This is a genomic window from Niameybacter sp., from assembly GCF_036655075.1.
Taxonomy (GTDB): domain Bacteria; phylum Bacillota; class Clostridia; order Lachnospirales; family Cellulosilyticaceae; genus Holtiella.
Window position 1 is genome coordinate 1 of sequence record NZ_JAVVQU010000007.1, and the last position, 57671, is coordinate 57671.

At 37.7% G+C, this 57671-nt stretch carries 56 protein-coding genes and 1 other annotated feature; of the genes, 10 read left to right on the forward strand and 46 right to left on the reverse strand.

The features are described 5' to 3' along the window. The 7 genes from RRY75_RS03325 to RRY75_RS03355 all read right to left on the reverse strand — a co-directional run. Positions 1-880, reverse strand: an 880-nt coding sequence (locus RRY75_RS03325) for a tyrosine-type recombinase/integrase (RefSeq protein WP_332715657.1), incomplete at its 3' end; no start/stop codon positions are given. A 153-nt stretch (positions 881-1033) separates the two neighbouring features. Further along, the gene (locus tag RRY75_RS03330; protein ID WP_332715660.1) at positions 1034-2035 is read right to left on the reverse strand and encodes a GGGtGRT protein; all 1002 of its coding nucleotides are present in this window, start codon (positions 2033-2035) and stop codon (positions 1034-1036) included. A 17-nt stretch (positions 2036-2052) separates the two neighbouring features. Beyond that, positions 2053-2745: an iron-sulfur cluster assembly scaffold protein gene (locus RRY75_RS03335; protein WP_332715663.1), complete on the reverse strand. Its 693-nt coding sequence runs from the start codon at positions 2743-2745 to the stop codon at positions 2053-2055. 95 nt (positions 2746-2840) lie between these two features. Further along, on the reverse strand, positions 2841-3680 hold the full coding sequence (locus RRY75_RS03340) for a metal ABC transporter permease (RefSeq protein ID WP_332491478.1): 840 nt from the start codon (positions 3678-3680) through the stop codon (positions 2841-2843). Beyond that, positions 3664-4413, reverse strand: coding sequence for a metal ABC transporter ATP-binding protein (locus tag RRY75_RS03345; RefSeq protein WP_332491480.1), 750 nt, complete (start codon positions 4411-4413; stop codon positions 3664-3666). Before RRY75_RS03345 ends, RRY75_RS03340 begins: the two co-directional genes overlap by 17 nt. Further along, a complete protein-coding gene (locus tag RRY75_RS03350) occupies positions 4406-5422 on the reverse strand; it encodes a metal ABC transporter solute-binding protein, Zn/Mn family (RefSeq protein WP_332527394.1) in 1017 nt (338 codons plus the stop codon). The genes RRY75_RS03345 and RRY75_RS03350 overlap by 8 nt, the downstream gene beginning before the upstream one ends. Positions 5423-5526: 104 nt before the next feature. Next, positions 5527-8316, reverse strand: coding sequence for an insulinase family protein (locus tag RRY75_RS03355; RefSeq protein ID WP_332491483.1), 2790 nt, complete (start codon positions 8314-8316; stop codon positions 5527-5529). Positions 8317-8466: 150 nt separating this feature from the next. Here RRY75_RS03355 and RRY75_RS03360 point away from each other — a divergent pair, with 150 nt between their 5' ends. The 3 genes from RRY75_RS03360 to RRY75_RS03370 all read left to right on the forward strand — a co-directional run bounded on the left by RRY75_RS03360 (position 8467) and on the right by RRY75_RS03370 (position 11871). Further along, a complete protein-coding gene (locus tag RRY75_RS03360) occupies positions 8467-9333 on the forward strand; it encodes an aldose 1-epimerase family protein (RefSeq protein ID WP_332491485.1) in 867 nt (288 codons plus the stop codon). 105 nt (positions 9334-9438) lie between these two features. Next, on the forward strand, positions 9439-10764 hold the full coding sequence (locus RRY75_RS03365) for a peptidoglycan-binding protein (RefSeq protein WP_332491486.1): 1326 nt from the start codon (positions 9439-9441) through the stop codon (positions 10762-10764). Between the two features lie 129 nt (positions 10765-10893). Beyond that, entirely contained in the window at positions 10894-11871 is a 978-nt protein-coding gene (locus RRY75_RS03370) for a nucleoid-associated protein (protein WP_332491488.1), read from the forward strand. A 140-nt stretch (positions 11872-12011) separates the two neighbouring features. On the opposite strand, the gene RRY75_RS03375 is transcribed toward RRY75_RS03370, so the two are convergent. The 8 genes from RRY75_RS03375 to RRY75_RS03410 all read right to left on the reverse strand — a co-directional run bounded on the left by RRY75_RS03375 (position 12012) and on the right by RRY75_RS03410 (position 23455). After that, a complete protein-coding gene (locus RRY75_RS03375) occupies positions 12012-13367 on the reverse strand; it encodes an ABC transporter permease (protein WP_332528670.1) in 1356 nt (451 codons plus the stop codon). Beyond that, positions 13357-15699, reverse strand: a complete 2343-nt coding sequence (locus RRY75_RS03380) for a hypothetical protein (RefSeq protein ID WP_332715669.1) — start codon at positions 15697-15699, stop codon at positions 13357-13359. The genes RRY75_RS03375 and RRY75_RS03380 overlap by 11 nt, the downstream gene beginning before the upstream one ends. Continuing rightward, a complete protein-coding gene (locus RRY75_RS03385) occupies positions 15683-16408 on the reverse strand; it encodes an ABC transporter ATP-binding protein (RefSeq protein ID WP_332491493.1) in 726 nt (241 codons plus the stop codon). The genes RRY75_RS03380 and RRY75_RS03385 overlap by 17 nt, the downstream gene beginning before the upstream one ends. A 172-nt stretch (positions 16409-16580) precedes the next feature. Further along, positions 16581-18317, reverse strand: coding sequence for a S8 family peptidase (locus RRY75_RS03390; protein ID WP_332491495.1), 1737 nt, complete (start codon positions 18315-18317; stop codon positions 16581-16583). Between the two features lie 13 nt (positions 18318-18330). Continuing rightward, a complete protein-coding gene (locus RRY75_RS03395; RefSeq protein ID WP_332527391.1) occupies positions 18331-20112 on the reverse strand; it encodes a S8 family peptidase in 1782 nt (593 codons plus the stop codon). Positions 20113-20121: 9 nt separating this feature from the next. Continuing rightward, entirely contained in the window at positions 20122-21786 is a 1665-nt protein-coding gene (locus RRY75_RS03400; RefSeq protein WP_332527390.1) for a S8 family peptidase, read from the reverse strand. 116 nt (positions 21787-21902) lie between these two features. Next, positions 21903-22739: an alpha/beta hydrolase gene (locus RRY75_RS03405; protein ID WP_332528152.1), complete on the reverse strand. Its 837-nt coding sequence runs from the start codon at positions 22737-22739 to the stop codon at positions 21903-21905. An 11-nt stretch (positions 22740-22750) separates the two neighbouring features. Continuing rightward, positions 22751-23455 (reverse strand): exonuclease domain-containing protein, encoded by a 705-nt coding sequence (locus tag RRY75_RS03410; protein WP_332491502.1) that lies wholly within the window; start codon positions 23453-23455, stop codon positions 22751-22753. Positions 23456-23719: 264 nt separating this feature from the next. On the opposite strand from RRY75_RS03410, the gene nrdD reads away from it, so the two are divergent. Both nrdD and nrdG read left to right on the forward strand, forming a co-directional pair. Next, positions 23720-25834: an anaerobic ribonucleoside-triphosphate reductase gene (gene nrdD / locus RRY75_RS03415; RefSeq protein WP_332491504.1), complete on the forward strand. Its 2115-nt coding sequence runs from the start codon at positions 23720-23722 to the stop codon at positions 25832-25834. After that, on the forward strand, positions 25831-26316 hold the full coding sequence (nrdG, locus tag RRY75_RS03420) for an anaerobic ribonucleoside-triphosphate reductase activating protein (RefSeq protein ID WP_332491506.1): 486 nt from the start codon (positions 25831-25833) through the stop codon (positions 26314-26316). Before nrdD ends, nrdG begins: the two co-directional genes overlap by 4 nt. 27 nt (positions 26317-26343) lie before the next feature. Here the strand turns inward: nrdG and RRY75_RS03425 are convergent, their stop codons facing one another. From RRY75_RS03425 to RRY75_RS03435, 3 genes are all read right to left on the reverse strand, one after another. Continuing rightward, positions 26344-26772, reverse strand: a complete 429-nt coding sequence (locus RRY75_RS03425) for a DMT family transporter (RefSeq protein ID WP_332491508.1) — start codon at positions 26770-26772, stop codon at positions 26344-26346. A 75-nt stretch (positions 26773-26847) separates the two neighbouring features. Continuing rightward, complete coding sequence (gene asnA / locus RRY75_RS03430) at positions 26848-27855, reverse strand: aspartate--ammonia ligase (RefSeq protein WP_332491510.1); 1008 nt, start codon at positions 27853-27855, stop codon at positions 26848-26850. A gap of 55 nt (positions 27856-27910) precedes the next feature. Continuing rightward, positions 27911-28140, reverse strand: a binding site (T-box leader). A gap of 56 nt (positions 28141-28196) precedes the next feature. After that, entirely contained in the window at positions 28197-28922 is a 726-nt protein-coding gene (locus tag RRY75_RS03435; protein ID WP_332715677.1) for a GntR family transcriptional regulator, read from the reverse strand. 109 nt (positions 28923-29031) lie between these two features. Between RRY75_RS03435 and RRY75_RS03440 the strand changes: the two genes are divergently transcribed. Continuing rightward, complete coding sequence (locus RRY75_RS03440) at positions 29032-29640, forward strand: TetR/AcrR family transcriptional regulator (protein ID WP_332491514.1); 609 nt, start codon at positions 29032-29034, stop codon at positions 29638-29640. Positions 29641-29669: 29 nt separating this feature from the next. Here RRY75_RS03440 and RRY75_RS03445 read toward each other — a convergent pair whose 3' ends face one another. The 3 genes from RRY75_RS03445 to RRY75_RS03455 are packed head-to-tail and all read right to left on the reverse strand — an operon-like array spanning position 29670 to position 31489. Then, positions 29670-30347 (reverse strand): uracil-DNA glycosylase, encoded by a 678-nt coding sequence (locus tag RRY75_RS03445; RefSeq protein WP_332527388.1) that lies wholly within the window; start codon positions 30345-30347, stop codon positions 29670-29672. A gap of 14 nt (positions 30348-30361) precedes the next feature. Then, complete coding sequence (locus RRY75_RS03450) at positions 30362-31219, reverse strand: YitT family protein (RefSeq protein WP_332527387.1); 858 nt, start codon at positions 31217-31219, stop codon at positions 30362-30364. 24 nt (positions 31220-31243) lie between these two features. Next, positions 31244-31489 carry a GIY-YIG nuclease family protein gene (locus RRY75_RS03455; RefSeq protein ID WP_332491520.1) on the reverse strand — a complete coding sequence of 82 codons (246 nt, stop codon included), beginning with the start codon at positions 31487-31489 and terminating at the stop codon, positions 31244-31246. 78 nt (positions 31490-31567) lie between these two features. Here RRY75_RS03455 and RRY75_RS03460 point away from each other — a divergent pair, with 78 nt between their 5' ends. Beyond that, positions 31568-32665, forward strand: coding sequence for a hypothetical protein (locus RRY75_RS03460; protein WP_332491522.1), 1098 nt, complete (start codon positions 31568-31570; stop codon positions 32663-32665). Positions 32666-32765: 100 nt separating this feature from the next. Here RRY75_RS03460 and RRY75_RS03465 read toward each other — a convergent pair whose 3' ends face one another. After that, entirely contained in the window at positions 32766-34079 is a 1314-nt protein-coding gene (locus RRY75_RS03465; RefSeq protein WP_332527386.1) for a DUF4340 domain-containing protein, read from the reverse strand. A gap of 205 nt (positions 34080-34284) precedes the next feature. Between RRY75_RS03465 and RRY75_RS03470 the strand changes: the two genes are divergently transcribed. Beyond that, the gene (locus tag RRY75_RS03470) at positions 34285-34827 is read left to right on the forward strand and encodes a hypothetical protein (RefSeq protein ID WP_332491526.1); all 543 of its coding nucleotides are present in this window, start codon (positions 34285-34287) and stop codon (positions 34825-34827) included. 45 nt (positions 34828-34872) lie between these two features. On the opposite strand, the gene RRY75_RS03475 is transcribed toward RRY75_RS03470, so the two are convergent. Continuing rightward, a complete protein-coding gene (locus tag RRY75_RS03475; RefSeq protein ID WP_332491527.1) occupies positions 34873-35193 on the reverse strand; it encodes a hypothetical protein in 321 nt (106 codons plus the stop codon). 131 nt (positions 35194-35324) lie between these two features. Here RRY75_RS03475 and RRY75_RS03480 point away from each other — a divergent pair, with 131 nt between their 5' ends. Beyond that, positions 35325-35744: a Fur family transcriptional regulator gene (locus RRY75_RS03480; RefSeq protein ID WP_332491529.1), complete on the forward strand. Its 420-nt coding sequence runs from the start codon at positions 35325-35327 to the stop codon at positions 35742-35744. Positions 35745-35808: 64 nt separating this feature from the next. Here the strand turns inward: RRY75_RS03480 and RRY75_RS03485 are convergent, their stop codons facing one another. From RRY75_RS03485 to RRY75_RS03575, 19 genes are all read right to left on the reverse strand, one after another. Further along, a complete protein-coding gene (locus tag RRY75_RS03485) occupies positions 35809-36969 on the reverse strand; it encodes a pyridoxal phosphate-dependent aminotransferase (protein WP_334309702.1) in 1161 nt (386 codons plus the stop codon). A 2-nt stretch (positions 36970-36971) separates the two neighbouring features. Further along, positions 36972-37457, reverse strand: a complete 486-nt coding sequence (locus RRY75_RS03490) for an Lrp/AsnC family transcriptional regulator (protein ID WP_332491533.1) — start codon at positions 37455-37457, stop codon at positions 36972-36974. 294 nt (positions 37458-37751) lie between these two features. After that, a complete protein-coding gene (gene spoVAE, locus RRY75_RS03495; protein WP_334309703.1) occupies positions 37752-38105 on the reverse strand; it encodes a stage V sporulation protein AE in 354 nt (117 codons plus the stop codon). A gap of 22 nt (positions 38106-38127) precedes the next feature. Beyond that, positions 38128-39135, reverse strand: a complete 1008-nt coding sequence (gene spoVAD / locus RRY75_RS03500) for a stage V sporulation protein AD (RefSeq protein WP_332491536.1) — start codon at positions 39133-39135, stop codon at positions 38128-38130. A gap of 11 nt (positions 39136-39146) precedes the next feature. Continuing rightward, complete coding sequence (gene spoVAC / locus RRY75_RS03505) at positions 39147-39590, reverse strand: stage V sporulation protein AC (RefSeq protein WP_332491538.1); 444 nt, start codon at positions 39588-39590, stop codon at positions 39147-39149. Positions 39591-39609: 19 nt separating this feature from the next. After that, complete coding sequence (locus tag RRY75_RS03510; protein ID WP_332527385.1) at positions 39610-40041, reverse strand: stage V sporulation protein AB; 432 nt, start codon at positions 40039-40041, stop codon at positions 39610-39612. Further along, complete coding sequence (locus tag RRY75_RS03515) at positions 40038-40664, reverse strand: stage V sporulation protein AA (protein ID WP_332491541.1); 627 nt, start codon at positions 40662-40664, stop codon at positions 40038-40040. The genes RRY75_RS03510 and RRY75_RS03515 overlap by 4 nt, the downstream gene beginning before the upstream one ends. Before the next feature lie 112 nt (positions 40665-40776). Next, positions 40777-42033, reverse strand: coding sequence for a phosphoribosylamine--glycine ligase (purD, locus tag RRY75_RS03520; protein ID WP_332491543.1), 1257 nt, complete (start codon positions 42031-42033; stop codon positions 40777-40779). After that, positions 42030-42614 (reverse strand): phosphoribosylglycinamide formyltransferase, encoded by a 585-nt coding sequence (gene purN, locus RRY75_RS03525; protein ID WP_332491545.1) that lies wholly within the window; start codon positions 42612-42614, stop codon positions 42030-42032. Before purN ends, purD begins: the two co-directional genes overlap by 4 nt. Then, positions 42602-43630, reverse strand: a complete 1029-nt coding sequence (purM, locus tag RRY75_RS03530) for a phosphoribosylformylglycinamidine cyclo-ligase (protein WP_334309704.1) — start codon at positions 43628-43630, stop codon at positions 42602-42604. Before purM ends, purN begins: the two co-directional genes overlap by 13 nt. A 23-nt stretch (positions 43631-43653) precedes the next feature. After that, entirely contained in the window at positions 43654-45054 is a 1401-nt protein-coding gene (purF, locus tag RRY75_RS03535) for an amidophosphoribosyltransferase (RefSeq protein WP_332491549.1), read from the reverse strand. Between the two features lie 122 nt (positions 45055-45176). Beyond that, complete coding sequence (purC, locus tag RRY75_RS03540; RefSeq protein ID WP_332491551.1) at positions 45177-45881, reverse strand: phosphoribosylaminoimidazolesuccinocarboxamide synthase; 705 nt, start codon at positions 45879-45881, stop codon at positions 45177-45179. A 14-nt stretch (positions 45882-45895) separates the two neighbouring features. After that, positions 45896-46384: a 5-(carboxyamino)imidazole ribonucleotide mutase gene (purE, locus tag RRY75_RS03545; protein ID WP_332491553.1), complete on the reverse strand. Its 489-nt coding sequence runs from the start codon at positions 46382-46384 to the stop codon at positions 45896-45898. Between the two features lie 63 nt (positions 46385-46447). Continuing rightward, on the reverse strand, positions 46448-50176 hold the full coding sequence (locus RRY75_RS03550; protein WP_332527383.1) for a phosphoribosylformylglycinamidine synthase: 3729 nt from the start codon (positions 50174-50176) through the stop codon (positions 46448-46450). 347 nt (positions 50177-50523) lie between these two features. After that, positions 50524-51246, reverse strand: coding sequence for an RNA polymerase sporulation sigma factor SigF (gene sigF, locus RRY75_RS03555; protein WP_332491557.1), 723 nt, complete (start codon positions 51244-51246; stop codon positions 50524-50526). Positions 51247-51280: 34 nt separating this feature from the next. Further along, positions 51281-51706, reverse strand: a complete 426-nt coding sequence (gene spoIIAB / locus RRY75_RS03560; protein ID WP_332491558.1) for an anti-sigma F factor — start codon at positions 51704-51706, stop codon at positions 51281-51283. Between the two features lie 21 nt (positions 51707-51727). After that, positions 51728-52066, reverse strand: a complete 339-nt coding sequence (locus tag RRY75_RS03565) for an STAS domain-containing protein (RefSeq protein ID WP_332491559.1) — start codon at positions 52064-52066, stop codon at positions 51728-51730. Positions 52067-52153: 87 nt separating this feature from the next. Further along, positions 52154-53554 carry a tetratricopeptide repeat protein gene (locus RRY75_RS03570; RefSeq protein ID WP_332491561.1) on the reverse strand — a complete coding sequence of 467 codons (1401 nt, stop codon included), beginning with the start codon at positions 53552-53554 and terminating at the stop codon, positions 52154-52156. A gap of 3 nt (positions 53555-53557) precedes the next feature. Beyond that, positions 53558-53701, reverse strand: coding sequence for a hypothetical protein (locus tag RRY75_RS03575; protein ID WP_332491563.1), 144 nt, complete (start codon positions 53699-53701; stop codon positions 53558-53560). A gap of 179 nt (positions 53702-53880) precedes the next feature. Between RRY75_RS03575 and RRY75_RS03580 the strand changes: the two genes are divergently transcribed. Next, positions 53881-54237 carry an ArsR/SmtB family transcription factor gene (locus tag RRY75_RS03580; protein ID WP_332491565.1) on the forward strand — a complete coding sequence of 119 codons (357 nt, stop codon included), beginning with the start codon at positions 53881-53883 and terminating at the stop codon, positions 54235-54237. Between the two features lie 106 nt (positions 54238-54343). Here RRY75_RS03580 and RRY75_RS03585 read toward each other — a convergent pair whose 3' ends face one another. The 4 genes from RRY75_RS03585 to RRY75_RS03600 form a co-directional block, all read right to left on the reverse strand. Beyond that, a complete protein-coding gene (locus tag RRY75_RS03585) occupies positions 54344-55204 on the reverse strand; it encodes an ATP-grasp domain-containing protein (RefSeq protein WP_332491567.1) in 861 nt (286 codons plus the stop codon). Next, complete coding sequence (locus RRY75_RS03590) at positions 55182-56099, reverse strand: ATP-grasp domain-containing protein (protein WP_332491569.1); 918 nt, start codon at positions 56097-56099, stop codon at positions 55182-55184. The genes RRY75_RS03585 and RRY75_RS03590 overlap by 23 nt, the downstream gene beginning before the upstream one ends. A 118-nt stretch (positions 56100-56217) precedes the next feature. Further along, positions 56218-56586, reverse strand: a complete 369-nt coding sequence (locus tag RRY75_RS03595) for a hypothetical protein (protein ID WP_332491571.1) — start codon at positions 56584-56586, stop codon at positions 56218-56220. A gap of 87 nt (positions 56587-56673) precedes the next feature. Then, a complete protein-coding gene (locus tag RRY75_RS03600) occupies positions 56674-57627 on the reverse strand; it encodes a D-2-hydroxyacid dehydrogenase (protein ID WP_332528262.1) in 954 nt (317 codons plus the stop codon). Positions 57628-57671: the final 44 nt, after the last annotated feature.

Consider the following 57671-nt stretch of genomic DNA (forward strand, 5'->3'; position numbering starts at 1 on the left):
TTTTCATATCTGAAACCAATACATTTATATAATTCTCGGTTATTGCCAAACTACTATGCCCTAATATTTTTTGAAGCACGACTATATTTCCTCCACTTGTTACCCATTTTTTAGCAAACGTGTGCCTATATCTATGGATACCTGTTTTTATAACATTTCGACTTTTATTATATTCAAACAAAGAGTGATAAATTGTACTTTTTGTAAGTTTGTTTCCATATACATTACAAAAAAGATAATCATCATCGCTAGTATATTGTCTTATCTGCAAGTATTCTAATACAATTTTATTAATAGTATTATTCAAAGGTATTATTAATGATTTTCTGTTTTTAGTAACTTTAATGTGCACTACTTCATTATCAAAATCTAAATCTTTTACTTTAATATTAATTAAACTATTACTCCTTATACCTGTGGAAAGTAAAAAGTTTATAATAACCCAACTTTTATACTCTGTAAAACTACATTCTTTTAAGCTTGGCTTTTTTAGTAATGCCTTAAGTTCTGCATCTGTATAGCATTCAATAGGCTCTTTATCAGCTTTCATTAATTGTATTTTAAAAGCTTCAAGATAATCACATCTCATAAAATAATACATCAATGTCTTTAAATCCCTCGAGTAAGTATATAGTGTTATATCCTTAACATCTTTAGACCTACTTTTAAACTCAATCACAAAGTTATCTAATGTTGATTTGTCCATAGAATTAATTGGTATTTGTGGGTCAATATACTTATATAGTGTTTTAAAGCACTCTCTGTAGTGCTTTAATGTCCCCTCCCTTAAATTTCTTGCTTTACAATTACATAAGTACTCATTACAACCTTGCTCAAACGTTATACTTTTAACAGCCTGCATAGTAATTTTTTTCTTCATACTTCACCTCTTGGCACACCATTTTTGAGCACAAAAAATGGCACACATCATTTAGATTTTTTCTTAAATGACGTGTGCTATTTTTTTTAACCAATATTACATATTTTGTATTGACTAGTCAATTGCTAATCTATGCAAATAGTAAAAAGTGTCTTATTTGTTTGCTGCTTCTTCAATTGCAACAGCCACTGCTACTGTAGCACCTACCATTGGGTTGTTACCCATACCGATAAGTCCCATCATTTCAACGTGAGCTGGTACTGATGAAGAACCTGCGAATTGTGCATCTGAATGCATTCTTCCCATAGTATCTGTCATACCGTATGAAGCAGGACCTGCACCCATGTTATCTGGGTGAAGTGTACGTCCTGTACCACCGCCTGAAGCTACTGAGAAGTATTTTTTCCCTTGTTCCATACATTCTTTTTTGTATGTTCCAGCTACTGGATGTTGGAAACGAGTTGGGTTAGTAGAGTTACCTGTAATAGATACATCTACGCCTTCAAGGTGCATGATTGCAACACCTTCACGAACGTCGTCTGATCCGTAACAACGAACTTTTGCTCTCTCACCATTTGAGTAAGCAGTTTCTTTAACTACACTTACTTTACCAGTTGCGTAGTCAAATTGTGTTTGAACATATGTAAATCCGTTAATACGAGAAATAATATGTGCTGCATCTTTTCCAAGACCATTTAAGATAACTCTTAAGTCTTCATTACGTACTTTGTTTGCAGATCTTGCGATACCGATAGCACCTTCAGCAGCCGCGAATGATTCGTGACCTGCTAAGAATGCGAAACATTTAGTTTCTTCTCTAAGAAGCATAGCTCCTAAGTTACCATGTCCAAGACCAACTTTACGATCGTCTGCTACTGAACCTGGAATACAGAAAGCTTGAAGACCGATACCGATTGCTTCAGCTGCTTCAGCTGCAAGTGTACAACCTTTTTTGATTGCGATAGCTGCACCTACTGTGTAAGCCCAACATGCATTTTCAAAAGCGATTGGTTGGATTTCTTTTGTAAGGTTGTAAGCATCTACACCTTTTTCATCACAAATAGCTTTTGCTTCATCTAAGTCTTTAATACCGTATTCGTTTAATACAGCATTGATTTGGTTAATTCTTCTATCATAAGATTCAAATAATGGCATATTACTGCACCTCCTTCTTACTCGTGTCTTGGGTCGATTTGACGAACAGCTTCATCGAATCTGCCGTATTGACCTGTAGCTTTTTGCATTGCCTCTGTTGCATCTGTACCTTTTTTGATCATATCCATCATTTTACCAAAGTGGATAAATTGGTATCCGATGATTTCGTTGTTTTCGTCAACACCGATTTTTGTTACATAACCTTCAGCCATTTCAAGGTATCTTGGTCCTTTAGCTGTTGTTGCGTACATTGTACCAACTTGGCTACGAAGTCCTTTTCCTAAGTCTTCAAGACCTGCACCGATTGGAAGTCCACCTTCAGAGAAAGCTGTTTGAGTTCTTCCGTATACGATTTGTAAGAATAATTCTCTCATTGCTGTATTAATTGCATCACATACTAAGTCAGTATTTAATGCTTCTAAAATTGTTTTACCTGTTAAAATTTCTGCTGCCATCGCTGCAGAGTGTGTCATACCTGAACAACCGATAGTTTCTACTAACGCTTCTTCAATGATACCGTTTTTAACGTTTAATGTTAATTTACATGCACCTTGTTGAGGAGCACACCAGCCAATACCGTGTGTAAGACCGCTAATATCTGTAACTTCTTTAGACTGAACCCATCTTCCTTCTTGAGGAATTGGAGCTGGTCCGTGATTAGGTCCTTTTGCAATAGGACACATTTGTTCTACTTCATGTGAGTACATCATCGCTATGACTCCTTTCTACTCGAACAATTTAAAGGGTTAACTTTAAATTAAATTTTTAACAACCATCCCTATTGTATAATTCTAGGCGAAAGATGTCAATATGTTAGTCTTTTTAGAAGAGAAGTCGCAATATAACAACAGGTCATGACAACAACAATAGTTGCCCCTGCTGATGTTCCAAATACATATGCCAACCACAACCCCAGCATGCCAGAAAATAGTGCAAAAAAGACAGAATAGAAATGATACTGACGCATATTACCTGCAATATTCCGACTAATTGCTCCCGGCAAAATTAAGAAAGCATTGATCAACATAACCCCAATCCAAGGGATACAAAGTACTACTACGACTGCCACAATACAGGTAAAGGCCATTTGTAATGCTAACGTATGAATGGCACGACTATTAGCAAGCGAAACATTTAAGCTCGTCACCACCAAGTCATTAAAAATAAAGTACCATATTCCAAATACAATAACGCTTACAATAAGCAATATGCCCAAATCTTCGCCTCTAATACTCAGTAAATCGCCAATCAAATATTTTGTGTATTGATTAAAATTTCCATTTCTCGAGAGCAACATAGTTCCAAATGCAACTGTTCCTGCAGAAAAGATTCCAATAATCGTATCTGTTGTCTCTTGATGTTTATAACTAAAATAGGCGATGAGTAGGCCTAATAATATGGCAAAGACTAGCATCGAAAGGGTTGGATTCATAAGACCTATCAAAACACCGATTCCAATACCTGTCAGTGCACTATGTCCTATAGCATCCGAGAAAAAAGCCATCTTCTGACTGACTACCATGGTGCTTAAAAGACCTAGCATTGGTGCTGCAATCAAAATACCTAAAAAGGCATTTTTCATAAACGTCATCTGTAAAAAGTCAAAAGGAAATAAAAATTCAACAATCTTATACAATGCTTCCATTCACATCACCTCCTATGCTCAGTTGCTTTTGCTTCATTGCCTCTTGCTTCACAAGTTCAGGTGTGCCCATAGCCAATATGGTTTTATTAAGTAAAATTGCCTTATCACAAATATGTTCGAGCTGGCCCACTTCATGGGTGATCAAAACAATGGCCATATGGTATTTCTCCTTTAAGGCTTGCACTGTTTCATAGAAAAGTTTTTGTCCATTTACATCTACCCCTGAAATAGGCTCATCTAAAAGAAGTAGGTCTGGTGTTGGCCAAAGTGCCAGTGCCAAAAGCACCCTTTGGAGTTCCCCGCCTGAAAGCATACCAATCTTACGGTCTATGGCATAAGCAAGCTGTACTTCCTCTAGGGATTTTTCTACTTCTTTGCGTATAGAAGCTGTTATCTTTGTCCATATAGGTCTTTTTTGCATACAGGCTAAAAACAGATCTAGTACTGTAATAGGTGTGGTCTTATCAAAATTTAAATGTTGAGGTACATACCCTATAATCGGTGGATGCATCTTCTTTTCATAGGCGTGCATTTGGTGCTTAATCTCTCCTGTATAATGCATCTCACCTAATAAAGTTTTAAACAAGGTGGTCTTTCCTGCGCCATTAGGGCCTACAATAGCCGTAATTTCATTGCAGTGAAAATGGACATTGATGGCTTGAAGCAACGTGTTTCCCTCTTTAACTACACTTACATTTTTCATTTCTGTACAACAAAATTTACATTCACTCATGTTCAAATGCCTCTCTGACCGTTTCAATATTTTTTCTCATGCGTACCACATAAGGAAACTCATCTGGTGCAAAAGTTTGGTCCGTACCTGTCACAAGCGCATCTAGCACATAAATACTACAAGGTACTTCCCTTTGAATTGTCTTTAAAATCGCTAAGTCTTGATTTTTCTCTTCGGTAAAAATGACCCTAACGTCCTCTTCCTCCATTTGATGAATCAAGGTTTGAATTTGTTTGGCTGAAGCATTTTCATAGCTGCCTTCTGGAATGTTCTCTACTATTTCTATGCCAAACTCTTGGGCTAAATAATAAAAAGCATCGTGCACCGTCATAGCTTTTTTAGTATCGATGACTTCTAATGCCTGGTGTGCTTCTTCATCTAATGCTTCTAATGCCTCAATATAAGCCCTTGCATTCGCCTCATAAACAGATTGATAAGCTGGGTCTATAGCACTTAGCTGCATAGCAATTTCTTGTACTTGAGCTATCGTTCCTTCAATACTAAGCCATATATGGTCATTCTCATGGTGATGTCCATCTTCTCCATGAATAGGGTCCTCATCCCCATCGTGTGTTTCTTCTAAATGTGCTTGCTCATGATTATGTAAGCCCTCTGCTTCTTCCTCTCCATGTAAGAGTGGTTCTAATTGTTGACTTGCATCAATCACTTGCAAAGTAGGATTTTGCATATAAGCCTTTTCTATAAAAGTCTCGCTGCCTAACCCATTAATAACTAACACATCGGCTTCATAGAGCTTCTTAGTATCTTGTACGGTTAACTGGTAGTCATGTAAGCACCCTACAGTTTGGTCTGCCATATTCAGGAGTTGATGTGGTGTTTCTTTCATCAAGGCACTTGTATGTATATACATAGGATAGAAAGATGTCACAACAGTAAAAGGCTTATGTGCTATTTCTTGTTGGAGCTTGGTTCTCTCATTATATTTGTAAAGAATAAATCCTGTATAAGCAATGACTAAAAGGATAAGGATTGCTGTTTTCTTTTTCATCTTCTTGCCCCTTTCTTCTTGTTAGAACTCTCTTCTATTATAGCTAATTGAGAACAAAAATCAATATAAAAGTTCAGAATCTTTATCATTCTGAACTTTTATGTTTATCTTTCTCGGTAAATATTCACTTGCTTCTGTACTTTGAGTTGCTTATTTCCTGTACAAATACCTAGTTGCCCATTCCCTAACAAATAAGGTAATAAACTAAATTTCTCATCTAGTGCAGAAAGCTTTGTGTCTAAAATTTCTTTTTGTAACTTCAGTAGCGTTTCTGGTTTTGTCCCTCGTAAAATACAACTTTCAATAAAGTTACCCTTTTCAAAAGCATCCCCTACCAAGCTCATTTGACGTTGATACTCAGCAAGTGCATCCAACTTGGCTACTTTCAATGCTTCTTCATTCAAATCTTTGCGAAGGATGTTAGATGCCTCTTGAATCCCCTCCACAGATTCTAAGAAGTTAGGATCTCGGTAAGTGTAAACAATGAGGCTACTTGGATATTTGGCAAACATACTGCTACCATACGCACCATGTTCTGCTCGCAAAACAGGCCTTAAGTACTGATTGGTCATATATGAGGCCATTACATAATCTGATCCTTCGATTAAATCTTCTTCCTTATCGTAACTAAAGACTAAATAGTCTACAGGTGTATTTCTATAATAAATATTTAAAGGTGCATACTTGGTAAAGTCATAGTTTGCTTTGGTCAGCACAGGTAAAGTCTTGCCTTCAAAGTAAGTTTCTAAGCGTTCAAGTTCACTTTCCCTAAAAGTTTTATTACCCTGTATGCCGATCATCATATCTTTTGCATACTCTAGTTGATTCCCCATCTCTTTAATTGCCTTTACATAGTCTACTTCCCCAGATCGTCTCATCTTACGTACCTGTGTATAAAGCGGATAATGTTGTTCAAACAAGTAGCGCTTATAGCCTTTTTGCCCTGAGGCATTCAACCATTTCAAAGTGCCTAGCATATCTTGGCTAAAGTTTTCCTTAAATTGACTTAAGAAAATTTGCAGTTGCTCATCAAACCAATCAACTTCCTTTGCCTGCAAGCTCGCTTTTGCCTGCTCAAGCATAGAGAGGCTGTCAAAGTCTTTGTTACTGAGCATACTCACTTTTAAGTAAGGCGTAACACAGTCACTTCCCACAGCTACCACATCTACATCCATAATGGCTTCAAAAGGTGTCTTCTCTTGAGCTGCCTTCTTCAGAAGTTGGCTATATAAAAACAAATAAGGAAGTTCTTCTTGCTGAATATGTCCTGTAGGAATATATAAACTTACCCCTTTTAGTGGTCCATCATTTTCTGTGAGCACATATTTCATATCATCTTTTTCTACGATTTTATAAGGTGCTGTCTGGTGAATAAGTAAATCCTTAAAGCTTATGTCAGGAAGTGGTAAATGTTTCGTCTCCTTTTGCCAAATGGTCATTTTTTCTAGACGTTCTCCCCAACTTTTATCTTGATCCGCATGACTTGCAAGAGGTGCTTCTTCTTTAGGTAAGAGTTGAATATACATGGATGGACTTCCTAACAAAAGACTTCTGTAGCTTTCAGGCAGTTTGGTAAGTTCATCTATATGGGCTTTATCAGAAAAATAGTAAGCGCCCACTTTGTCATGTGCCCAAGCATCTAAATAAGCCTCTGCAATCTCTATGCCTCTAGTAGGGGATAAATCTTCACTACATGCAACTAATTGATTTTTAGCTATAATGTTGCGCTCTGTTTCTTGGTCTATTTTCTTTGTAGCAAGACTTTCTAATACTTTTTCTAAAAGAACCTTTTCAGACGCCATATTCTCCTTTGTCACATTACCTATAACTATGGAATAAGAAGGATACTTCACATAGCTATCCTTAATCACTTGGACATTCGTAAGCCCTTGTCTTTTGAGTGTCTTCATAAAGTAAGATTGTTCATCCACTAAGTAGGTGCTTACCCATAAGTCCATTTCAAGCATTTCATTACTTGTTAAATCTTTTTCTACAACAAAACTTTTGATTAAATAGCCGTTTGTTCCACTTTCATTAAAATAAAGGGTTTTTTCTTTACTAACTACATCCGGTTTAACATTGACATCAATCTGTTTATCAGAAAGGGGAATATCTTGGAATGCCTCATCAATTAAACCAAGTACATGCCCAATAGGCAAGTCACCATACAAGATGATCATCATATTACTTGGGTAGTAGTAGCCTTTGTACGTCTCAATAAATTTTTCATAAGAAAGCTCTGGAATAGAGTCTGGATTTCCGCCACTATCATTTGCATAATGGGTCCCTTCATAGAGGCCTTGACGTATCGCACGAAAAACCTGTCTATTTCTATCCCCGTTGGCCCCCTTCATTTCATTATAGACAACCCCCCCATACTGTTTAGTGAGTGGATTGTAATGAAAGGCTTCTTCATAAAAGCTAGAAGGATTGACGGTCATATTAGGGTTTAAAATGCAGTCTAGATAGATAGAAAGTAATGTATCAAAGCATGCATCATGGGATGTTGCAAAGGGAAAAACCGTCATATCTGAACTGGTCATGGCATTCATAAATAAATTAGGGTACTTACTACTTGCATCAAAAAACAAAGTAGAAGAGGGATACTTCTTAGAACCTGTAAAAAGGGTATGTTCAATAATGTGATTGACTCCTGTGTTGTCTGTTGTTGGTGTTTTCACACCGAGGGTAAAACTCTTATTAGTGTCTTTATTTTCAATCCATACGACATTTAGCCCACTGCCTATATGCTTATATTCGTGAATGATTTCTGCTCCACACTTTGTTTCACCCGATTGCACAAAAGCATTAGGCTTTGCACTTACTCCAATGATACTCAAGATGAAAACTATGCAGATAACGTACACATTCCATCTTATTTTTTTCTTTTGCATACTGCTCAACTCCTTAGGTTCTTACTTGTTGTCTTACTTCATAGTTTATGCAACTTTTAATCATTCATACTCTCTTCGTGGATTTCACTCTAGCGCATCGGACTTAGATAGTCTATAATGCAAGTAAAGACTATCTAAGGATGTGATTACATGAATTTTCGTATACAGAATGACTATTTAACTGCAATCATTAAAGATACTGGTGCTGAGCTTGTAGAGCTTGTAGACCAAGATCATGTGCAATATATTTGGACGGCCGATGCTACATATTGGAGCAGACATACCCCTATTCTCTTCCCTTTAGTTGGAAAAGTGACAAATAATTGCTATACAGTAGGAGATGCCCAGTATAAGGTTGGTCAACATGGTTTTGCCCGTGACTGCAATTTTGAAGTAAGCCATCAAACAGCTTCTGAAATCACTTTTATGCTTCGTAGTGATGACAAAACACGTGCGCTTTTCCCCTTTGATTTCACTTTAAAAGTAACTTATACCCTTCATAATCAAACATTAGCCATTGGCTATGAAGTTATAAACGAGGATACACAAGAAATGTTCTTCAAAATTGGTGCACATCCAGGCTTTAGATGCCCTCTCTTTGAAGATGAGACTATGGAAGACTATACCCTTACTTTTGACAAAGAAGAAGAAGTAACTTTCATGCCACTTACACCAGAAGGCTACTTCAAACGTGCTACTGAAAAATGTATTACCACACCACTTGCCCTTTCAAATGCACTCTTTGCCAAGGATGCACTTGTCTATGGAGATTTCACAAGTAAATCAGTGACCCTTTCTAGTAAAAAACACAATAAACAAGTTGAAGTAGGCTTTGACGGCTTCCCATTCTTAGGTATCTGGTCTCCGCTTTCACCTTCTCCATTTGTGTGTATTGAGCCTTGGTATGGTCATGCAGACTATGAAGACGAAGCAAGTACATGGACAACTAAGACTGATCTAAATCACCTTATGCCTCATGAAACTTTTACTTGTACCCATACAATTACGATCAAATAAGGACGGCTTCTGGCTGTCCTTATTTTTATGTTTATTCATAGTTTAGTCAAACCGTATCATATATTATAGTTAGTAACTCATGCAATTACCCAAAGGAGGTATATGATGCGAAACTTTCGTTATCCCCCTGTTCTTTCTAGACAATCCACTGGCACTTTAATCGTAGATGTTACCACAGATCCAGCCCTTACAGCTTTGCGCCCCCTATCTGATGTGCAAGTCACTGTAAGACGACAAAATCCTAATGGTGGCCAATCTACTATTGCACAACTTACAACAAACGCTAACGGGCAAACCCCTGTACTCACACTTGATGCACCACCTGACGCACTTACTCAAACACCTGAGGCTACCCAAACCCCCTATTCTCCTTACATTGTGGAAGTAAGTGCCGAGAACTACCTTCCTACTATTGTCAATGGCACACAGATTTTTTCTAACATCCGTTCCATTCAACCCATTCGACTCATCAGCAGTGAACCTACACCTTTTGCTTCTAGATCTTCTAGAGTTTCCAAGCTCTCACGTCAACAAGTGGATGAAATCTCTATTGGACCCCCTACACTTTACGGTGACTATGCCCCAAAAATCCCAGAGTCGTCTATTAAAGATACTACTTCTCCCGGATTTGTCGTGCTCCCTGCCGTTGTTGTCCCAGAATTTATTATCGTTCATGCTGGAACGCCTAACAACAACACTGCCCCTAACTACACCGTTCCTTTCAAAGATTACATCAAAAATGTAGCTTCCTCTGAGATTTATCCTACCTGGCCAACAGAAACCATCCGTGCCAACATTGTCGCCATCATCTCCTTTACGCTTAACCGTGTCTACACCGAATGGTACCGTAATAAAGGAAAAAACTTCACCATTACCAACTCTACAGCCTTCGACCATGCTTTCTTCTTCGGTCGCGACATCTTTGATACTATTTCTTTAGAAGTAGACCAAATTTTTGATACTTATGTGAAGCGCTCAGGTGTAGAGCAACCTCTACTTACCCAGTACTGTGACGGGGCAAAGTCCACCTGTCCAAACTGGATGACACAATGGGGCAGTAAAGCCCTTGGAGATGAAGGGCGTACGTATGAGGAAATCTTACGCTTTTACTATGGCCAAGACATCTCCTTCCCAGGTGCCCCCGTTGTATCTGGTGCCCCTGAGTCCTTCCCTGGAACCCCACTCAAATTAGGTTCTAGTGGACCTCCTGTTCGAACCATTCAAGAACAACTTAACCGTATTTCTAACAACTACCCACTTATTCCTAAAGTACGTACAACCGGAGAATTTGATGCAGCTACTGAAGAATCTGTCAAAACATTTCAACGTATTTTCCACCTCACCCCAGATGGTATCGTAGGCAAAAATACCTGGTACAAAATTTCTGAAATCTATGTCGCTGTTACTAAAATCGCAGAACTTTTGTCTTAAAACTTAAAATGGGTATAAATCTATTCGATAACCTACTTAAATAACCCTCCTAGAAAGACTCGGAGGGTTTACTTTTTCCCTAGAATTTAGCATAATAGAATGTATTACAAATGCAAAAGGGGTACCATTATGAGTATACTATTTGATCAAACCATTATTCATCTGTTAGACCTAAGTCATGATATACCTATTTTATCATCTCAACCACTTACACTAAACGATGAAATTGAAGCTTATATTACAACCTATTTAACCGATTTATATGATAGCCACAGTGTTTCTCATGCAATTTTTGAAGAGACTTCTCCTTGGGGAGAAACCATTCGTGCAGGTATACCTGACTTCTACAGTTTTTCTTGTGAGCTCGCACGCCAATTCTATGCTTATATGCAAACCTTGGAGAACATCCCAAACGGCGATTTAGTCATTACTAAATTCAAACGTGACCAAATCCCCTTTGTAGCCTTCTTCAAGCTTAACTACAAAGAAGCCTACACCCATATCGTAGACCAGAATGCTACAGGACCAGTCAATCAAATCATCAAGCATAAGACTATTTTCCCAGATACTTCAAGCAAGATTCAAGAAGCTGCCATTATTAATCTAGAAACTTATGAAATCTCCCTATTAGATGGACACAAAGAACATTATTTACACAACCTCTTAGGTACCACTACACCTTTGTCTACTAAGCAAAAAATCAAATTAGTTGAACAAGTCATTACTGGTGCCATTGAAGAAAACTTCGACAACAAGCTAGAGGCACTTTCCTTTGCCAAAAGCAACTTAGCTAAAAGTATTGACCACACCAGCAGCATCCGCGTCAACGAAGTACTAGACGAAACCTTTGCCGACCATGATCAAGTCAAGGAAGCCTGCCGTACTATTTTTGACGAGCAAGGCATTACAGAAGAAGCCATTGAGATCCCTCATGCAGAAAAAGTGGGTAAGAAGTACACCTCTCACAAAATCAAAACAAATACAGGCATTGAGCTTAAGCTTCCAACAGAAATGCTCAATGACCCCAATAAAATTGAATTTGTGAACAACCCAGATGGCACCCTCTCTATTATTTTGAAGAACATCGGTTCAGTCATCAACAAATAACTTTGATAATTAACTCCTTCCTAAAAGCACATCATTTATCTATAAAATAGTCAAAGGGCTATGAAACGCGTTTAAAATCTCTCGTTTCATAGCCCTTTTATTCATAATAACTTATGCTTGTTTATTAAGATGTGCTTCTTCTATTCTGTACGAATCGCTGAAAGTGCTGAAAGTCCCATAGCACGACGTGCTGGGAAGTAGCCTGAAATCAGCCCAATAACTGTAGAAAATACTAAAGCCGCTAGAGCAAGCCAAGGTGGAATAATAGAAACATTCGTTCCACCACTTCCTAGCATAGAGAACATTTCTCCCGCTATTTGTGGCCCAAACTTATTGAGTATATAGGAGAGCATATAAGAGAAGCATACCCCTACAGCTCCACCTAATGCCCCAATAAGGAGTGCCTCTACTAAGAACATTTTTTTTATGTCTGTTAGCTTGGCACCGATTACTTTCATAACACCTATTTCTTTTGTACGTTCATAGATAGACATCATCATGGTATTGGTAATCCCAATAGCTGCAACGATAAGAGAAATAGCCCCAATCCCACCAAGCATAATTTGAATACTATTTGAAGCTTTCTTCATCTCATTCAAATATTCCATTGGACTATAAGCACGGTATCCTGCATCATTTAAGGCTTGTTGTACGCTTAAAACGTGATCTTCATCCGCTACTTTAACGCGCACATTTTGATACTTGTTTTTATCCTGATAACGATCATTTTGAGGTGCTTCACCTTGAAGCTTCTTATTGTAACGTTCTTGCTCTTCTTGAATATTTTCAAAAAGCTCTACTGGTATTACACAAGAATAACTATTCTCCCAATCTTCTTCACCAAATAGTCCTGCCACTGTTACTTTAGATGGCTTTGGAATTTCGATTTGATTGCCATCTTGGTCTGATTGAGGCTCTTGGTTATCCCAGGTGTATTGACCAATATCAATTTTCACAACATCTTCGCCTACTACAAATTCCATAGGTGGTGGTGGGCTACGCCAATTAATCTCTTGTCCTCTTTTTACAAACTGACGCATAATGTCTGTACCTAGTAGAATACTACTGTCATCTTCTGGCCCAAACAGATTCCCTTCAGCTACTTTGTAGCCTAGCACATTCATTTCTTCTGCTGATAATCCACGTATTTCTACTGGCCAACTTGTACGGTACTTCCCAAACTCTAAAGTCGCATTCAAACTTCTGATAGGAATAGCCATTTCTACGCCTTCCATCTTTTGCATGGCTTGTACCGCCTTATCATCTAGTTTAGGCGCTTTGGGATCTTCCCAAGTATTAGGATTTACTTCTATAATCGTCAAAGACTGCATCCCTTGTAGTTGTTCTTTAAAGTTTGCATCCATTGCAATCCCAAGAGAAAGCATTAAGATAATAGAGCTTGCCCCAATGACAACCCCTAAAATAGTGAGGAACGTACGAAGTTTACGCCGCCATAAACTTCGCACACTCATCATAATAAGATCATTAATCCTCATCTAAATCCATCTCTTCTAGCTTACGTTGACGTTTTTTCATCACAAACGCTGTGATGCCTGCGGCAATTCCCATTCCAAATACCATTCCAAGTAGAATTGGCCATTTCGCTGATTTTTCTTCTTCCATAGGAGGTAACATGTCATCTGGCATAGGTTCAAGGCCTTCATCTGGCATACTCTCCATAACATCCATTTGGAATTCATGACTGTACGTTTGAAGTTGTCCTGTTACATCCTCATATTCAATTTCAATTTGTCCTGTTAAGGCTCCACCTTGAAGTGGAATAATGGTTGGCATATAAGTCTTGGAACTTCCTTTTTCTAAAGCACCGATAATCATGGTGTTATCTTGTACTTCAAAGCCTTCTCCAACTGTTTTAATACGTACATTACTAATACTTGTCTTCCCTGTATTATAAATCGTTGCAGTAAGCTCTGTAGGCATGCCTACTTCTACATATTCAATTTGCACTTCTGCCACTTCAAGCTTTGTCACTTGTTCAACTGGGATTCCAAAGTGCTCTGTAGCTGTAATCGCTTCACCATTTTCGTCTTCATATTCCATTTCTAGTGTAATGTCATAAGTTTTAGGTTTTGCACTTGGAATGGTGTAAAGACGAATATTTTTAACATCTATTTGCCCCGGTACCAGTTCACTTATGAAGAAGGTATTACTTGCGTTCACAGGTGTAAATACGCTACCTGTATCATTTTCACCTTGTTCTTTAATCGTTAAATTGGCTTTTAAGTTTTTAACTGTTTTATTTTGGTGGGTATTTAAGAATCCAATTTCAAGGTCAAACTCTTCACCTGCTTTAACAACAACGGGGTTCGAGCTATATGTTCCAACGATTACTTTTGGCTTACCTTTGCCCTTTTCTTCTTCTGTTTCTTCTGGATTGTCAATGGAAACTGTTGCATATTGTTTGATTGCAACTTCTTTTCCATTTAAAGTGTACTCTGCTATAATCTCAATCGGATAAGTTCCTGTGACAACACCTTGTGTCGCTACAAAGTCTACTGTGTAGTTTTTAGTTTGTCCCTTTGCAAGCTTAGGTTCAATAAACATGCTTTTAGATTTTGACACAATACCCTCTGAACTTTTAACGCTAATTTTAACATTTTTTGCTTCATCTGGTGTGGTTACTTTGAAACCAATACGAAAGTTATCTCCAACCTTTTTAAGACCTTGTGGCTCAGATGTAGTTAAGATTTCCAACTCTTTTTGAGCAACACTTCCCTTAGTACTTAAGTAGATAAATTGACTACTTGTCTGAGTTTCACCTAAGTCATCTATGTAACTTAACTTCATCTCAACAGGTAAGTTGAAACTACTTGTATCACTTACAACTAAGCTCACTGGAACGGTTTGTGTTTTGTTACTATCAATATTTTCTATGTACTTCACGTTACTGCCATCTGTTACAAATACTTTTTCATTTGGAACGATTTCAAGCTTTACGTTTTTTGCTGCCACATGGCCTACATTTTTGATAGCTACTTGAATAGACTTGGCTACATTTTCCTCAAAAGCTGATGTGTTACTTACAGCTACTTCAAGGGCTGGTGGCATAAAGTTGCTATCTACTTTAAGCTTTATGATATGTTCTTTCCCCTCAATATCTACAACCATTTCGTGCATACCACGTGCGATATCTTTATCAATATCAAGGGTTACGTAGTAGTCCTTCTTCTCCCCTTTCTCCATAGATGAAAGTGAAATCTCTTTTTTCTTTAAAGTAATGCCTTTTGCAGAATTCGAGTCTTTAATCTTCAACTTCATTTTTCCTGACTCTACATAGGCTTTGCTGTCATTTTTTACGGTTAAAGTAATTTGTTGTGTTTCACCTGCTACAACATTGATGGTGCTTTGAGCTATAGTCAGTCCTTCTGAAGCACTAATTGCTGAACTTGCGTTGGTTAATGGAATTTCAACGCTTGCTGGACCATTGTTCATACCTTCATAGCCTATTTCAGCTTTAACAGATTTCCCATTTCCATTATAGACTAAGTCCATAATGATGATTGTTCCATCTCCATTCATTTGAACAGCCTTTTTATCTACACTGTCTGTAGTTCCTCCTGAAAGTTCAATATACTGAATGAAATCTCTTAGTTCTTTTGTTGTGTTTGCCGTTACTGCTTTAATATAGACATTAAATGTATCGCCTTTTTCTAATGTTTTAGTCACTTCATTAGCTGTAAGTGTTAAAGCTGGTGCTGTTTCTTGATTTACTTCAGCCGCCCATACATTTCCTCCTGTTGGGTAGATACATGCCGATGCTATCACACCTGCCATCAATAAACTTGCAAATTTACTCTTTCCTCTCATAGATAACTTCCCTCTCTTTCTCTTTTTTCACTTCAATCTTATGGATATTTCCATCAATTACTGTGATAATTCTATTGGCATAGTCTGCAATTTCTGGGTCATGGGATACAATAATTAAAGTCTGATTGTATTTCTTAGCAATGTCACGAATCATATCCATAACTTCTATTGTTGTATGCGTATCTAAGTTTCCTGTTGGCTCATCGGCAAACAGGATTGTCGGGCGATTGACAAAGGCACGGGCTATACTTACCCTCTGCTGTTGCCCACCACTCATCTCCTTGGGTTTATGGTTAAGACGCTTTTCTAACCCAACTGCTTTTAGCATTTCTTTTGCACGCTTGTCCCGCTTTACTTTAGGCATCCCTTGAAAAATGAGGGGTAAAGATACATTTTCTAATGCGGTTAAAGATGGAATCAAATTGTATGACTGGAACACAAAACCAATATATTTTTGTCTAAACGTGGCAAGTTGTGTCTCATTGAGCAAATCTACACGTTTGTTTTTTATTTTAATTGTACCACGGGTTGGTTTTTCAAGCCCTGCTAGCATATTTAGCAACGTAGATTTTCCTGACCCTGATGTTCCAAATAAACAGCAGATTTCCCCTTCTTCTATTTCAAGATTAATATTGTCTAAGGCTACAATCTTTTCCTTACCCATACTATAAATTTTTCTTAAGCCTTGCACTTCTATTATTTTACTCAAGTTATCCCTCCTTCTTGTTTAATTAATCACAATACTTAAAGTATATTATAAATATTTATATATTGCTATGAAAAGACCCAAATCTTAACATTTCATTTATATGTAAAAAGGTTATACCTCTTATTAGACGTACAACCTCTTCATTAAGTTTCATTTTCTCGTTTTATTTTTATTAAACAAAGCTAGACCGCCTAGCCATATCTAAGCTATTTTTCAAGCAAAGTTTACCATATCCCCAACTTGGGTCTGGAAAAACAACATCATCTATATCCCTTGCTGCACCACGAAGCAAGTACGTACGCACACTTTCTCCATAGAGGAAGGGGTTATTATGATTTACAATGCCCCACTGCATCATCAAAGCTACCGAACCTGTTACATGCGGCGTCGCCATACTTGTGCCCGAGAGTGCTTGATAGCCCCCTGTATAACTAGCTGCTGTAATGTCTACACCTGGTGCCACCAAGTCTGGCTTAATCTTTACAGGCGGCCTCGTATACCCCCTTCCAGAAAAGGGTGCTATTTGATTGGTTATACTGTTATATGCCCCTACAGTAATCACGTAGTCTGAGGTAGAAGGTGTAGTCAGCGTTAGATCCGGTGTATTATTTAAGAAGAAAGTATCACTCCCTGAAGCAGCAATGGTCTCTCCCCAGATGTTAAAAGTTCCATCTACCACACTCTCCCCAATCACCCTGAGTTGCCACAATCCTGGCATAATATTACCACCTTCTAAGCCAACCATATAAACGCCAAACTCAATATTTCCATTAAGTGGTGAGGGTCCCGCAAAAGCTGGATATACAGTACTATTTCCAAGCACATAATGCTTCACAGGTGTCGTGTAAGTAATTCTAGATGTCCGTCTCCCATCAGGTGCGACAAACTCAAAGGCTAGCTGGTCGACAGAGTTTTGCCATACAGAAAAGTTATATGTCTTTTTGTTTGTTCCCATTTGAAATTCTACACTTTGCACTTCTCCTTGTGCAACTGTTTTACTGACATGATTACGAGAAAGCCCTTCATTTCCAGCCCCTACAAGGATATTGTTTTTCCATTCTTGAGCCGCATCATTTAAATAAATTTCAATGAGTGCACTTCCGTTATGAGGACCTTCGTTCATCCCTAAACTTAAATTAATGGCAACAGGTCTATTTAACACCCTTGCCTTTTCCAATACATAGCGCACCCCAAGCATAATATCTGCTGTTCTTACCAAATTGCTTATTGCAGGATTCCCTAGCTTCACAATCACAAACTCTGCCTCTGGCGCCACACCTATAATTCTTTCTCCTGAGGCTCGCCCGTTTCCACCTGCTATACCTGCCACATGGGTGCCATGCCCTAATGTATCTTGGCTAGGTACAATACGTAACCGCTCAGCTTGTGTAGGTGCTTTAAGCGCCTCATTAATTTGTGCTTGACTATACTCACTGCCTTCTAAGTATCCCGCGGGCGGATGGCCTCCTATAGACTGGTCCCATATACTCGTAATACGTGTTGTACCATCAGCATTTCTAAAGTCTGGATGGGCATAGTTAATCCCTGAGTCTACAATGCCTAGTAATACGCCTTTCCCTTTCAGCTGATAAGGCAAGTTATTTTGAACCGTATTAATACAACTTGCTTTTAAACTTTGGGTCAAATTATAATAAAAGTCTTTGGGTGCTTCCATATATTCTATTTCTGGATAATTCAGGAGATCTTTTGCCCGCTCTAAAGGAATAACAATAATGGCTATTTGGTCATTAATTCGTTGTACTAAAGCGCCTTCTTGCCGTACTACAGCTTCAATATCTCCGTGGTACTTGACGATAAGCCTTTGGTCTCTATTGGCAAGGAGTTGACCTTTATCTTCATCCGCTATATTAAAGAGAATGTTCAGCTCGGCGTCTGTCTTTGTCTCCATTTTTTACTCCTTCCTATTCATTGTAAATTCTCTCCAGGGCATCTAGCACACTTGTTATGCATAAAATACCATACCCATACGCTTGATTTGGAAATGCTCCAAATTGCATAGGCCTTTTAGCATATTTAATAACTAGTCCTTTTAAAGCTTCTCCATACAAGTAGCTCTCTGGTTTGACACGCAATCCATATTCTATAAATAAGGCATATGCACCACATACAAAGGCACCTGCTATACTACTGCCTGAATAAGAAGTATACTTATCTATAGTCCCTGCTTGAGGTACTATCAGATTAAGTCCTGGCGCTGCTATATCTGGTTTTACACGTTCATCCGCTGTATAGCCTCTGCCCGAAGCATTCACAGTCTGTAGTGTACGTCCATTAATTGTACTGACACTGGTAATAAGAAAGCCTGTAGATGGAATCGTCAATGTTGTAAAAGGGTCTGGTTCTAAAAATCGAGTAGGTCTTAAAATAGGATTGGTTACTGTTGCCCAAACATTATACCCTCCATCTACAATCTGGTTAGGTATCATACGTATTGTCCATATGCCTGGATCTACTGTATCTACTCCATAACCTTCTAATAAAATGACCAGTTCTTGTGTCCTTGCACTAAATGGCTGTATAGACACATTAATAAGTACTGAAGTATTTCCAAATACATAAGCCACATTGTTAATGCGGTCTTCTAAAACATCTGTTTTCTCTCCATTTGGGGCAATAATGACAAAAGACATGTCATCCACATAATTCTTATATAAATTTGCTGTATAAAATTTTTGATCGGGCTCTATAGCGATTTGTATATCTTTTGCTTGACCTGGCTGAACAACGCCACTTGTATGTCTTTCCTTATTCGCCTCATTCCCCGTACCTACCGTCATATTACTTGGCCATACTAAGGTCATCTGATCGATAAATACTTCCAAATTGCTATAGCCTATATGGGCACCCTCATTAAGCCCTACACCAAGCAATAAACTTAAAGGTTTATTCAGTCGCCCAGCCTCTGATAATGCAAAGGCAATACCTCTCATCACATCTGCATTAGTGGGGCCTCTAAAATCCTCTAAAGTCGTTCCTTTACTCTTCATTTTTACAACGAGTAAATCAGCATTAGGCGCTATTCCCTTATTTTGCCCTCCTGATCCATTACCATTTCCAGCAGCTATACCTGCCACAGCGGTTCCATGTCCCAAAATATCTACACTAGGAACAATTTCCAAACGCTTTTCCAAAGTATCTTGTCTAAGTGCTTCATCGATTTGTTCTTGGGTAAAATAAGCCCCTCCTATATGCCCTTTAGGCGGTGTTCCTTGAATGCTCTGATCCCATAAAGATAAAATTCTCGTACTCCCGTCTTTATTTCTAAAGTCTACATGACTATAGTCTATACCTGAATCAATCACAGCGACCAAAACGCCTTTTCCTGATGCATTATAGCTTTGGGGCGCGTAGATACTTGCTGGTGCACAGACTGCATTAGAATTTTCTACTGCAATGTATTGCATAGCTCTTGGGAGTTCAACATAAAAGATAGTATTTTCATCAGATAGTGCGCCTATCAAATTTTTATCAATTGTAATAATAGCAAAACGGTCATTCATCTCCTCATAAGTAAAAGGAATTTTTGCGCTTATCTCTGAAAGTTGCTGATAGTATTGTATAATAAGCAACCATTCTCGCTCCGCAATATTTTGTCCTGTAATTTGTTCAAAAACTGCTATCGAAGTATAGGATTCATAAATGAGTGCAAGTTGTAATAATGGACTTAATTTATTAAGATTCATAATACCTCCCTATACAAGTATCAGACTATTTTGGAAGTCTAACTTCCCATAACCTTCTATATTATTGGGGTAAGTTTGATTTGGACTACGTCTAGCACCTCGAATTAATACAGTCTTTGCTATGCGAGTATTAATAGGAAATAAATTATTTTTTATGACTGCCCATTCTAAAAGCAAGGCACAAGCTGAAGTCGTGACTGCCGTAGCTACTCCTGTTCCACTATATCGACTATAGCCTCCAGACAAATTAGGTGCGAGTACATTGACCCCTGGCGCAACTAGACTGGGTAAAGTAACCATATTTCTTGTAGGCCCTCTACTTGAGCCTGCATAAATGCTTTGATCCATTCCATTATAGGCTCCCATCACAATAGTTTCATAGGCATTCCCAGGTGTTGTAATGGTCATACCCACATCGGGCTGTAAAAACCTTGTATCTTTACCTACGAATCCTGCTCGTGGTAACCAGACATTGTACTCCCCTGAAACTACACTTTCCCCGTAAACTGTAATGGTCCAAATGCCAGGGGTTGGTGTAGTCAGTCTAAACCTTATACTTTGGTCCCCTGATGTCACATCAGATGCAATATACTGCACTTCTAATTTAACATTTTCCAAAGGAAAGGTATATTCTTGCACCCGAATATTGTTATTCGGAATCTTGCCTGTATTGCCACCTAAAGGTGTTTTCACAGAAACTGTCAATTTATCCGGTGCAGTTGCCCATAGGTACATGATAAACCCCTTTTCATCTGCACCTACATTAACCTCAAACAAACTTGTTCCGCCTTGTAGAACCTTTCCACTGTAGTGATGTCCTTGATTCACTTCATTTCCTGCTGAGACTACAAAAATAACATTTTCAAACGTACTGCTTTCTTGCAAATAGCGTTCACTGACTGTATCCCCCTCATGCCCACCTTGATTGCTTCCGAGCGCTGTACAAATCACAATAGGTTTATCCTGCTCTTTGGCTAATGTAAGCAAATAGTTAATGCCTGTTAAGTAGTCATCATCTTGATATGCTACAGCGCCATCTTTAATAAGATATAAGTCTCTTAAATACTGTTTTGCAGGCTTTAGCTTTACCACTGCAAGCGTAGCATCCGGTGCTCCACCTACATACCCGCCAGGCACACCTCTTTCATTACCTGCTGCAATAGCCGCAAGCATAGTCCCATGTCCATTCTCATCTGTACTTGGCACAACACTTAAAGGGTCCTTTGATTTCAAAGCTTCATTGATTTGTTCTTCCGTATAAATGGTCCCATAATCATATTCAGGTCCTCCTGATCCCTCTATACTCTGATCCCAAATGTTTATAATACGTGTTGTGTTGTCTTCGTATGTAAAAAGAGGATTTGTATATTGAATCCCTGTATCTACAAATCCTATAAGTACGCCAGTTCCTCGCAACTCGCCAAATGGATAAGTATGAAACGTAGAAATATTACTTTGTTCTATCGCATCTATAGCATTCAATCCTAACAAAATAGGTAAATAAATAGAACCCACTGATTTTTCTAACCCCTCAAATTCTAACTCTGCTCCCTCTGGAACACTTACGATAATCAATCTAGAACTTATAGGGGCAAAAATTAAGCTTGGATAAAGTTTTTTGTATTCTTCTAATCGAATAGGGGTTTCAATTAAATAATCTTTATACTCCGCCATCTCTTCACCTCACCTTACAAAGCAAAAACTGCCTCAAAGCTTTAAGATTAAAACTTCTAGGCAGTCTCAAGTGCTATCTCTTATTATTCATATGAATAAACTTAAGATTTTATTATTTAATTCAATAAGTTTGTCAGCCATTCTAGCACATCTTCTTGTACTTTTTTCACTTCCTCATCCAAGTCATGCAAAAGGTCATGCATACATCCCTTGTACTCCTTGACCACTTTATCTTGAAAAGGAATCTGACCTACAATATCTCGGTTGCGAGTAATAGGGATTACACGATCTTCAGTCCCTAGCAAAAAGAGACAAGGCACCTCATACTCTTTGGCATGGCACTTGGCATAGTCTACACCAATCCTTAAAAATTGGTCCATAAAGCGCATGGTGGCAAAAGAATTGCATACCTTATCTTCCTTAAAGGCTTCCACATATACCTCATTACGTGTTGCCAAGCTTTCCCCTACTCGGTGTAACTTCACATCTCCTGCCACATAGCCCAAACCTTCATAAAAAGCTGTTGGCAAGTTTTTCATCCCTACCGGAACGCCTAATGCGGGTGAGGCTAAAATTTGACCACTTACACTGTCCTTATATTTTAATCCATAAATAAAGCTAATAAGACCTCCCATAGAGTGTCCATAAGTCACAATCGGTTTATGATAAGTACGTTTTAAGCTTTGAATAAGGACTTGAAGATCTTCTACAAAATCAAAAAAATCTTCAATATCCCCTTTTTGTCCTTCTGAAAAGCCATTACCTCTATGGTCAATAATGCATACCCCATAGTTATGACTAACAAGGAATTTAGCAAAATCTATATATCGCCCTGAATGCTCCATAAATCCATGTGCAATCACCAAAATTGCCTTACAGTTTGCTGGAATATCTCTTCTACAAAATATTTTCACATCATCTTTCCCATAAAAATAGCTTTCCATGAGGTTCATCTTTTCACCCTTTACCTACCATAATCTCTTAATATACCATCTATTCTTTTACTTGCATCTGACTTTGAAAAGCTTTCAATTGGTTTTTCTAGCTCTATTTTATGTGCTTTGCACAAATTTAATAAGTAATTTTTTTGTTTTGCAGTAATTGGTGAATGCTTTGGCATTTTCCAATCATTTACTTTAGGTATAAAAAACTGTGGGGCTTCATCTTTAAATCCTGCTTCTAAATGTGTTAAAAGCTCATAGGTTGCATACGCATCATCATAAGCACGATGTGCATGCACCAAATCTATTTGATAATGTGTGCATAAATCTCCAAGTCTACGACTTGGAAGGTCTGCAAGCACTTGTCTTGAAATCATCAATGTATCTACCGTCATATGCTCAAAGCTTAAACCGAGTCGCTCAGCCTTTACTTTTAACATACGGTAATCAAACAAATCAATGTTATGCCCTACTAAAGGTAGATCCTGACAAAATGCAATAAACGCTGGCATCACCTCTTCAATAGGTGCAGCATCTTGTACCATTTCATTAGTAATCCCTGTAATTGATGTAATATATTCTGAAATCAGCTCATTGGGCTTTACAAGTGTACTAAACTTTTCTTTTGGTCTTCCATCTTCTACATAGACAGCACCAATTTCAATAATATCACTTTCAAGTGGTTTAGTTCCTGTTGTCTCTATATCTAAAACAATGTAGTTTTTCATCCATTTCTCCTTCTTAAGTCAGTTCTTAGTCTATTTTACTCTATTTTTAAGAGAATGCAAATTGAAAATATCATCGTCATTTACTACCAAATTTTATCATCCTAATTTGTACAACTATTTTTTATTTATTGTCATTGACAAAAATGCAAAAATGCACTTAGTTGTCAATTTCACATGTGCAATATATAGTATATAGTATATACAAAGACCATATATATAGTACAGAATACAGTCTTATAGGAAACAAATCCAAGGGGGATTATCATGGCGTATTACGTAATTAAGAGAGATGGACGTAAAACCATTTATTGTAGTGAAAAAATTAAAAATGCGATTAAAAGATCTGCTTCAGATTTAGACTTAGTCCTTAATGTGGACCATGTAACAGAAGAAGTAGAAAAGCGTATTCATGATTCAAACTTTTATGAAATTACGGTAGAACAAATTCAAGATCTTATCGAGCAAACTTTAGATGCGCTTGGACTTGGTGCTGTAAAAAATACATATGCCAACTATCGTAAGGAACGTACCCGTATTCGTGATTTAAAATCAGAACTTATGGACACAGTCCACGCTATAGGTATTGAAACTGATCGGGACAATGCCAATGTGGGTAATAACTTCTCATCTAAATTATTACGTATTGCTAGTGAAACCAACAAATGGCACAACTTATCGACTATGCCAAAGCATTTAGCTAAACTCCATGAACTTGGTGATTTGTACTACCATGACTTAGATAGCTATAACCTAACGACCAACTGCCTCCATATCGATACTGGTGCTATGTTTGAACAAGGATTTAACACTGGATATGGGACTATAAAAAAACCAAAACGTATTGAAACAGCGGCTGAACTAAGCTGTATTTTATTGCAATCTTCACAAAATGATATGTTTGGTGGCCAATCTCATGTCAACTTTGACAATGATCTGGCACCTTATGTTGGCTATACCCGTGATGAGATTTTAGCAGAATATGCCCCACTTCAAGAAGTGATGGATGCGAACGATTTCCATACATTTATACACGATAAATTAACAACACGTATTCACCAAGCGATGCAAGGGATTGTATATAATTTAAATACCATGCACTCTAGAGCTGGCTCACAGGTTCCTTTTAGTAGCTTAAATATCGGCATTCCTGAAACACAAGATGCTGCACTTGTCTGCGAAGCTTTTCTGCTAGAATATGAAAAGGGTCTTGGAAAAAATGAACAACCTATTTTTCCAAATATTATTTTCCGTGTAAAAAAAGGGGTAAACAGAGAAAAAACAGACCCTTACTACTACCTATTTAAATTAGCAACAAGGGTAGCTGCTTCTCGTATGAATCCTACCTTTATGAATATCGATGCAGACTTCAACCTTCATTATTACGAAAAGGGTATTCTTCCCGCTACAATGGGCTGCCGTACCTATGTCTGTGCCAACATCAACGGCCCAGAAGGTCCTGCTCGCCGTGGGAACAATGCACCTACCACTATCAACTTACCACGTCTTGGCATTTTGGCAAACAAAGACTTAGACCGCTTCTGGAAACTCTTAGATGAGCGCCTCCATCAAGCAAAAGAATCTTTGATGCATCGTTATGACATTTTGAAATTTCTTAAAGTAAAGGATTTACCGTTTGTAGCCGGCCAAGGTCTGATGCTCGGCTCTGAAGGCTTATCTCCAAACGACTCCATCGACCCTATTCTTAAAAACGGAACATGGTCCATTGGCTTTATTGGTCTTGCAGAAACATTGATTGCACTTGTTGGTAGCCATCACGGTCAAAGTGATGAAGCCCGTGAACTGGGCTATCGCATTGTACAACACATCCGTGACTTTACTGATAAGACCACCCAAGATACACGTCTTAACTGGAGTTGCTATGCCACACCTGCTGAAGGTCTAAGTGGTCGCTTCCTAGTGCAAGACCAGACACGTTTTGGCCAGATTCCTGGTGTTACTGACAAAGATTACTATACCAACAGCTTCCACATTCCAGTGGACTATCCTGTTTCCATTATAGATAAAATTCAAATTGAGGGACCTTTCCATCAAATGTGTAACGCAGGACACATTAGTTACATTGAAGTTGATGGCTACCCTAGTGCTGAAACCATTGAAAAAATTGTTTACTATGCTTATGCTCATTCCAACATTAGCTACATCGGCATCAACTTCCACCTACGCTACTGCAAAAACTGCGGAAAGATGATTAATGATGGTGTCAAAGCTTGTCCAGAATGTGGCAGTATGGACATTCAAGGTATCAGCCGTGTTACAGGTTACTTAAGCTTAGATGAACGCTTTGGCTCTGGTAAATCTGCTGAACGCCATGACCGTGTAGCCCATGATGATTCCCATCATCACACCTATACCTTATGAGTCTACAAGTCGCAGGTTTCTTAGACCACTCTCTAGTCAATGGTGAAGGCTTTAGAAGTGTTATTTTTCTTTCTGGTTGTCATCACCACTGCCCAGGTTGTCACAATGTCGCTATGCAGGACTTTGCTTATGGAGATCAACACTCCATCCAAGCCATTCTAGATAAGATTAAAAAGAACCTTCCTCTCATAGATGGTGTCACCTTATCTGGAGGAGATCCCTTTGAACAAAGCGTGTATCTCCTCCCCCTTTTACAAGGGATTCATTCACTAGGTCTTACCATCTGGTGCTACACAGGTTATATCTATGAAGACTTGCTTGAAAATCCTAGCCACAATGCCTTGCTTCCCTATATTGATGTCCTTGTAGATGGACGGTTTGAAGCCAGTCTCCAAACAGATACAAAAAGATACGTAGGTTCTTCTAACCAACGTATCTTAAAACTCTTAAATGGCATTGCTCTACAAGAACTAAAATATTAAATGGCAAAAAACAAACGTGCTAATTTACTACTTCTTCCATTGGAACAACACAATGCCTGCTGCAATCACACCTACAGCCAAAAGTTTTGTCCATTGAAACGTGGATTTCTCTGTTCCAAATAGCCCTAACAGTTGAATCAAATAAGAACCTACTATTTGAGCAATTAGTATAAGCATGGTTGCACCTGCTGGACCTAACTTAGATATAGATAAAATAACGGTATACACAATCCCTGCGCCTAGCACTCCACCTAAAAGATAAAACTTGTTGACACTTTTTAGGCCACCAAGATCCGCATCCCTTACAAATACTAGTACAATCAAACAAGTTATGAGCCCAATGCCATGTACAATGGCATTGGTAAACCATAATCCTGCTTTTTCATTGACACGGGTGTTAAATACGCCTTGTATACTCATTAAAAGCCCTGATAAAATCGCTACTAAACTTGCCACCTTCTCGCCTCCACTTACCTTTTTGTTTTCGGTTAGTTTTGGAAAAAAGCTAAGTTTTTATACGCTTATCTTGTCTTATAGAAGATGAATACCTTGTTTTTCACAAGCTTCAAGCATTTCATCTGGCCAACTTGAAGCTTGCACCTCGCCAATATGCATCTTGTGTAAGAAGAACATACAAATGCGAGATTGACCAATCCCACCACCAATGGTATATGGAAGTTTTTTATCTAAAAGTAAGCGGTGGAATTCTAATGTTTTACGCTCTGTACAGCCTGCAACTTCTAACTGACGTTCAAGTGCTTCTTCATCCACACGGATACCCATAGAAGACAATTCAAAAGCACAATCAAGCAATGGATTCCAGAACATAATGTCACCATTTAAGCCCCAATCGTCGTAGTCAGGTGCACGCCCATCATGCCTTTGTCCATTAGAAAGCACCTCACCTATTTGCATAATGAATACAGCTTTTTTAGCTTTACAAATGGCATTTTCTCTTTCTTTTGGTGTCATATCTGGATACAACATCAAAAGTTCTTCTGAAGTGATGAACGTAATTTCTTCTGGTAACCATCTTTCAAGCATTGGATATTCATGCACAATATAGTTTTCAGTTTTAACAAAAGCATTATAAATACGTTTGACTGTATCTTGTAAATAAGTCATGTTACGCATTTCTTTTGTAATGACTTTTTCCCAGTCCCACTGGTCTACGTAAATCGAATGAAGATTATCCACCTCTTCATCTCGTCTTATAGCATTCATATCTGTGTAGAGCCCTTCACCTACTTCAAACTGATACCTTGCAAGCGCCATACGTTTCCACTTCGCCAGTGAATGTACTATTTCTACTACTGCACCTTGGTCATCAAGTAAGTCAAAGCTTACAGGTCTTTCTATCCCATTTAAGTTATCATTAAGCCCTGTCTCTGGTTTTACAAAAAGTGGTGCTGATACACGTGTTAAACACAACTCATAGGCCAATGCTGTTTCAAAGTAATCTTTAAGCTTTTTGATTGCTACCTCTGTTTCTCTTAAATCTAATGCGGATGCATATCCTTCTTTTACATATAGTTCCATCTTATTCACCCTTTCTTTAAAAACAAATAAAAAAACCTTCGTCCTCTCATAGATTGAAAGGGACGAAGGTTATCATTCGTGGCCACCCTATTACATTTCATCAAACGTACAGATTCCTCGATACGTATTAGATATAACGGTCTACCCCGTCTAAGCCTACTCGTTAACAACTTTCGGTTAGCAGCTCCAAGATGTTCTTCCACTACAACGCCGCCGCTGGCTTTCACCTTCCCCAGCTCTCTTTAGACTTTGTTATCAGCTTACTCTTCTTTTCCTAGCTTTTATAGTAATATGCTAGAATTATATATAACTTTATTCTTATTGTCAAGTGTATGTAATTTTTAATCTTCGAGTTGTGGAAAAGGTAAAAATCTATTCCAATCAAAGTCTTTGCCCAACCCTTCTTGTTCAAGCCAATCTATAAAAGTTTCTTGAATGTTATGAATGTGATACGTTACAAGATGCACCAAATTTTGCTTATCTTCTGCTTCTAAAGCCTGGACCATTTCTTTTTGGTGAGATAATTCATTCATTAACTCTGGAATCAAATGATAAATGTACACGAGATAGCGTTCTATACGTACAAAATACTCTTCGTACATTTTACTGAGTTCCTTATTCTGTGCAAAATCACAAAACACTTGGTAGAACAAACGATAGTGCCTACAATATACATCTGAGCTTTCCGGGGTTTTCATTTTTTCTATAATAAACTTAAGCTTATGTAACGCTTCTTTGTCCATTGTATCTTCCATCAAGTCTATGCATCCTACTTCAAATACTTTACGGACTTCAAACAGCTCTTCCATCTCCTTAAAGCTCATGTTTGTTACAAGTGCACCCTTATTACGTATACATTTCACTAATCCTTTTGCTTCTACCTGAATGAGCGCTTCACGAACCGGAATCAAACTCACCTCAAATTGTTTAGCGATTTCGTCTTGTTTAAGCTGTACCCCTCCTCTATACTCACCTTGCAAAATAGCATCTTTTAAAGCTTCTGCGATAAGATCAGGCATATTTTTGTAGCTTTGTATTCTATCTAGGGTAAATATTTTTGTATTCATAGTTACATTATATCAAATTTTTATATAAAAATATAATATTTTTTAATTTTTTTATTTACTTGTTATCACTTAAACATTTGATATAATATGTGTTGAAAGGGAGGTCCTTATGCCAAAAATTATACATGACCTGAATAAATGCATTGAACAAAGCGCTCTAGAACTTTTCAATGCCCATGACTATAACCAAGTGGATATGAAGATGATTGCAAAGAAATGTCATATTGCTGTCGGTACACTTTATAACTACTATCCCAACAAAAAACAGCTCTTTATTCACATTTTAGAATGTAGTTGGCGCGAGACATCTCACGATTTAGATAAAATTTATGCAATGAATTTGACACCGGAAGAAAAACTTTCTCAAAGCATTGAGATTCTCTACGATGACATTGCCCATCGTAAAGGGATGGGCAAGCTCCTTTACAAAGTATTGGCAACTCAAATTATGGAAGCTGAAATGACAGACCTTTTCCATACGATCTTCTTTCAACTTGAACGGCTTTTTGACAGCTTCTTGAAAAAGAGTTTCTCTTGTAGCCCTGAGACGATGAATATTAGACTTGCTAAGTCCCTCATCACTCAAATTCAAAATGCCATTTCTTCCTACCCCCATGAACGCGAAGATAACTTACACTTTATCCAAGACTTCTTCTACAACTCTATGCACGTAGACTTGTCTTTGAAAACGGTGTATTTAAAAGACCATACGATGTAGTTGTATGGTCTTTTGTCTTATCATTTTATTTATTTTAAGTTAGGAATTTGCCAGTCAATAGGACATTTGCCTTCACTTACTAAGTGTACGTTCACTTGTTTAAAGTGATCACACCCAAAGAATCCACGATACGCTGAAAGGGGACTTGGGTGAACTGCTGTAAGAACAATATGCTTTTTGTTGGTAATCAAACTTTGTTTACGCTTAGCTGGTGTCCCCCAGAGTAAGAAGATAACTGTTTCATCTTTTTCATTTAAAAGTTGTATAATGTGGTCTGTGAGCTGCTCCCATCCCTGATTTTGATGAGACTGTGGCGTCCCTGCACGTACAGTCAAAACAGTATTCAAAAGAAGTACGCCCTGCTTTGCCCAATGCATCAAATACCCATTGTCTGGAATGTAACACCCTAATGATTGGTGAAGCTCCTTATACATATTCTGAAGAGATGGCGGTGTAGGGATACCTGGATTCACAGAAAAGGCCATCCCATGAGCTTGATTAGGCCCATGATAAGGGTCTTGCCCTAAAATCACCACTTTAGTATCTCCATAAGATGTGACACGTAAAGCGTTGAAGATATCCTCTTTAGGCGGATATACGGTATAGTTACTATATTCTTGTTTTAAAAAATCTCTCAGTGCTAAATAATACAGTTTATTAAATTCTTCTTGTAGTTTTTCATCCCAATCGTTATTTAAAAGTACCATGTTGTTGTCTCCCTCTAACTTTTAAGTTTAAAGCCTTCACCCATAACTTCATGCAAATTTTGCACAGTCACAAAGGCATTCTTGTCTATTTGACTCACATATTCTTTTAGGCGTATAAACTCTCCTCGGTCTACAACCGTTGTAATGACACTCTTACGTTTATTGCTATAGGCCCCTTCTGCATTATACTTAGTGGCACCTCTTCCAAGTTCCTCTAAAATGTAAACCGTAATAGGCTGTACTAAGCTTTCCTCACTTGGAATAATCACCATGTACTTTTCTACACTAAAACCTGAAATAAAGTAGTCAATAAGTGTAGTGGTAATGAGCACACCAAGGGCTGCATATAATCCTTTTTCCACTCCAAACTGACTAATCGCTAGCAATACTACCGCCATATCTGCTATAAGCAAGCTCGTGGCTATATTGAGGTGCGTATATTTTGAAATAATTTTTGCAATAATATCTGTTCCACCTGAAGAAGCTTCTTGGTTAAAAATAACTGCCTGCCCAAAAGCAATAAAGAGTGCTCCAAAGATAAGGATGACAAGGTGGTCACGACTTAGCATATTCACCTTAGGTATGAGGTGCTCAAAAATACGCATGGTCAGGGCAATGGATAAGCTTGACGTCATACTTTTAATACCAAACCCTGCACCAAGTGCTATAAACCCTACTAGAAACATTAAAATATCTAACCCAAAGACAAGTACACTAATAGGAATTTGTGGTACAACCGATTGAAGGACAATGGCTAACCCACTAATGCCACCTGCTGCAAATTGTGCAGGTGCCCAAAAGAAATAAATCCCTATTGCTACGGCTATGGAGCCTAGAACAATTTTAACATACGTCATGATTTGGTGTTTCAATATGATCACCTCATTAAATTAAAATTAAGTTAAAGATTTAATTAGTACTTCCTTCTTACTTCTTGTCAATTGCTTAATAGCATATTCTCTTTTTAATGCCTCACTTTTATTTTCATAAGTCTCTTGATAGATCAACCGAACAGGCAACCGAGCTCTTGTATATTTTGCACCTTTTCCTTCATTATGTGCTTTTAGTCGCTTTTCTATGTTATTGGTATAGCCTGTATAATAAGTTTCATCACTACATTTTACAATATATACAAAATGCATGATTATCCCTCCACATATTTAAAATTTTGCAACATACAATAGATAAGTAATTGTTTATGCCCTTAAGGAGGTAATTTCATGACTCAAATAGGTAATATCAAACATGTTTTCCCCGGTAGTAACACCCCCCACGGCTTCCACTCTTTCTTTAGCTATATTTTACCACAAAAAGAAGCACACCAACTATATATTATTAAAGGTGGACCTGGTACTGGTAAATCTTCTTTTATGAAACGCATTGGTGTCTATGCCACAGAACAAGGCTTAGACGTAGAGTTTTTCCACTGCTCCTCAGATCCTCAATCTCTAGATGCCCTTGTAATTCCAAGTCTTAAAGTAGGCTTCTTAGATGGTACAGCACCTCATGTTACCGATCCCATTACCCCCGGTGTAACAGACCAAATCTTAAACTTTGGGAACAACTGGGACACAGAGAAATTGGTACCTTTTAAAGAAGAAATTATGGCCATTAACGACCGTCTTAAAAATCAATTTACCAAATCTTACTTCTATTTTGATGCTGCGAAAAGTATTTATGATGCTTATATTTTTGCTGAAAGTAAAGCCATTAATGTAACCGCCAAACTTAAACTTGAAAAACAAATTCTTTCTCAAATCTTTGCTAATGTGACTGACAAAGAAGAACTTGGTTTATCCCGTCATCTTTTTAGTACTGCACTCACAGGTGAAGGTATCTTAGACTACATTCATACCATTATTGGCACCACTAAAAACATCTATTTCATCAAAGAAAGTCTAGGCTGCAATAGCAAACAGCTTATGATCCAAATTGCAAATACTGCAGTATCTAAAGGCTACCGAATTGAGTGCTACCATTCTCCTATGGACGTAGATAAAATCGAAGACATTATGATTCCCGAGCTAAATATAGCTATCACTACTAGTCACATGCTCCACAAGCCTCGTATTTTCCCTACTGTCATCTATGACATGACCACAGCTCTAGACTACTCACTTATCAAATCTATTGAGTTTGACCTAGACCGTGACAAACGTCTCTTTAATGATTTAATTGATAAAGGTTGTAATACTATTGCTACAGCTAAAAAAATTCATGATGAACTTGAAAAATACTATATAGACGCTGTAGACTTTTCACGTATTGATACCCTTTACGACACAATGATTGAAACATTATTTCCACCCCACAATTAATCAAACTATAAAAAGATAGGCGTGTATGGAATCCATACGTACCTATCTTTCTTTTTCACTCTACTCTTTTTATAAGCTATTCTACTACCAAGTACTCTATTTATTTACTTTCAGTGTGCATCTTTAAATAATCCACTAAGTTGACTAAAGATTTCTTTTCAGTAGCAAACTCAATCATACCCTCTCTACGGACTAAATCAAAGCTTGGGTCATAAGGAACAAACTCAATTGTAATAACTTCCCCATCTAAGTACCCAAAGCGAATGGTTAATTCTGCAGGCCTTGGATTAGTCTCTTCAAACTTGGCATTGGTAAGATGCTTTGCAAGCTTTAAGTCCTCTAGCTGCTTAAGCATTTCTTCTTTTACATTTGGCTCAATCACTTGTCCATTTAGACTTGGTACTTGTTCTGCCTCTTTAAGTTGAAGTCTATAGACTTCTTCTATGTGTTGAACCTCCACATAACTTAACTGTTTTCTATCTGGTGTATAGATTGTTTTGCTAATCCATTCAAAAGGCTGAATGCTTCTTAATTCACTTTCAATACCTGATTTAATTTCATAGACTTCATCTTCTTGATTCATCTTAAAATAAAGGTTATTACCTACCTTAGTTCCAAAATCAAAAATGATTTCATTATTTATTACAAGTTGTAACTCTGGTGTTTCAAGGCCATACTGTACAAGGTCTTTAGGCTCATCTTCTACTAGTCTTTTCATATCAATATTTTCTAAAACTTGTAAGTAGGTTTCTACTTTCTCAGTATCCACTATATGTTTGGTACTAAAGGGTGCATGCATCATCCATGTTTCATCTTTTGTCAAAAGAAGGGTTGTAACACCTTTTTCTTTTAACTCTACTTTTTGTATATCTTGTAGCTGAGGCACCTGGACAACCTTTTCAATCATCTCACCTGTCGGAACCATCACACTAGCAAGCTCAATGTCTAACACAAGTGCCAATTTATCCCTTTCCTCAAGCCAAATGAACGTTGCATTTTCTTCTGGTACACTATGACCAAGCCAATAAGTATTTGAAGTTCCCTCTGTATTTTTCACAATTATTTTTTTAGAACTTTCCGTAATCCCATAAGTTGTTGGGTCTTGTACATTTTTTACAAGTTTATAAGACTGAAGGTTACCCATTTGATAAGCAATATTTTGGATAAGGCCTTGGTTATAAGCAACCATCGGATGTTTTATATTTTCCCAAGCTGTTCCTTTTTTCACAAAGCTTTGAACAGTATCCCCTTCTATTGTAATCTCTACAATACTCTCTGATGCCAACTCACATAAGTCCTGTTCTATCATTTCTAACGCTTCCACTTGACTGAGCTGATACCCTCTTATGCACAAAAAACCTATGCATACAATGAGCACACCTACTACCATTGTTATCATTGTTTTCTTTTTCATCTTTTTGTCTCCTTTTATCTGAAGTCCATTGTATTTTAAGTCCATATTATAAGTGCATATAACTTTTTATATAATATATAAAATTTCTTAGTTTGGCAAATATAATTTTGAAATTACAAGATTATTTTCAATATACATATTGTTACCCATTCCATTATATTATAAAATATAGCTAACACATTAAATTGTTCCAAGGGAGGTCTTTATGTATTCTAGCTTACATTCCAACCATCCACTTGATTTACTTTCTTATCCTCTCACTTATACATACTTTTCACTTATTGACCAATATATACGCTTTACTAAAAATTCATCTACCGTATCCCCTAAGTCACTTGTGCATACCCTACAATCCTTTTTATTTCTCTATGATGACAACCCTAGAAATATCAAAAAACTTAACGCTCTCGCCTTCAATGAATTTATTCCTTATACGCCTATTGCTTCTTCTGGGTTGTATAAATCAGAAATCACTGAATTTCCTGAAGGTGGAAAATATTATTTAGCTTGTAAGTATAAACTTAGTTTCCCAATACTTTATAAAGTCTATTCCAAACAATTTCTACGGCTCAAGAAACTTCATGCACCTGCTGAAGTTATCCTCTTAAACCACTCTTTTGTCCATTTACACAGACGTCTTATTTATGCTGCATTTCCAGATGAATCCTCACTCCCAACGCTTTTTAAGCTTACTGATGCCGATGCCTTTGTAAATGAAGTCAAACGTCTCGTAAATACGCTAAAATAAATTTAAAAAGAAGGCTACGGTTTAAGTAGTCTTCTTTTTGTCTTGTTAACGACAATACTTTTTAAGTTGTTGCATATACGGGCGTAAATTCACTTCCTTATTAAAGCAACCTTCTAAACTTTTTGTACCAATCATATCATTAATTTCTCTTTTAACCCGTGAGTCTATCTCTTCTAGTGGTAGTTGAAGTAATGCCAATGCCACATAAATCTCTAGACTTTCCTGTTCATCGAGCATACCTGTGTATTGATCAAGAATTTGTGTTGTTGCTTCTTGAATGGTATCTCCCTCCTCCATATACATATCCCATTCAGCTTCAATATCCTCAGCAAAACTAAATTTTAACAGTTCACTAATATCTGGCATATGGATCCCCCTTCTTATCTTATTGTATATCTATTATACGTCTTCATTAAATATGACCTTAATAGTTGCAATTCACTTGAAAGTATATTAAGATATAGATATAATATTAACTATCAATTAGGAGTGATTTCATGCTAATAACAACAGGACAACTACGTGAGCACCACCTTAAAGTAACACCTCAGCGACTAGCTATTTTCCATATGTTGTCACATACAACATCACATCCAAGCGCTGAGATGATCTATAATAGTTTACGTGAAACCCATCCTACTATGAGTCTTGCAACTGTATATAAAACTTTAGATGCACTTGTAAAAGCTACATTGGTTCAACAAATCAATGTAGGTGAGGATGCTTTTAGATATGATGCAAATACAAATTCGCATCCACACATTATTTGTACCAAATGTCATTGTGTTTGCGACTTAGATACATATGCATTACCTGATTTAAAAGCCCTCGTAGCCGAAAAAACAAAATTCACTTTATCTCATGAGCAACTTTATTTCTACGGTACTTGTCCAGATTGTCAATCTGAACTTCATTAAGATGGCCTAAGTAGCATAGGTAAAATCCAAATTTTATCTATGCTACTTTTTTATTTCCATCTTTTTAACTGTACTTTTTCACAAAAATTTCAATACGTGCTAACGCTTCTTTAATTGCTTCTACTGAATAGGCATAGGATGCACGTACAAACCCTTCCCCACTTTCGCCAAAGGCAGTCCCAGGAACAACAACTACTTTTTGTTCCCTCAACAACTTTTCACAAAAATTTTCACTGGTCATCCCTGTAGACGTAATATTTGGAAAGACATAGAAGGCCCCTTCTGGTTCAAAACAATAAAGCCCCATACTTCTAAAGCCCTCCACCATCACTCTCCTACGTCTATCATAAGCCTCTCGCATCATACACACATCTTCTTCTCCGTTACGCATGGCTTCGATCCCTGCGTATTGACTTGTTGTTGGTGCACACATTAATGCATATTGATGGACTTTGGTCATCATACTCAAAATAGGTTCAGGGCCTAGAGCATAACCTAGCCTCCAACCTGTCATTGAAAAGGCTTTGGAAAATCCATTGAGTACAATCGTGCGCTCATACATCCCTGGAATATTTGCAATAGAAATATGCGCTTTTCCATATGTAAGTTCTGCATAAATTTCATCAGACAAAACAATAATATCTTTACCTTTTAAGACTGCTGCAATTTTTTCTAAGTCTTCTCTTTCCATAATGGCACCAGTTGGATTGTTTGGAAAAGGTAACACTAAGATTTTAGTTTTAGGCGTAATTGCTTTTTCTAAGGCTTCAGCTGTCAGTTTAAAGTTGTCCTCTTCTTTTGTTGGAATGGGCACAGCCACACCACCTGCTAATACAACACAAGGTTTATAAGATACAAAAGACGGTTCTGGCACAAGTACTTCTTCTCCTGGTTCAACCAATGTACGAATGGCTAAGTCAATACCTTCACTTCCTCCAACAGTCACAAGACATTGTTTACTTGGAGAATAAGTGAGATTAAAACGCCTTTTTGTATAGTTGCAAATCTCCTCCCTTAGTTCCATCAGTCCTGCATTAGCAGAATAAATCGTTTTGCCCTTTTCAAGAGAATAAATGCCCTCTTCTCGTATATGCCAAGGCGTATCGAAGTCTGGCTCCCCTACACCAAGTGAGATTGCATCCCCTATTTCATTAGCTACATCAAAGAATTTCCTTATACCTGAGGGGGGCATCTGCACAACTTTTTTAGCAATCATATTTTCGATCTTCATGGTGATACAATCATCCTTTCATCTTTTTTTATTTCTTCAAAAATCACCCCGTGGTCTTTATATTTTTTAAGTACAAAGTGCGTGCCTGTACTTAAAACAGCATCTAATGGTGCTAACTTTTGCCCTACAAAAAGAGCGACTTCCTTCATTGTTTTACCTTCCACAATAACCGTGAGGTCAAAGCCTCCTGACATTAAATAGACAGCCTTTACTTCATTAAACCGGTAAATACGTTCTGCAATTTTATCAAATCCTTCTCCACGTTGTGGCGTGACTTTGACCTCAATAAGTGCTGTCACAATTTCTTTATGTTCCACTTTATCCCAGTTGATTAATGTTTTATATCCACAAATGATTTGTTCATTTTCCATCTCTTTAATAGCACGAGCGACTTCCACTTCCTCAAAACCTAACATAAGAGCCATATCCGCCACACTATACCTACTGTTTTCTTCTAAAAGTTCCAGAATTTTTGCTTTCATTTTATTGCCTCCTTATATGGTTTAAGTTCCTTAACAGGAATCTTAATTCATCAACCTAATTTTTGAATTTAAATATTAACTTTTATTCATTTATCTTAATAATTTATTATTATATCACATTTATATATATTTTCTATGCCTATTAGCTAATTCTTGTAACAAAATATTTTCCTTATCTATATCTACTTGGAAGAAACTTAGCAACTCTTATAGGTTATTTATACGATAAAAAGTAGCTTTACCTGATCATACAAAAAGAGCTGCCATGTATGGAACAGCTCTTGATATACTTCATTATTTACTTTTAGGATTAGATAAGAGTGCCGCAAAGTAACCAAAGGTGATCGCTGCTGTAATCCCAGCTGCTGTGGCCTTAATCCCACCTGTCAAAATACCCATGTAGCCTTCCTTTGCCACCTCATCCATAGCACCCTTAGCTAATGCATAGCCAAATCCAATAATGGGTACTGTTGCGCCTGCTCCTGCAAATTCCACAATAGGTTCATAGATGCCAAGGGCTGTTAAAATAGCACCTGCTACTAAGAACACAACCATAATACGTGCCGTCATAAGCTTTGTACGATCCATTAAGACTTGTCCGATGGCACAAAGCAGTCCACCTACTACAAACGCTTTAATCAAATTCATTAAATCCATCGTTCCAACTCCTTTATTCTGCTACAATACTTACAGCATGGGCAATGCCCGTTATATTTTCACCTTGTTGTGTTGAGCACAAGCTCATTAACGCACCTGTTGGTACGAGTAAAATTTTCTTCATCTTCTTTTCCTTTAAAGCCTTGTAGAAGTGCCCTGCAAATAAAGATGCACTACATCCACAGCCACTTCCTCCTGCATGGGTATCTTGTGTTTCATTATCAAAGATTAATAATCCACAATCTTGATGTACTTTTGAAATGTCAACGCCTAACTGTTTGGTTAAGTCTAACAAAATATCCCTACCGCACTGTCCCAGATCCCCTGTAATAATGGCATCATAGTCCTCTGGCTTTTGATTGGTATCTTTAAGATGTGTCAAAATAGTATCTGCAGCCGCTGGTGCCATAACTGCTCCCATATTGTAGACATCCTTTGTATTAAAGTCCACAATTTTACCTGTTGTAATGCTTTGAATCTTAGGTCCCGCACCACTTTGCCCGAGTAAAACGTATCCGCTTCCTGTAACAGTCCATTGTTGAGTAAGCGGACGTTGCCCACCGTATTCTAATGGATAACGAAATTGCTTTTCAGCTGTACAATAGTGGCTACTTGCACCTGTAATCACGTGTTTAGCATAGCCTGCACTAATCAAAACAGCACCAAGGCTCATAGACTCACCCATAGTAGAACATGCACCATATAGACCAAAGAAAGGAATATTAAAATCCTTAATAGCAAGTTGTGTACTATTGATTTGGTTCTCTAGGTCACCACACAAAATATAGTCAATCTCTTCAGGCTTTTTCCCTGATTGATTAAGTAAACCCGTCACAGTATGCTTAATCAATATGCTTTCAGCTTTTTCCCATGTTTTTTCTCCAAATAATTCATCTTCAGCTACTTCGTGAAAGCATCCGCCCATAGGTCCTTCTCCTTCTTTAGGCCCTACTGTACTGAAGGTATCTAAAATGACAGGTTGTTTATCAAATACAATCGTTTGTTTACCCACATGTCCCATAAGTAACCCTCCTATAAGAAATAATAAATAATGCCGACAATTACACTAGAAATAGTTCCAAAGACGATAACAGGTCCCGCTACCGTAAACAGTTTTGCACCCATCCCAAAGACATACCCTTCTTTTTTATATTCCATAGCAGCACTCACCATAGAGTTTGCAAATCCAGTAATGGGTATAATACTCCCTCCGCCTGCATAATTTCCAATTTTGTCATAAATATTAAGACCTGTTAAAACAGCACTGGCTAAAATCAAGCATATCGTACAAAGCATACTCGCATCATCTGTAGAAAATCCAATATAGATAAATAAATCAGTTAGCAGCTGACCTATTGCGCAAATCGTCCCACCTACCCAAAAGGCACGAAATGAATTTTGAACCACCTTATTTTTAGGTGAATGTTGGTCTACTATGTTTTGATAATCCTTTTTGAGCCTATTTACATCTGCCATACAACCATCTCCTTCTCTTTTAATAAAATCCTGGATATAAGTAATAGAACAAAGTGCCTACCATCTTTCCAATTGCAAAACTTAAAATAACTAAATACATGCCTCTTTTCAACTTCAGTCGGCTTTTTGTAATAGGCATAACATTTAGCACTTCTGCCAATGCCATGGCTAAACAACCTATAAAAATCCCATGCGCTAATCCAAAGCATGCAACAAGGGGTTTAGGTAGTGCAAGACAAATCCAATCCGCCCATAAATAAAATACAGTCCCCAATATAATGCCTACTAATGAGGCATTGGCTATAGCATAATAATGTCTAGTCACTTGGCACTTTGTAGCAAGTCTTGGAATAATCCCAATAGCATTGATAAAGGCAAGTACACCTGTGGTAATCACTATGCCACTTGCAAAACCCCAGAAAATACTAACTCCAATCATCAATCCTTTCATTCTTCATACTGCCCCCTCTTTTCTGCCGTCAATACATCAATAATTGTGTCCTCCACTTGATCTTGATATGCATTAATCTCTACCTCTACAGGTGTAGGATCTTCTGTAATTTTTTTTGTTCCAATATGATTATAAAAAGTAATAACCCCTATAGGCATTCCTATTGCGTATGGAATAGTAATCCATGCAGGACTCTCACTCACTTCTCCTGTAAAGACCTTGTACAATGTTGTAAAAGTCTTGGCCATGGAAACGTCTGTATTATAAGCCATAATCGCTACTGTTGCGCCTGCAAAAACCACAATACATACTACCGCTAATTTAATCCACTCCCAGACAGGGTGAGGTTTAGGCTTGACAGGGTTAAACTCTAGCATAGCATCTAGTTCCCCTACATTTTGAACCGATACATCTGGAAACTTTTCTTGGATTGCCTCAATGATTTTCAATGTACTGATGACAAAGTGGGTAATCTTTGTCACTTGAGGCTTGAAGATGCAAATCTCTTCAATGACCCCCTTTAAATGCTTGGGTCCACTTACTGTTGCGATATCTTTAATAAGGACCTTTTGCTTCCCTTCTAACTTATTGTTTTTATAAGGTTTAATATAAACTTCTTGCATTGTCTCACCTCTTTTCACTAGATGTGGTTTGTTTGACCCTATATATCTCTTATTATGGATGAGATTTACAAAAATATACTTTTTAGACAATAAAAAAGAGGCCTAAGCCTCTTTACATTTTTCCGATATCTGTTCTAAACTGCATACCATCAAATTTAACTTTTTCTACCTCTTGGTAAACTGCCCTACGTGCTTCTTCAAGTGTATAACCTACACGTGTCACTGCCAGCACCCGTCCACCATTGGTTTCAATATTACCTGCCACTAGGCGTGTACCTGCTTGATAGAGATAAGTTTCTTCCTCTAGACTTTCTAGCCCTTCAATAAGCACCCCTTTTTCACTTGTCTCAGGGTAGCCACGGCTTGTAAGTACAACCGTTACACTTGGTTTGCTACTCCATTTTAAATCAAGTTCATGGAGTGTCCCATTTATACACGCGTCAAAGACTTCAACTAAGTCTGTTTCTAAACGTGATAAAATGCTTTGTGTCTCTGGGTCTCCAAAGCGTACATTAAACTCCAACACTTTTGGTCCTTTTTCATCAATCATAAGGCCGATAAATAAAATCCCATGGTAGTCTAAACCTTCTTGTGTAAATCCTTCTATAATAGGATTTAAGATTTCCGTTTCAATCTGTGCTTTAACACTTGGTGTAATAATAGGATTTGGTGAAAAACCACCCATACCACCTGTATTAAGTCCACCATCATTGTCTAAAGCACGTTTATAATCCCTTGCTGTTTCAAGTGGTACAATGGTTTTGCCATCCACCAAGCAAAGTAATGACGCTTCAATCCCTGTCAAAAACTCTTCTATAACAATTTTATCCCCAGCTTCGTGGAATTTCCCACTAAAAATTTCTCTGATGCCTGATTCTGCATCCTCATACGTTTCACAAATGAGTACACCTTTTCCTGCTGCTAATCCATCCGCTTTGATCACTACAGGTAAGCTAAAAGTATGTACTGCTTCAAGTGCTGCTGCTTCTTCTATTTTTACAAAAGTTAAATATTTCGCTGTTGGTACATTGTACTTAGTAAGGAAAATCTTTGTAAAGTCTTTGCTGCCTTCAAAGGTACTACACATCTTGTCAGGTCCAAATACTTTTAATCCCTCTCCCCAAAAGGCATCTACAATTCCAAGTACTAGTGGCTCTTCTGGTCCTACTACTGTTAAATCAATATTGTTTTCTTTAGCAAACGTTATAAGCTTTTCAATTTCATTCACGCCAATTGCCACATTGGTGTATTTGACAGCTGTCCCACCATTTCCTGGTGCTACAAAGAGATTTGCCTCTGGTCTAAAACGTTTAATGGTATCACAAATTGCAGACTCACGTCCACCATTTCCTATAACGAGAATATTCATGCGCTCTCCTCCTCTAGCTTTTTGATTGCTTCTACAAGTATTTTATGTTCCACCTCATGGAGTACCCTTTGTTGAAGGTCATCTGGTGTATCCGTTTCATAAACAGGCACACTTCTTTGTAAGAGAGTCTCCCCTGTATCTACCCCTTCATCTACAAAGTGGACCGTTGCACCACTTTCCTTTTCACCCATTGCAATAACTGCCTCATGAACTTTAATACCATAGTAGCCTTTTCCGCCAAACTTAGGCAATAGAGAAGGATGAATGTTGATAATCTTACCTTTATACGCTTGAATCAAGTTAGCTTGTACAATTTTGAGGTAGCCTGCAAGTACGACCAACTCTACATCATCTGCTTGGAGCCTTGCCAAAAGCTTTTCATCATACCCTGCTTCTTTTGGATTGATAAAGTAAGCTGGAATGTTGCTTTGTCTTGCACGTTCTAAGCCAAAGGCACCTTCTTTATTAGAAATCACACTTACAATTTGACTTGTAAGTGTGTGATTTGCTACTGCATCTATAATCGATTGAAGGTTAGAACCTGAACCTGAAACCAGTACTGCGATTCTTAGTCCTGACATAAAATAACCCCTTCGTCACCTGCTACGATTTCACCAATAACTGCCGCTTGCTCACCTGCTTCTTGAAGCGCTTTCACAACACTTGCCACTTCTTCTTGGCTTACAACAAGCATCATTCCTACGCCCATGTTAAAGGTATTGTAAAGTTCATGAACTTCTAAACCACTTAATTTACGAAGTACGTCATAAACTTTTGGCTCTTCAATTGTATTGATGTTTAGTTTTGCAGTGATACCTTTTGGTAACATACGTGGCACATTTTCAATGAATCCACCACCTGTGATATGAGCAATTCCTTTGATGTTCCCTGCTTCTTTAGCTGCCATAATGGCTTTTACATAAAGCTTAGTTGGTTTGATGAATGCCTCACCATAAGTTTCCCCAAGTTCTTCACTATAAGCATTAAGATCTAAGTTATACGTATCAATAATTTTACGTACAAGGGAGTACCCATTACTATGTACCCCTGAAGAAGCAAGCCCAATGATGGCATCCCCTGGCATAATGCTACGTCCATCAATCATTTTAGCGCGGTCTACAATCCCCACTGCAAAACCTGCCACATCGTACTCACCTGCTTGGTAGAATCCAGGCATTTCTGCTGTTTCTCCACCTACAAGCGCACACATACTTTCTTTGCACCCTGCTGCCACACCTTTTACAATATCTGCAATTTGTTCTGGCGTAATTTGACCTGTTGCAATATAGTCTAAGAAGAAAAGTGGAATGGCACCACTACAAAGGATGTCATTGACACACATAGCTACACAATCAATTCCGATTGTGTCATGTTTGTTCATATCAAAAGCCAATTTAAGCTTAGTCCCAACGCCATCTGTTCCAGATACAAGCACAGGTTCTTCCATACCCATATATTTTCCAATTGAATAGGATCCACCAAAGCTACCAATGTCTGTTAAAACACCATCTGTAAAAGTAGATTTAACGTGTTCTTTCATTTGATTAACTGCTTCATAACCGCGGTGTACATCTACACCTGCATCTTTATAAGTAATTTTAGTTGACATCTTACTTCCTCCTATTCTTCCTCGTTCATCTCATGTAGTGGTACTTCCATTGGATAGTTGCCATTAAAGCAAGCACGGCAGAAATCATTACCACCACCACAAGCTTCTTTGAGGCCTTCTAATGAAAGATAAGTTAAAGAATCTGCACCAATATAGTCACGAATTTCTTCGACTGACATCATTGCACCAACTAATTTCTCACGGTCTGGTGTATCAATACCAAAGTAACAACCGTATTTAACAGGTGGTGAAGTAATACAAACATGCACTTCAGATGCCCCTGCTTTACGCACTTGCTCTACAATACGCTTACATGTTGTTCCACGTACAATAGAGTCATCTGTCATGACGACACGTTTACCTTCTATATTATGTTTCAGTGGGTTAAGCTTAATACGCACTGCATTTTCACGCATAGCTTGAGTCGGTTGGATAAAGGTTCTACCGATATAGCGATTTTTAGTTAAACCTTCACGGTAAGGTAACCCTGAAGCTTTGGCATAGCCAATAGCAGATGGAATCCCTGAGTCTGGTACCGCAATGACTACATCGGCATCAATCCCAGCTTCTTTAAATAAAATTTCTCCAGCTTTTTCCCTAAATTGGTACACACTGTTGCCATCAATAATACTATCTGGTCTCGCTAAGTAAATAAGCTCAAAAACACAAAGCTTCTTTTGACACCAGCCAGAAGGTTTAATGCTATGAAGACCATCTTGATCAATAATGACCATTTCCCCTGGCATAACATCTCTTACAAATTCTGCATCCACTACATCTAAGGCACAGCTTTCAGAAGCTAATACATAACCCTCTTTAAGCTTTCCAATACAAAGTGGACGAAGCCCATGTGGGTCACGGATGCCTATCATTTGATCTTGTGTTGTAATAACAATGGCATAAGCCCCTTTAATCAGTTGCATTGTGTTACGAATCGCAGCCTCAATGCCTCTGTTATAGTGTCTTGCAATTAAGTTTAAAATAGCTTCAGAGTCTGTTGTACTTTGGAAGATAACACCTTCATCTTCTAGCATTTCTCTGACCCCATCACCGTTTGTCAAGTTTCCATTATGGGCAAGGGCAATGGAACCATGTTTGTATTTCGCTACAAGAGGTTGACAATTACTAATATCTTTGTCTCCTGTTGTAGAGTAGCGTACATGACCAATGGCAATGTTCCCTACTAAAGTTTGAAGGTTTCGCTCGTCAAAGACATCACTTACAAGCCCCATACCTTTTGCACTTTCTAGTCTACCTTCATTGTTAACTGTAATCCCTGCACTTTCTTGACCTCTATGTTGAAGGGCAAAAAGTCCATAATATACGTAATTTGCTGCTTCTTGCGCATTATTTAAATAAACACCCATCACGCCACATTCTTCGTGTAATGTATCCCCATCAAAGTAGTTCATAGCTCACCTCTTGTTCTGTTCCTTTTATTTATGTGTCCAATCATACATTCACCTGTATACAATGCATGGCAACTAAATTGCAATTACCTCCACACATTACATTAAGCTTTACCTAACGCTTTCTAGTGTGTTACACGGTTAAGCATTTCTTGGTAAACTTCTTCTACACCACCCATGTCACGTCTAAAGCGATCTTTATCTAATTTTTTGTTAGTTTCTTTGTCCCAGAATCTACATGTATCTGGAGAAATTTCATCTGCTAAAATAATACGTCCATCTACGCGACCAAGCTCAATTTTAAAGTCGATTAAGTTAACACCAATTGCATCAAAATGTGCTTTTAAAAGGTCGTTAATTTTAAATGTCATTTCTGTCATTGTTGCAAGCTCTTCTTTAGTTGCAAGACCAAGTGCTAAAATGTGATGGTCGTTGATCATTGGGTCTCCAAGCGCATCATCTTTAAGACAAAATTCAATAGTTGGGTTTTTAAGTACAGTACCTTCTTCAACACCAAAACGTTTGGAAAATGACCCTGCTGCAGTGTTACGAATAATCACTTCAAGAGGTACAATTTGTACAGCTTTAACAACGGTTTCGCGGTCATTAAGTTCTTCTACTAAGTGCGTTTCAATACCGTTTTCTTCTAACATACGGCACATAATGTTGCTCATACGATTGTTGACTACACCTTTACCTAAAATCGTTCCTTTTTTCTCACCGTTAAATGCTGTTGCATCATCTTTGTAAGAAACGATGTAGTATCTTTCATCTTCTGTTGTATAAACTCTTTTTGCCTTACCTTCATATAATAAATTTTGTTTTTCCATTTTTAGTTCCCCCTTTAGTTATATTGATTACGAATATGTTCATCTTTTTTTCTAACCGTTTCAGCCATTGCTTCTTTATAGGCTTGAAGTTTAACTTTTAGGCTTGCATCACCCACTGCTAAAATTTGAACAGCTAATAAGCCTGCGTTGAGCGCTCCATCGATGGCTACCGTTGCAACTGGAATGCCTGGTGGCATTTGTACCATTGAAAGCAATGCATCAAGCCCATCTAATGTACTAGATTTAATCGGTAATGCCACAACTGGCAAGGTAGTATATGCCGCAAGCACACCACCAAGGTGTGCTGCCTTTCCAGCTGCTGCAACGATAACGCCTATCCCATTTGCCTCAGCATTTCTTGCAAAGCTTTCCGCTTCCGCTGGTGTACGGTGTGCTGAGATAATGCGTACCTCAACAGGTACCCCAAAGCTTTGTACCACTTCAATACCCTTTTCTACGATTGGAAGATCTGAATCACTTCCCATAACAAAAGCAATTTTCATAATCAGCCTCTTTTCCCTAATTGTCTTAAAATACTCTATTTAAATAACTTTATTTGAAATCATTTATTTGAAGTAATCCACACCTGCTTGGAATAACTTTTGGTCTTTGTTGCCGGGAATATTGATATGTACACATTCGCCTACTCGCTCACTGTGTCCCATTTTACCAATAATACGTCCATCTCTTGAAACAAGTCCTTCAATATTATACAGACTACCATTTACATTGACAGAGCCCGCTTTAGATGGGTATCCACTCGCATCTACATATTGGCTAAAGATTTGACCATTTTTCACAAGTTCATCTAATACTGCTTGTGGTGCTACAAAGCGTCCTTCTCCATGTGAAAGAGGCATTTCGTATTGCTCACCCACTTGAACATTGCTAAGCCAAGGTGAGGCTACACTTGTAATCTTTGTTTTTGCAAGCAATGAAATATGTTTACCAATCGTGTTATAAGTAAGCGTTGGCTTGTGCTCATCCATCTCACAAATTTCACCATATGGAAGGAGTCCTAATTTGACAAGTACTTGGAATCCATTACAAATACCAAGTGCTAAACCATCTTGTTCATAAAGGTGTTTCATCACAGCTTCTTGCAGACGTTCATTTCTAAAAGCAGCTGCAATAAACTTAGCACTACCGTCGGGTTCATCCCCTGCTGAGAATCCACCTGGGAAAGCTAGAATTTGGGCTTCACCAATAGCTTCTGCCATACGGTTAAGGGATGCATCAATAGCTTCTGGTGTACGATTTAAGAAAAGCACTTGTTCTACATCTGCTCCAGCTTTTCTAAAGGCACGTGCTGTATCTTCTTCACAGTTTGTTCCTGGGAATACCGGAATAACAACTTTTGGCACAGCAATTTTATGTTTGGCAATATAAAGATTTGGTTTTTCGCTGTAAGTCGCATCTTTTTCTTCTAACTCATTTTCAGCTTCTGTTGTAAATACTTTAGAAAGTGGTACATCAAGTGCTGTTTTCACGTCATCTAGTCTTACTTCTACTTGATTAATACTTAAGACTTGCGCCGCTACTGTCTCACCTATTACTGTAAATGCCTCACCTGTAAGTGTACTTGCTACTGCTTCGCTTACTTCTAAAACAAGGTCTCCGTAAGCCGCTTCAAAAGCACCTACTTGTAAAGTTTCTGTATTCACTTTAGCACCTAAGTCATTTCCAATTGCCATTTGGCTAAGGGCCGCTACAAGACCACCTTTACCAATAGCATAGCTACTTGTCACTTTTTGTTCTTTCATCAGACGGTGTACGTTCGCATAAACATTTTTCATGGTTTCAAAGTCTGGTACTTTGTCTTCACCTACTGGAATATGTACATAAACCACTTTGTTACCGGCTGCTTTGAAGCTACCACTTACACAATACTTGGCATCCCCAATGTTGCAAGTGAAAGAGATAAGTGTTGGTGGGACATTTAAGTTTTCAAAAGTACCTGACATACTATCTTTTCCCCCAATAGCAGCAATACCTAAAGCTTTTTGAGCAATAAGCGTGCCTAAAAGTGCCGCTACAGGTTTGCCCCATTTAGTTTTATCTTCTCCAAGTCTTTCAAAGTACTCTTGGAAAGATAAGTAAGTATCTTCGTAGTTCGCACCAAGTGCCACAAGTTTAGCGACACTTTCTACAACAGCATACAAGCTTCCATGGAAAGGTGATGCTTCTGATAAGTAAGGATCAAATCCATGTGTCATATAAGTTGCTGCTGTTGTTTCCCCTTCAATCACAGGAATCTTAGCAACCATACCGACTTCTTTTGTACGTTGGTTTTTCCCACCATAAGGCATAAGTACACTTCTTGCACCGATGGTTGAGTCAAATTGTAAACCCAATCCTTTTTGGCTTGCTACGTTCAAATCTGAAAGCAGTTCTAAAATGTTTTCTTTTGTAAGTGTTCTTGTATCTTCACACCAGCTAGGTGCAGTAACATGAGCTGCTCTTTGTTGTGTTACCCCTGCACTGTCTAGGAATACACGGTTGATATTTACAATCTCTTGTTCACGCCATTTCATAATTAAGCGTTTCTCTTCAGTGACTACTGCCACTTGTACTGCATTTAAGTTTTCTGCTTCACAAAGAGCAATCACACGGTCTACATCTTGTGCTTCAATAGCAATAGCCATACGTTCTTGAGATTCTGAAATCGCAAGTTCTGTTCCATCTAAGCCCATATATTTTACAGGTACTTGGTCAAGATCAATGATAAGGCCTTCTGCAATTTCACCGATAGCTACACACACACCACCTGCACCAAAGTCGTTACAACGTTTGATATATGTAGAGAACTCTGGGTTTCTGAAAATACGTTGAAGCTTACGTTCTTCTACTGGATTTCCTTTTTGTACTTCACTACCACATTGTTTAAGTGAGTCTTCTGTATGTTCTTTAGAAGAACCAGTAGCACCACCACAACCGTCACGACCTGTTGCGCCACCAATAAGCAAGATGACATCCCCTGCTGTTGGCTCTTCACGTCTTACAGCATCTGACTTCACAGCCCCTACTACTGCACCCACTTCTAAACGTTTTGCAGTATACCCTGGATGGTAGTATTCTTTAACTTCCCCTGTTGCAAGCCCAATTTGGTTTCCATAGGAGCTATAACCGTTAGTTGCAGTTTGAGAAATCTTTCTTTGAGGTAACTTACCTGGAATAGTCTCCTCCATAGGTGCTGTTACATCTCCAGCGCCTGTTACACGCATAGCTTGGTACACATAACTACGTCCTGAAAGTGGATCACGAATAGCTCCACCAAGACAAGTTGCAGCTCCACCAAAAGGTTCAATTTCTGTAGGGTGGTTATGGGTTTCATTTTTGAAAAGTACTAAGTAGTCTTCCATTTTGCCACTTACTTCAATGGCTTTTTCTAAGGTACAAGCATTAATTTCATCAGATTCAACCATTTCTTTTAAGCCACCACTCGCTTTTAGATCCTTTACAATGATTGTTGCCATATCCATAAGGCTTACTTTTTTAGATTTATTTTGATAAAGGTTGTTGCGCATATTTTGATACATTGCATAAGCATCTTGAACCGGTTGACTTAAGTTACCTTCTTCAATGGTGATGTCTGTAAGCTCTGTCATAAAAGTTGTATGTCTACAGTGGTCTGACCAGTAAGTATCTACTACTTTAAGCTCTGTAAAGCTAGGCTCACGCTTTTCAGATTGGAAGTAAGATTGGAAGTAAGTAAGGTCTTCTAAACTCATAGCTAACCCATTTGCTTTTCTAAAAGTTTCAAGTGCTTCTTGTGAGTAGCTGTTAAAACCTTCAAGTACTTTGACATCTTCTGGAACAGGATAAGTAGCATCTAGCAAGTGTGTGGCATCTAATGCAACTTCTTCACTTTCAATTGGATTGATTAAATGTTTTTTGATGCGTTCCCTGTCCATTTGTTCTAACTGACCTTCAATGATATAGACTTTAGAAGCTTTCACCACTGGTGTAGCATGTGAGTCAATCGTTTTGATACATTGTACACATGAGTCTGCTCTTTGGTCATATTGACCTCTTAAAAAACTTGTCATAAAGATAAATCCAGAAGCGTTTGGCTTCTCCTCTTCATAGACAAAGTCACATTGTGGTTCAGAAAAAACTGTTTTTAAAGCTTTTTCATATACAGCTGTTGTAATACCTGCTACATCATAACGATTTAAAACGCGTACATTTTCTATATTTTTAATGCCTAAGAACTTTACAAGTTCACTTTGGACACGTTTGGCTTCTACGTTAAAACCCGGTCTTTTTTCTACATAAACAATAAAGTTTTCCATAAAGGTCCCCCCTGATTAAAAAGTCTATATTTTTCACTATAGTCTGCATTTCTTAATAAAAGGGTATCATACTTCTAGCTAGTTCGTCAACATTTTTTCGAACGATATATATATATTATTTTTTATAGTTCGGTATTTTCATCTTTAATTTCATTTTATCTTTATACCTCCTAATTATTGGTGGATTTAACCTCAAAAAACCGAACATTATATCCATATCATTCTTACAACCTTATTTTTCATTCGACATTACCCAAATAATGCTCCTAGCCCCGTAAATTCTAGCCCCTCACAAATTACATTTATAATAAAAAAGAAGTTTATAGACTCAAGTCTATAAACTTCTTTTAAGTGACCGCAAGCAGGCCACGCATCTTCTTTAATATACGCTTTTCAATACGAGACACTTGCACTTGAGAAATGCCCAAAAGCTCTGCAATTTCTGTCTGTGTACGGTCTTCATAATAGCGATACACAATAATTTCCTTCTCTATAGGCGCTAAGGCCTCTATGACTTGTCCCACAACAATGTGATCAATCATGTTATTTTGCTCTTGTGGGGCCTGGTCAATCTTATCTTCTAGCGTAATAGGTTTGCCATCTCCTTGATGGATAATAGCACTTAAGGATTCAATTTCAAGATTCGCTTCTAAAGCCACTAATACATCATCTACTGGTATATCCAAAGCTGCAGCAATCTCATTCATCGTGGGTTCACGATCAAGTGATCTACAAAGCTCTTCTTTCATACCTCTTGCTTTATAAGCAATTTCTTTAAGAGACCTACTGACTTTAATCATACCATCATCTCTTAAAAACCTTTTAATTTCTCCTACAATCATGGGTACAGCATAAGTGGAAAACTTAACATTATAGCTCAAATCAAATTTTTCTATACTTTTTAGAAGCCCGATGCTTCCTATCTGAAATAAGTCTTCTAGTTCATAGCCACGTCCTGTAAATCTTTTTACTAGACTCCATACAAGGCCTACATTTTCTTCAACTAAAATTTCCTTAGCTGTTTCATCACCTTGCTGTGCCTTCATAATCAGCTTGATTGTATGATCCATATACTCCCACCTTTCTACCAAATGTGTGGGGTCATCAATAGAAAGTTTTTGTCATTGTTACGCATGTGCCCTTACCCTCTTCAGAAACGACTTGTACAAGATCCATCATAGACTGCATAACAGTAAAACCAAGCCCTGCTCTTTCGTCATCTTCTGAAGTTGTATAAAGTGCTTTCATCGCTTCCTCTACATTTTTAATACCTTTCCCCTTGTCGATAACCTGAATCGTGACCATACGACCTTCATAGCCACATTTTATCCAAATGAGTTGATTAGGGTCTGCATTATAACCATGAATAATACTATTTGTCACAGCCTCTGATACAGCCATCTTCACATCATAAAGCTCGTCCACAGTTGGGTCAAGTTGTGATAAGAAAGCTGATACTGCAACACGTGCAAAAGCTTCATTTAATGAATTACTTGCAAACTCAACCTTCATTTCATTGGAATTTTCCATCTTAATTCCCCCTATTACACTTTATGCTAAACATTTAAAAGCATGTTCAAGGCTTTCATAAAGCCTGGTGAGCTTATAAATTCCGGATATACTCAAAATTTGGTCTACTTTAGGTGATACATTGTAAATCCCCACATATCCCCCACATATAGAGACCGTTCGATAGCGTCCCATCAATAATCCAATTCCCGAACTATCCATAAATACTACTCTTTCAAAATCAAACAAAATATTTCTTGCACGTCTTTTATGATATTCTCTATCCACTGACTCACGAATTTCTACAGACGTATGATGATCAATTTCCCCTGATAAAGTCACAATTAATGTTGTATCTTGCATACAAAACTCTATGTTCACAAGGCACCTCTTTTCTATATCCTGTTACTCCTATAGAATAGTATATTTTACATTTATTGTCAATGAATTTCTAATTTTTTACATTTGTTACTCATTCACTGACGCAAGCTTAGTCACACGCTCTTTAGCTTTCTTATAATAACTCGTGTCTGTGTATTCTTCTACAACCACATTATAAAACTGTACAGCTTTATGGATATTATTATTTTTTTCCTCTATTTGCCCCATATTATAGAGGGCACCTGCTGCGGTTTTCGTATCTGGAACAAAAATAAGTACTTTTTCAAACTGAAGCATAGCCTCTATGAGCTTCTCTTCCTTAAGCATCTTAGTTCCTAAACTAAATAATTCATCTCCTGCTTTAGGATAGACACTCTTTTTAAGCTCTTCACAAACTTTTTGTTGCTCAGATGATAAATCTGGCAAGGAAATGTTATTGAGTATTTCAGCTGCTTCCACCCACTTAGAAGCTTCTTTTAACTGTTCGGCTTGCCCTAATCTATTTATTTGCATCAGTCCATTATGTTCTTGTTTCAAGGCTATGTTTTCTGCAAGTAATTTTTCATTATTGCCTTCTAGTGTTATTTCTTTTATTTTGGCATTGTCTATAAAGGTATCAAATTCTACTTTTAAGCTCGCATTTTCCGCTGTTATATCATAGACTTTCTTCTCAAGCGCAGCCGTCTGACTAGGTACAATAAGACCTACACCTATTCCCAGCATGCATACTGCCCCAAATACAAAATACAAAATATAATGTGTAAAAAGACTTCCTCGATTAATAACCTTTTGAGGTTGAATATCTGTAGAAATATCTAAATCGTTAATATGTGGTGCAGAAATTGTTTTGCCAGATTCTTCTTGTTTCATATTTTTACTTTCTAGCATCCTCAAATATTCAAGTGCCTTCATATTATTTTTATCTTTTTTCAAAACATATTGAACTTGAGGCAGAGCCTTATGATCTTGCTTTTGAAGCAAATAGCATAAAGCGAGCAAATTACGTGCTTCTAAAAAGTTTGGATTCAAATAAATAGCTTTTTTCAAACGAATGACTGCTATATCATCATTTTTCTTTTGTAAATAATGCAACGCTCTGTTATATAAAGTTAAACTATCTTTATAAGCTTCTAACTGTCTTGGATTTTCTTGAAGCTTGTTCATATAATACACAGCCTCTTGATCTTCTTTGTCTAGAGCATCACTTAAAATCCATAGTTTTAAAGCCATAGCAACTTGCCCTGTTTCTAAGTAAATCAGCCCTAATAGGTTTTTAGCCTGTATATGATACTTATTAAAGTAAATAGCTTTTTCCAAACAAGTTATAGCATCTGACAAATAACGTCCTTTAGCATAGTTATAGGCCTGTCTATAGTAGGCATCACTTTTTTCGTAGACTTTCTCTACCCACCTTATGTTTTCCCCACATGTTTCACATACCGCTACACTACTTACTAGATGATTGCAATACGGACATCTCACTTGCATACATTAATTCCCCTGTTCGTTTACTTGTTTAGTCATCTTGATGAAATCTATAATATCTTTAATTTCCTCATTTCCGATATTATCCTCAATATGACCAACTTCTAATGTTGGTTTAAATTTTTCTAATTCTTTTTCAAAATCAATCATGGTGTACCCCTCTTCTTAAGTGATCATAAATTTCTCTTATTTTCATAGTACAACTAAGTTTTACTATAATCAATAATTATCTTGATATGAGCATAGTTTTTAGTTAACTTGACATTTCATCTTGTTATGACTAACCTATAAATAAGGAATTACGGTTCACTCAAGGAGGCTTACCCTGCATGAAAGAAATTGAAACTTGTACTTGCTCTATTATTCATGAAGATGTTGTTGAAAAAGTTAGACCTGCACTTTTAAAAGATGATGCAGCTTCGGATTTATCCAGCTTTTTCAAAGTATTTTCTGACCCTACACGCATTAAAATTTTAAGTGCACTGTTTGTGTGCGAAATGTGTGTATGTGACTTAGCAGCTTCTCTCAACATGACACATTCTGCTATCTCTCATCAATTGCGTACTTTCAAAGCTGCCAAGTTGGTTAAAGTACGTAAAGAAGGAAAAGTAGTCTACTACTCTTTGGCAGATTCCCATATTCAACAAATCTTCCACCAAGGTTATGAACATATCAGTGAAAATTAGCCTTTAATGACAAGGTGTTGTATTATTAAAATCTATAAGTTCCTATGAACAAAAGGCTTATGAAACGAGCACATTTTAATACGTTTCATAAGCCTTTTACTATTTTTCAGCTCATTTGTAATGCCTTGGCAATATGTAAAATATAAAGTTTGGCTGTATCTACTTTTTGAAGGGTATATAAGCTTCTACTGCCGACAGCATCTTCTAATTCATTAAAAATAAATTCACCCTTTTCATCTATAATAAAATCTACACCCACATAATCACATTTCAAATGCCTAAGTAGATTTCTCACTAATTCTTCTTGTTCTACTTTGAGCGTATAGCTTTCAATCTGTCCGCCTAAACAGTAATTCGCTCGAAAATCCACTTTGGAATAACGTCTGATGGCACCTACAATTTCATTCCCAATGACAAAGACACGCACATCTTCTCCTACATGCTTACATAGCTCTTGTATGAGCCACTCCTCCTTATCACAACATCCTAATAGTTCTTCAAACTGCAGCCGATTCTCCACTTTAAAGACTTCGTTCCCACCATGTCCTTCTGGGCTTTTGACAACAAAGGGATAGTCAAAGGGGACACTTGTTGTATCCATAAATCTTGGGTAAAACATCATAGTCTGAAGCGCTTTCATTCCAAGTCCACTTGCAAATTGGTGAGTGTACCCTTTGTGATTGGCAATATAGGTGACTTCACTTGAATTAAATACCCTAATCCCCATCTGCTCAAACTGTTTGCCCAGTATACTTTCTCTTGTTCGATTGATCACAAATGCTATAGCTTGTACCCGTTCTTCCTCCACCATAACCCAAAGTCCAGCTTGGTCCATACCCATTTGCATATCCTCAAAGCAAACACACTGTATCTCCAAGCCTTCTTCCTTGCCATAGTCTACCAGCATTTTGGCATAACTTATATTCTTTTCATAATCTTCTCTTTTATAAATCAGTAAGCCCTTCATCGTTTGTCACTTCCTTTACAATATAAGCCATAATCTTTTCAGCAATATTAATCCCTGTCAACTCTAAAATATTTTTAATGTGGGCATTAGAGTTGACTTCGCACAAAATAGGTGTTTCATCTGGCCCAAACATTAAGTCTACTCCAGCAAAGTCTAGTCCTAGCTGCCTACATACCTGACATGCCATTTCCTTAAAAGCTTCCGATGGTTCGTAGTGATACATCTGTCCACCATTTGTAATGTTGGCTCTAAAATCTTCTTGATTACAGCGCATCATGCTAGCAACCACTTTCCCTCCTACTACATGGATTCTCACATCCCGGCCTATACTTGTGCAGATAAAAGCTTGGTATAGATGAGGTACATCAATTACCTTTTTCCTAATTGCTATAAGTTCTTGACGGTTGCGTGCCAAATATACTTGCATCCCAAAAGAACCATAGCACTCTTTAATGACCATAGGGTAGCCTAATTCACTTTCAAGCTGACTGATATAAGCATCCTCTTTGTCGCCCTCATACATTCCTTTAAATACGAGAGGTGCAATCCTTGTGATAGGACATGCAATTCCACTTCCAACTAAACTTTCTAAAGTCATTGCTTTATTGTCACAGACTTCTATAGCATGAGCAGAGTTAAATACGCGCAGCCCTAGCCTTTCTAGCTGCCTTGCAAGCATAATATCCTTATCTAAAAATAAAACAAAGCTGATATCTTTTATACTTTTATTAATAAAAGGACTATGGTCTATTTGAAATCCATACACAATTTCATCCGTATACCATACTTCTAATGTTATTTTTACTTTTTCACTGGCCACTTTGTAGAGCCTAGTTATTTCTTCAAATTTCTCTGTCCGCATATAGCCATTTACAATAAGTACACCTTTTGTCATTTTTCTTACCAACTCCTTCTATGTGCTTATTGTACGTACAATTTCCAAAAAAGGCAACACTCCTTCTACAAAGCAATAAAAAAGTGGAGCCCTTATTATAGGCCCCACTGTCTACTATCTATACCTTTTTATCCTCTTCTACTAAATCGTCTTCTATCTTATCAGCAGACTCTAAAAATTCAGTTATGGGGATATTCACTTCTATAAATTCTGAATCTTGTATAGATGCTTCCTCTTCTTCTGTAAGTGTATCCTCATCTAAAACTGGTTCTTCCCATTCCATTTGCTCATTGTTTTGTTCATCGCTTTCTTCATCTTCATAGTTTTCTTCATCTTCATCATCCTCTTCTCCCATCTCTTCCTCATACATAAACGTGTCATCGTCATCTGGAAAAACGGGAGGAAATGTATGTGTTTGTTGTTCTGAAAGTATAAAAACAATGATGACACAAATCACCAACAAAATAATAAGAACTATAGGACTCATCATAAACCTCCTGGGGATCACACTATCACTATCAACATATGATACTTTTAACCCAAACATACCTGATGACAAGCCTTTATTTAACCTTTATACAAGTCGATTGCGTACTTTACCACTTGTGAAAGCTTCAATATTTAGAGCAACCTCATGTACTAATGTACGTCTAGCTTCTACACTTGCCCATGCAATATGAGGAGTGACTAACCACTTTGCTGGGTCTACATCATACAGTGGATGATTAGCCTCTATAGGCTCTTTTTCTAAAACATCTAGTGCCACACCACGTATTTGATTAGCCATTAATGCTTGTGCAAGTGCACTTTCATCTATAATTTTGCCACGCCCTACATTGATCAGTATGGCTGTCTCTTTCATTTTTTCTAATGCTTCTTTCCCAATTAAGTTCTCTGTATACTCATTGAGTGGGGCATGGATAGAAATGACATCACTTGTCTTTAACAAAGTCTCTAAGTCTACGCAAGGATACCCCGCCTCATGGTTTTTTCCTGAGGTGGAATAATAGATCACCTTTGTACCAAACGCTTCAGCCAATCTTGCCACCGCTTTGCCTATATCACCCATTCCTATGATTCCCCACGTTTTGTCTGTCAGTTCATAAAAAGGTCTAGCAATATAGACAAATGTCTCACTTGTAGCATAAGCCTTAGACTTTACATAATGGTCATAGAAACTTAGCTGCTCAAGGAGATTAAATAACATGGCAAAAGTATGCTGTGCCACACTCTTGGTAGAATAGCCTGCCACATTGACAACCCCTATACCACGCACCTTGGCATAGTCTAAATTAATATTGTTGAACCCTGTAGCAAAAAGGGCAATGAGTTTTAACTTGCTTGCTGCCTTTAAGTTGGTCTCATTTAAAAGGACTTTGTTTACAATGACTACATCAGCGTCCTGTATGCGCTCCTCTACCTCTTCTGGTGCAGTAAGTGGATAAATCTCTACTTCTCCTAATGCTTGTATGGAACTTAAATCAATGTCATCTCCCAATGTTTGGGCATCTAAAATTACAATTTTCATTTTTCTTCCTCCTTTAGTTCATTTTATATCTCTTTACTTTTTAT

Coding starts and splice junctions, on each gene's coding strand:
- RRY75_RS03455 (WP_332491520.1), bottom strand. CDS start 31,489: ATGCATTTTGTATATATTGTAAAATGTAGTGATGAAACTTATTATACA.
- RRY75_RS03435 (WP_332715677.1), bottom strand. CDS start 28,922: ATGAATACAAAAATATTTACCCTAGATAGAATACAAAGCTACAAAAAT.
- RRY75_RS03405 (WP_332528152.1), bottom strand. CDS start 22,739: ATGAACCTCATGGAAAGCTATTTTTATGGGAAAGATGATGTGAAAATA.
- purN (WP_332491545.1), bottom strand. CDS start 42,614: ATGTCAGGACTAAGAATCGCAGTACTGGTTTCAGGTTCAGGTTCTAAC.
- asnA (WP_332491510.1), bottom strand. CDS start 27,855: ATGGAACTATATGTAAAAGAAGGATATGCATCCGCATTAGATTTAAGA.
- RRY75_RS03550 (WP_332527383.1), bottom strand. CDS start 50,176: ATGGAAAACTTTATTGTTTATGTAGAAAAAAGACCGGGTTTTAACGTA.
- purD (WP_332491543.1), bottom strand. CDS start 42,033: ATGAATATTCTCGTTATAGGAAATGGTGGACGTGAGTCTGCAATTTGT.
- RRY75_RS03460 (WP_332491522.1), top strand. CDS start 31,568: ATGACTCAAATAGGTAATATCAAACATGTTTTCCCCGGTAGTAACACC.
- purC (WP_332491551.1), bottom strand. CDS start 45,881: ATGGAAAAACAAAATTTATTATATGAAGGTAAGGCAAAAAGAGTTTAT.
- RRY75_RS03440 (WP_332491514.1), top strand. CDS start 29,032: ATGCCAAAAATTATACATGACCTGAATAAATGCATTGAACAAAGCGCT.
- RRY75_RS03570 (WP_332491561.1), bottom strand. CDS start 53,554: ATGCAAGTGAGATGTCCGTATTGCAATCATCTAGTAAGTAGTGTAGCG.
- RRY75_RS03360 (WP_332491485.1), top strand. CDS start 8,467: ATGAATTTTCGTATACAGAATGACTATTTAACTGCAATCATTAAAGAT.
- nrdD (WP_332491504.1), top strand. CDS start 23,720: ATGGCGTATTACGTAATTAAGAGAGATGGACGTAAAACCATTTATTGT.
- RRY75_RS03470 (WP_332491526.1), top strand. CDS start 34,285: ATGTATTCTAGCTTACATTCCAACCATCCACTTGATTTACTTTCTTAT.
- RRY75_RS03330 (WP_332715660.1), bottom strand. CDS start 2,035: ATGCCATTATTTGAATCTTATGATAGAAGAATTAACCAAATCAATGCT.
- RRY75_RS03380 (WP_332715669.1), bottom strand. CDS start 15,699: ATGAGAGGAAAGAGTAAATTTGCAAGTTTATTGATGGCAGGTGTGATA.
- RRY75_RS03465 (WP_332527386.1), bottom strand. CDS start 34,079: ATGAAAAAGAAAACAATGATAACAATGGTAGTAGGTGTGCTCATTGTA.
- RRY75_RS03445 (WP_332527388.1), bottom strand. CDS start 30,347: ATGGTACTTTTAAATAACGATTGGGATGAAAAACTACAAGAAGAATTT.
- RRY75_RS03595 (WP_332491571.1), bottom strand. CDS start 56,586: ATGAGTCCTATAGTTCTTATTATTTTGTTGGTGATTTGTGTCATCATT.
- RRY75_RS03340 (WP_332491478.1), bottom strand. CDS start 3,680: ATGGAAGCATTGTATAAGATTGTTGAATTTTTATTTCCTTTTGACTTT.
- nrdG (WP_332491506.1), top strand. CDS start 25,831: ATGAGTCTACAAGTCGCAGGTTTCTTAGACCACTCTCTAGTCAATGGT.
- RRY75_RS03335 (WP_332715663.1), bottom strand. CDS start 2,745: ATGATGTACTCACATGAAGTAGAACAAATGTGTCCTATTGCAAAAGGA.
- spoVAC (WP_332491538.1), bottom strand. CDS start 39,590: ATGGCAGATGTAAATAGGCTCAAAAAGGATTATCAAAACATAGTAGAC.
- purE (WP_332491553.1), bottom strand. CDS start 46,384: ATGAAAATTGCTTTTGTTATGGGAAGTGATTCAGATCTTCCAATCGTA.
- spoVAD (WP_332491536.1), bottom strand. CDS start 39,135: ATGGGACATGTGGGTAAACAAACGATTGTATTTGATAAACAACCTGTC.
- RRY75_RS03410 (WP_332491502.1), bottom strand. CDS start 23,455: ATGAAAAACTACATTGTTTTAGATATAGAGACAACAGGAACTAAACCA.
- spoIIAB (WP_332491558.1), bottom strand. CDS start 51,706: ATGGAAAATTCCAATGAAATGAAGGTTGAGTTTGCAAGTAATTCATTA.
- RRY75_RS03480 (WP_332491529.1), top strand. CDS start 35,325: ATGCTAATAACAACAGGACAACTACGTGAGCACCACCTTAAAGTAACA.
- RRY75_RS03355 (WP_332491483.1), bottom strand. CDS start 8,316: ATGCAAAAGAAAAAAATAAGATGGAATGTGTACGTTATCTGCATAGTT.
- RRY75_RS03370 (WP_332491488.1), top strand. CDS start 10,894: ATGAGTATACTATTTGATCAAACCATTATTCATCTGTTAGACCTAAGT.
- RRY75_RS03345 (WP_332491480.1), bottom strand. CDS start 4,413: ATGAGTGAATGTAAATTTTGTTGTACAGAAATGAAAAATGTAAGTGTA.
- RRY75_RS03490 (WP_332491533.1), bottom strand. CDS start 37,457: ATGAAAGCAAAAATTCTGGAACTTTTAGAAGAAAACAGTAGGTATAGT.
- RRY75_RS03590 (WP_332491569.1), bottom strand. CDS start 56,099: ATGACAAAAGGTGTACTTATTGTAAATGGCTATATGCGGACAGAGAAA.
- RRY75_RS03585 (WP_332491567.1), bottom strand. CDS start 55,204: ATGAAGGGCTTACTGATTTATAAAAGAGAAGATTATGAAAAGAATATA.
- RRY75_RS03510 (WP_332527385.1), bottom strand. CDS start 40,041: ATGAAAGGATTGATGATTGGAGTTAGTATTTTCTGGGGTTTTGCAAGT.
- RRY75_RS03475 (WP_332491527.1), bottom strand. CDS start 35,193: ATGCCAGATATTAGTGAACTGTTAAAATTTAGTTTTGCTGAGGATATT.
- RRY75_RS03395 (WP_332527391.1), bottom strand. CDS start 20,112: ATGAATCTTAATAAATTAAGTCCATTATTACAACTTGCACTCATTTAT.
- RRY75_RS03375 (WP_332528670.1), bottom strand. CDS start 13,367: ATGAGGATTAATGATCTTATTATGATGAGTGTGCGAAGTTTATGGCGG.
- RRY75_RS03580 (WP_332491565.1), top strand. CDS start 53,881: ATGAAAGAAATTGAAACTTGTACTTGCTCTATTATTCATGAAGATGTT.
- RRY75_RS03515 (WP_332491541.1), bottom strand. CDS start 40,664: ATGCAAGAAGTTTATATTAAACCTTATAAAAACAATAAGTTAGAAGGG.
- sigF (WP_332491557.1), bottom strand. CDS start 51,246: ATGGATCATACAATCAAGCTGATTATGAAGGCACAGCAAGGTGATGAA.
- RRY75_RS03365 (WP_332491486.1), top strand. CDS start 9,439: ATGCGAAACTTTCGTTATCCCCCTGTTCTTTCTAGACAATCCACTGGC.
- RRY75_RS03350 (WP_332527394.1), bottom strand. CDS start 5,422: ATGAAAAAGAAAACAGCAATCCTTATCCTTTTAGTCATTGCTTATACA.
- RRY75_RS03400 (WP_332527390.1), bottom strand. CDS start 21,786: ATGGCGGAGTATAAAGATTATTTAATTGAAACCCCTATTCGATTAGAA.
- spoVAE (WP_334309703.1), bottom strand. CDS start 38,105: ATGAATTTGATTAAAGCGTTTGTAGTAGGTGGACTGCTTTGTGCCATC.
- RRY75_RS03390 (WP_332491495.1), bottom strand. CDS start 18,317: ATGGAGACAAAGACAGACGCCGAGCTGAACATTCTCTTTAATATAGCG.
- RRY75_RS03575 (WP_332491563.1), bottom strand. CDS start 53,701: ATGATTGATTTTGAAAAAGAATTAGAAAAATTTAAACCAACATTAGAA.
- RRY75_RS03600 (WP_332528262.1), bottom strand. CDS start 57,627: ATGAAAATTGTAATTTTAGATGCCCAAACATTGGGAGATGACATTGAT.
- purF (WP_332491549.1), bottom strand. CDS start 45,054: ATGAACTACTTTGATGGGGATACATTACACGAAGAATGTGGCGTGATG.